We start from the raw sequence: 57,671 nt of genomic DNA on the forward strand, positions 1-57,671 counted from the left end.
TAAAAGAAGTTTTCGGTTACCCTGCTTCCGCCTGCCTGGTAGCCATAGGTATAACCATTGCTTTCGTATTTCTTATCGAAAATATTGTTTACCAGTAAACCCAGGTTAACGTTTTTAACCCCTGCAAATTTAAAGTCGTAGCCCAAACGCGCATTACTTACCCAGTAGCCGTTAATGGTCCTATCGTTATTCTGCGTATTATCCAGGTATTGTTTGCTTACATATTTGCTTTGTAAGGCTATTGCAAAACCACTAACCGGTTTGTAAACCAGCTCGCCAAAAAGCACCGCACTTGGAGAATAAGAGATATCGGTTAAGCTGTAATTGTTTACCACTTCTCCACCGTTATCATAATCATCATAATATTCGGTAAAGTTCTTAATTTTGTTTCTGCTCCATGCAGCATTAGCATTTAATACAAATTGCTGGCTAATGGCGTAAGATCCGTCTAGCTCAATCCCTAAACGGTAACTTCTGTCTACATTCTGACGGTAGCTAGCACCAACATCGTTTAACTGTCCGGTAACCACCAACTGGTTTTTGTAGAACATACCATAGGCATTGGCACCAACATTAAATTCATCGTTTTTAAAACGGTATCCTAATTCTACATCGTTCAAGCGCTCAGCTTTAGGTGAAATATTGGCTACCGATGCATCTGTATAATCATCACGGTTAGGCTCTTTGTTGGCTACACTGAACGAGGCATATACATTGCTTTGTGGATTGATAAAATAAGTGGCTCCAAATTTAGGGTTAAAGAAATTTAGGTTCTCGTTAATCGTCAGGGTGTTTAGTTTATTTTCCGTTCCTGCAATATCGAAATATACCCGGCGGTATTGCAAATCAGCAAATAAGCTTAACGACTCTACCGGACTATAGTTTACTTTACCGTAAACGTTAAAATCGGTTTTAAAACCATCATTATCATAATAATGCCTGTCTATATTTCCGTTTGATGCGTATTGTGCCCAAATCACCTGTCCGAAGTGTGCACCCTTATATTCATTATATGCACCGCCTAAAGTAAAGTTTAAATTCTTTTCAGGCACATAATTGAAAGCATAGGTAACGCCATAAAAATCGTTATCTAACCAACGGCGGCGAATTAAATCTGTTGAAGTAATAGGTGTTCCTCCTGGAACAACTACAGGGTTTAAACCATAATTTTTCAATTCATCCTGTACCCTGTATTCTTCATAATAGCCTTCACCCTGAGTATAATGTAAGGCACCATTAAAAGAAAACTGATCAGAAAGCTGTCTGGCATAAATTAACTGGTAATGGTTCTGGGTATAGTTATCTGTCTGGTTATTGTACAGGAAACTATTGTAAGTTCTGCCTGAGTTCAAAAGATTTGCAGCATCCTCTGCACTTAAGCCGTTTCTGGCAATATAGGCATTCATTCCGGCTACATCATTTTCTAAACGTGATTGCGGAATACCATTCCACGATTGATAGGTTTTCTCATTTCCTGAAAAAACATTAACACGCAACAGGTCTTTATTTCCATGGTAAGCACCGGATAGAAAATAAGATTTAAGCAACGATGAACCGCGGTCTACATAACCATCAGAACTAATTCTCGATAAACGGCCATCAAAGCTAAATCGGTTATTAATTAAACCTGTTCCTACCTTTACCGTATTTTTCCAGGTATCGAAACTGCCATAAGTGCTGTTTACTTCTGCATAAGGCTCCAACTCGCTTGCCGTAGTTTGAATATTTAAACTGGCACCAAACGCACCTGCACCATTGGTTGAGGTACCTACACCGCGCTGAATCTGTACATTATCTACCGATGAAGCAAAATCGGGCATGTTTACATAAAATGTACCTTGACTTTCGCTATCGTTTATCGGAATACCGTTAACGGTTACGTTGATCCTGCTGTTATCGCTACCGCGGATACGGATACCCGTGTAACCTACGCCAGCACCGGCATCAGAGTTAACCACAACGCCCGGCGTGTTTTGAAGAATGAAAGGTAGATCCTGTCCGAAGTTATTCTGCTGGATTTCTTCTTTACCAATATTCTTATAGGTAGTGGCCGATTTTTCTGTAGCCCGCGTTGCACGAACAATGACTTCATCAGCTAAGAAATTTTGTGGAGAGAGGCTAAAATCCAGTGTAGTATGCTGCTTAAGTTCTACCGCTTTTTCGATTGTTTTATAACCTACATAACTAACCACAATCGTGTATTTTCCGTTAACCAGGTTTGTAATGCTGTAATTCCCGGCAGCATCGCTTACCACTGCTGTTTTTTGATTCCTCAATTTAACGGTAGCACCTGGAAGTGGTTGCTGGTTTTGATCTGTTATTTTACCTGTAACAGAAATTTGTGCCGATACGAAGAAGGGCAACATTGCAACAAGCGCTGCAAAAAGTAAATTTTTCAATTTTATTGTTTTTAGTTAAACTCATCGGAAAAGGGGCATTGCCGATTTTCAGTTAAACTTCCATAACTCCAATCCCTACGCCGGCATTACCCGGATCAGGTGCATTTATAAGGTTTAGGGTTTTGAGGTTTAGGGCTTAGGGTTTTACCTTCCGCCTTTTACCTTCTATCTTTCACCTATAAAATGGGTATGATCTCAGCCTGTTTTTGTGTTTATTTAAACAAGGCACCCCTAATGATGGGTCAAATGTAGAAAATATTTAGCAATTCGAACGGTTTTTGAAACTTTATGGGGTAATTGGCTAAAAATTGACAGCTTAATAGCATACTTTAATGAATTAACTGGTGCTTAGGCTTAGAAAATGAACGGTTCTGTATTCATGGCATTTTCAGTCCCGCTCCCGCTTCTGCTGCCGGTGAATCCTGTGAACAAGCAAGCACACCATAAAAACCAAAAAAAATTGTGCTTAAATCGGCAGCATCCCGCTTTGATCGGGTTTAGGTGGCCAGGTAGGTGAAACTATTAATGGATTGATTACCAAACGTTCCTACGGAACGAAAACGCCAATTGTAAATTGGCTACCCATGAGGCGTCCCGATGGGACGACTTTGATCAAGTTAAGAATAGAGCAAAAACACCCATTATAATTCCCATCAATTTTGTCCTTCCACAGGCATAATGACAATGCTTTTTGTTTTAGGCTATTAAAGACCTCATATGAAATCATTCATATTTAACTCTATAAAATTTCGCAATGAGGCGGCAAAAAAAATCATTAATGAATAAATCACCAAACGTTCCTGCGGAACGAAACGCCAATTGTAAATTGGCTACCTATGAGACGTCCCGATGGGACGACTTTGATCAAGTTAAGAATAAAGCAAAAACACCCTTTATAATTCGCGGCAATTTTGTCCTTCCACAGGCACAATGACAATGTTTTTTTGTTTTAGGCTAGTCAAGACCTCATATGAAATCATTCATATTTTACTATAAAATTTCGCGATGGGAAGGCAAAAAAATTATTAATGGATTAATCACCAAACGTTCCTTTAGAACGAAAACGCCAATTGTAAATTGGCTACCCATGAGGCGTCCCGATGGGACGACTTTGATCAAGTTAAGAATAAAGCAAAAATACCCTTTATAATTCCCGGCAATTTTGTCCTTCCACAGGCACGATAACAATGCTTTTTGCATTAGGCTAGTCAAGATCTCATTATGAGATCAGTTATATTTAACTGTATGAAACCTCGCAATGACTTGGCTAAAGAAATAATATTCACAAATCGTCCCATCGGGACGACTGCCAGGTAGAAAAAAATGAAATGTTTTTTTCGTTCCGTAGGAACGTTTCGTGTTTACGCATCATGGCAATAAGCCCCTGGTCAATAAACCCGACCGACAGCGTTATCCCGATTGGAGAATTGTTTTATTTAAGAGCTTAATTATCGGGATTAAGCAAAGGGCGGGACTAAAGCAGCTATGAAACACGAACAATCATTTCCAAAAAAATCACCCTTTTAATAAAGAGAAATATATTTATGCTCCAAGAAAGTCATCAATCGCTTTAATCGCATTCGCTACCCTTTCATCGCCTAAACCGCCAACTACTTTGTAATTCGCATTCAGGGCACGGAGTTCCTTGTGCCAAACCTGCATAAAATATTCGCGTTTCTCCGGAAAATCGCGTAACGGATCGTCCTGCCAGGGCAAATCGATATCCATTAACAGGTACAGATCGTATGGTCTTTTCGGCAGCGCATCTAACACGAGCTGTGGTGTTTCACCGAGCACTTCATCGCTCCAGATTTTTACCGTAATAAAAGTAGTATCACAAATAATAAAATCGCTTTCGGTAGTGACTAAAATGGCATCCTCTAAAGCAACCTGTCCGTAGTACATATTCACTTCATCCTGATGGGTATAATCGGCAACCAGGTTTTCGCAGTAATAACGGGCATATTCGGGTACCCACGAAACTTTGTAGTATTTTGCCAGCAATTGAGATATAGTAGATTTTCCCGTACTTTCCGGGCCAACAATAGCGATCTTTTTAATATTTTTATTCACGATATATTTTCTGAATACGGTCAAATGTAAAAGAAAAAGCCTTAAAAGAAAAAATCCGGTTGAGGAGGGCTCCTCTAACCGGATAATAAACCAAACAAACTATTTATGAAGAAATCCTCATGGCGGGTAACTAATCCGCGGAGGAAGCTTTAGATCATTGTCTAAAGTATATACAAAACGCATATATGTTCTGCTTATTACAACATTATTGCCAATATTCCGATCATCACAACTTCGTGACTTAATTCTGACTCATAGCGCCACTTTTGCGAAATTCTTTTAACACTAATTAACATTTAAAGCAAAACCGTACGTTTGATTTTGACAGCCATGTATAATTTATAGTACATTCCAAAAATTAGTGTTCATTATTTAAAACTATTTGTACTAAAAGGTGTTATTTATTTAAGACATCAACAACTAAAACGTTATACCATGAAAAAGTTATGTGTTGTATTATCTCTTCTTATTGTATTTGCTTTAGGCTCAATTGCCTTTACAAATATTAAATTGGGAGGAATAATCGGAAAAATTACGCCAGGTGATGCGGCTTCTGCGGTATCGCTTGTAGCGGCGACAGACACGCTAAAAGCGGAGATTAGCCAGGGCGTTTTTACTTTTACCAACCTTAAAGAAGGCGTTTATACCGTTGTTGTAAAAGCCAATGCCCCATATAAAGATGCTGTGATAGAAAAGGTTGCCGTAAAAGATAGCGCCACTACAGATTTAGGCGAAATTAAATTACAGCAGTAGTTCATTTCGCAAAAGAAAAATCTAAAAAGAGCACTTTAATAGGGCTCTTTTTTATTTTAAAAAAAAGGCCTTAAAATCATGCTAAAGATGTATCTTTGCATCCCGACAGAACAGTTGGGATTTTTCTTCTTACAAGCACAAAATCTCGTTGCTTCCAGGGTTTTAAAAGAACCAACACTTTAGAATTTTAATTATTGTTTAAGCTTTATCATGCCTAAAGACACTTCCATACGCTCAGTACTGATTATCGGATCTGGACCAATTGTTATTGGCCAAGCCTGTGAATTTGATTACTCGGGTTCGCAAGCGGCTCTTTCTTTAAAAGAAGAAGGAATTACCGTTTCCATTATCAACTCCAATCCGGCTACAATTATGACGGATAAGGTTATCGGTGACCATGTTTACCTGCGCCCGTTAACTGTTGATTCAATAGAGGTTATTTTACAAGAGCATATCGACTCTGCAGATTTACCTAAAATTGATGCCGTACTTCCTACTATGGGAGGCCAGACCGCATTAAACCTTTGTAAAGAAGCTGAAGAACGTGGTGTTTGGGAAAAATACGGTGTTAAAGTAGTTGGGGTAGACGTTGCCGCAATCGAAAAAACAGAAAATCGTGAGGCTTTCCGCCAGTTAATGGTTGATATCGGTGTAGGTGTTGCAGAATCGAAAATTGCCAACTCATTTTTAGAAGGTAAAGAAGCCGCACAGGAAATCGGTTATCCATTGGTAATCCGTCCATCATATACCTTAGGTGGTTCTGGTGGTGGTTTCGTACACAAAAAAGAAGAGTTTGATGCTGCTTTAAAACGTGGTTTAGAAGCTTCTCCAACACACGAAGTACTCGTAGAGAAGGCTGTTTTAGGCTGGAAAGAATATGAGTTGGAGTTGTTAAGAGATAGCAACGATAACGTAATCATTATTTGTTCGATCGAAAACTTCGATCCGATGGGTATCCATACAGGAGATTCGATCACAGTTGCTCCGGCAATGACTTTATCTGATCGTTGTTACCAGGAAATGCGTAACCAGGCAATCAAAATGATGCGTGCGATCGGTAACTTCGCCGGCGGCTGTAATGTTCAGTTTTCGGTTAACCCGGTTGATGATGAAATTATCGCCATCGAAATTAACCCACGTGTATCACGTTCATCAGCTTTAGCAAGTAAAGCAACTGGTTATCCAATTGCAAAAATCGCGGCAAAACTGGCCATCGGTTACAACCTGGATGAAATTGAAAATCAGATCACCAAAACCACTTCAGCATATTTCGAACCTACTTTAGATTACGTAATCGTTAAAGTACCTCGCTGGAACTTCGATAAATTTAAAGGTGCCAACAAAGAGTTGGGTCTGCAAATGAAATCGGTTGGTGAAGTAATGGCCATTGGTCGTACCTTTATCGAGGCCTTACAAAAAGCTTGTCAGAGTTTAGAGATCAACCGCGCTGGTTTAGGTGCTGATGGCAGACAGGTGCGCAATATTGAAGAAATTATGGACGGTTTGGAGCATGCTTCATGGAACCGTTTATTCTTAATAAAAGATGCCATGGCAATGGGCGTACCTTTGGAGTCGATCCGCAAGGTAACCAAAATTGATAAATGGTTCTTAAATCAGATTCAGGAGCTTGTATTGCTTGAAACTGAATTAAAAAGATATTCACTAAACAATATCCCTCAGGATTTCTTCGTAACACTTAAACAAAAAGGTTTCTCTGATATTCAGATCGCCTGGTTGTTAGGCAATGTTACCGAAGACGAAGTTTACGATCGCCGTAAAGCTTTAGGCATAAACAGGGTATATAAAATGGTTGATACTTGTGCTGCGGAATTCCCGGCCAAAACACCATATTACTACTCTACTTTCGAAGAAGAGAACGAATCTGTTCCTTCTGACAGGAAAAAGGTAATTGTATTGGGTTCAGGTCCTAACCGTATCGGTCAGGGTATCGAATTCGATTACTCTTGTGTACACGGTTTATTAGCGGCTAAAGAAACAGGCTTCGAGGCCATCATGATTAACTGTAACCCTGAAACGGTTTCAACAGACTTTAACATGGCCGATAAATTATATTTCGAGCCCGTATTCTGGGAACATGTTCGCGAAATTATCGAGCTGGAAAAACCGGTGGGCGTTATCGTTCAGTTAGGTGGACAAACCGCTTTGAAAATGGCGGAGAAGTTAACTGAAAAAGGCATCAAAATTATCGGAACATCGTTCGAGAATATGGACATTGCCGAAGACCGTGGCCGTTTCTCAGACTTGTTGAAAGATTTAGATATTCCATATCCGAAATATGGTGTTGCAGAGAATGCTGAAGAAGCCATTGTTGTAGCAAACGAAGTAGGTTATCCGGTGCTGGTTCGTCCGAGTTATGTATTGGGTGGACAGGGCATGAGCATCGTAATTAACGATGAAGACCTGGAAAAAGCAGTAGTAAAATTATTGGGCGATTTACCGGGTAACCGTGTATTGATCGATCACTTTTTAGATAGGGCAGAAGAAGCAGAATCTGATTCGATTTCTGACGGCGAGGATGTACACATTGTGGGTATGATGGAACACATCGAGCCTGCAGGTATCCACTCAGGAGATTCATTTGCCGTATTACCTACATTCAGCTTATCAGAAACGGTAACTAAAGCAATGGAAGAATACTCCATTAAAATTGCTAAAGCCTTAGATGTACGTGGCTTATTAAACATTCAGTTCGCCATTAAGGATGAGAAAGTTTATGTAATCGAGGCAAATCCAAGGGCATCGCGTACGGTTCCTTTCATCGCAAAAGCTTACGATGTGCCATACATCAACATTGCAGCTAAAATTATGTTAGGTGTAGCCAAACTGAAAGATTTTACGATCGTTCGTAAGCTTGAAGGTTATGCCATTAAAGAACCGGTTTTCTCTTATGAGAAATTCCCGGAGGTGGCGAAAGAATTAGGACCTGAAATGAAATCTACAGGTGAGGCCATCCGTTTCATCAAAGATTTAGAAGATCCTTACTTCCGCAAGCTTTACAAAGACAAATCGATGTATTTGAGTAAGTAATTTCTTACAAAGTTTCGAAAGGCACAGCGCAGGAGAGACTTCGTAAGTTTGCAAATAACAACAAAGGCCGGTGAAAAATCACTGGCCTTTGTTTTTGTTCGATTCGTACAAACATTGTGAGTTTAAATATGATCGTCACCCTGAACCGAGCTTTAGCGAGCTCACTGAAGGTAATTTATTTCAGGGTCTTAATAGCATGTAGTCATGCTGAAATAAATTCAGCATGACTACATGCTACAAAAAATCTATCAGGTTTTGAATGTTTTATTATTGTTTCAATTTCGGAATCCTTGTTGGGGTATCTTTTCCATTTACAATGCTCGTTGCGCTCTTGGCAATCGCTTTAATGGTAGAAAGGATATTTTCTACGTCTAAAGAACTGTATTCATCTTTCACACTGTGGTAGAGTTTATCGATATCAATTTTATCGGTACTAATGGTATGCGCCGGAACACCTAAAGCAGCCAACGTTGCGTTATCACTTCTATAGAATAAATTTTGATCCGGATAGGGATCTGGGTGGAAAGTAAATTCAGTTCCCGCTAAGTTTTTCTGCAAAATCTTCCCAAAATCAGATCTTTCATAACCTGTAATAAAGGCAGTATTCTTGCCAAATTTCGAATCCTTACCAATCATCTCAATATTGAACATGGCCACTACATCATCAGGATTTAGTTTCTCAGAAAAATATTTTGCCCCAAAACCACCGATTTCTTCAGCGGTAAAGGCCACGAAGATTAAAGTACGCTCATTGTTTTTCTGCGCTTTGTAATACTTGGCCAGGGCAATCATAGCCGTTGTACCCGAGGCATCATCGTCTGCACCATTGGCAATGCTATCGCCATCAACACTTTTTAAAAAGCCTAAATGATCGTAATGGCCTGAGAAAACCACAATTTCTTTCGCTTTTGATTTACCTGGAATTACCCCTGCAACATTAAATAAAGGCATTTTATCTACCTTACTTTTAATTGTTGCGGAAAAATCTGTTGCCGCATCTTTACCCAAAACAAAAACCTGCACAGCGCTTGTCGTTGCCTTAACATCTTTCTCATCAACAGTTGCCGGTTTGCCAAAATAACTGCTGTAACGCTTAAACAGATCAGCAAATTTACTGTCAACCAGAACGATCTGGTTTTTTTCAACACTCATCATTGCCCTGAGTTGAGGCACAAATGCTTTTTCGGGATCTAACTTAACAACTGTAGTATTCGACTTATCGAGTGTAACGCTTGCTGAAGTTACGCCTGAAATAATTAAATTTTCCGGGGCAACTTCCTGTCCGTCTATCTTAACACTTGTAGTCTGATTGGTAACCTGGTATTTGTTAAAGGTTTGGCGGAAAGTTTTCTCGCCGGTTAAAGGCTTTAAACCGATTTTTTTAAATTCAGATTCGATAAAAGTGGCTGCTTTATCAATACCGGGTGTAAAGGTTGCACGCCCCTGCATATCATCAGCACTTAAGGTTTTAATCAGGTGGTCGGTGTATTCGCGTGTGATGATTTTATCTATGTTTTGCGCTTTAAGCTGCAAACTTGCCATCCCGACAAGGGTAAAAAGGAATATTTTTTTCATATAATAAGTTATAACGGGTTCAATTTAGGAAAAATTAAGGTTTTTGCCCGGTAGTTCCGGATTTTTTGCCTGATGGCTTGTTGGTTGATGGTTGTTAGTTAATGGTTTGATCGTTCATGGTTGATAGCCATAGCTTGATAATGGTTCCGGTTTGTATTTTATTTAACCTTCAAACCTTTCCACATTACAATTTAGATCATGATCGATGAACTGTTCGCTCCATCATCCCTCTTCTATTACACATCTTCCATCTACTCTCCGTCCCAATCGTATTTTTCGAGATCGCGGTAAGCTTTTCCTTTTATAATTTCCTTCTTTTTTGACGATTCGGAATCGACCCTGGTTTCGTGAATATTATCGGCCACTTCGAAATGGAAATCCCTATCCTTTTTAGAATGATAAATCGATACTTCGTCCCCATCCGCGATAGCATAATCATAAGGTCCCCGTGCACTCATCAGTTTTACAAACACAGGTAAACATTCAAAAAAGATAAACAGCAGGCCGATAAAAGTAACGGCAATTGCGGTATTGTTATCCCGTGTACCATCAACATTAAATTTAAGTTGACCTAATGCCCAGTTCCGGTCGGCAAAACCAGCAATATCCGATAAACTGTCTAACTGTTTTTTAGTATACAGCTTCTCGGTAAACAGTCCATCAAATTCCTTGCGTTTGTCGACAAAAGCTTCCGATTTATTGATGTTGGCTTTTAGCGAATCTAATTCTGCAGTGCGCTGCGCAATTTCGGCTTCCTTACGTTTAGCATATGGGCCATAGCCCATTACACCTGATGTTTCGGTGGTTTTGTTGCCAAAAATCTCGAAATTAAGCTTTTGCCTATCTGCTTTAATGCCTTTTTCAAGCGAATCTCGCGTGGCTTTCTGTTGATTTAACCGGCCAAATTCTACCTGGTATTTTTTCTCAAAAGCTTTGTTCAGGGTATCAATTTTAGAACGTTGACCATTCAAATAACTAACTTTTAGGCGCTCTTTAATTTCTTTATCGAAAATTTTGAGTTCTATGGGTCTCGAAATCACCAAACCAATCATAATGGCCAACAGGATACGCGGTGTAGCCTGTAACAATTGTTTATTGGTACTGGCGCTTTTGTTAATGCTCGATACGATATAACGGTCCATATTAAAGATGGCCGCCCCCCATAAAAAGCCGAAAACAATGGCAAAAATTACCGCCAGATCATCACCCTTAAACACAAAATACATGGCGTACCCCCCTGAAAGGGCTGCAAACAGGCCTGTAAAGAAGATGGTGGCGCCAATGCCAGTATATTTATTTTGTTCTGAAGGATACTTTTCCAGTGTCGGGATGTGAGCGCCAGAGCAAAACCAAAAGAAACGGTTCAGTTTGTCCATTTGTAACTATTTATAATTAAACGCCTAAGGGTTAAAGTTGTTACAGTTTTGCACAAAATTTATGGCATTTTTTTGATGGGGAGCGTAAATTTGATTTTCCTATATTTGCATAAATACATTTAATAAAATGAAAGAAATATCGGTACAAGAACTAAAAGAGAAAATCGATAACAAAGAAGATTTTCAATTGATTGATGTTCGTGAAACATTCGAATATGAGGTTTCCAATCTTGAAGGTGAGAATATCCCTTTAGGTGGAATTTTAATTGAGGCTGATAAGGTTGCGAAAGATAAGCCAGTAATTATTCAGTGCCGCAGTGGAAAAAGAAGCGCAGCAGCAGTAATGCAGTTGGAGCAACAATATGGATTCGATAATCTTTATAACTTAAAAGGCGGTATTTTAGCCTGGCAAGAGGCTTTCGATCCAAGTATGCCAGTATATTAATAATAACCAATAAACAAATTCCAATTATCAAACTGCAACCGCTGAAATGAATCGTAAGTATTCCTTTTCCACACAAGGGTTTGATAATTGGTTATTGCAATTTGGTTATTAATTAGTCCATTCTATTATAAGATAAATTCCTCATTGTGGGTAAAAAATTTGCTTTAAATATCTTCTATAACTTAGCCATTATCCTTTCTATTTTCGGATTGGTGTGGTGTTATAACAATGCTAAATATCTTCCGGCTGGCTTTTTGGTCGGCACAACAGCTTGTTTGTTCTACTTTAAGTATCAACTGACTAAAGACATCAGGAAAAGCTTTAAAGAAAAAGATCCGAAGTAATACCCTCCAGCCCTAAACCGGGCAGGTCTTTTAAAATATACTTGCCGTTTTCGAATGCTGGATCAGTAAAGGGATTATTCTTCGTGAGCCATGGCCCATCCAAATCGGCCCAGTTACACAATGGCGCCAAAGCAGCTGCCGCTAAAGTAGCACAACTGGTTTCGCTCATACAGCCAATCAGCACTTTCATCCCAAAAGAACGGGCTTTTAAAATCATCTGATGCCCTTCGTACATGCCGCAGCTTTTCATCAGTTTTACGTTAATACCATGATAAGCGCCTTTCAGTTTGTCCATGTCGGCTAAACGCTGAACGGCCTCGTCTGCCAGCAAAGGAATCGGACTACGCTCGGTTAGCCAGGCATTTCCATCGAGGTTATTTTTATCCATAGGCTGCTCGATTAATACCACGCCCTGGTTATGCAGCCAATAAATTAAATCAATCGCTTTAATCTTATCTGCCCAGCCCTGGTTCGCATCCACATATAAGGGTACACTGGTCATGCTCCTGATGGTTTCGATAATTTCCTGGTCGTTATCCCGCCCCAGTTTAACTTTGATCACTTTAAAAGCTTCGGCATCTTTCAGTTTTTCTCGGATTACCTCAGGGGTATCAATCCCAATGGTATAAGAAGTGACCGGCATTTTAGCTGGATCGGCACCGTAAATTTCATAACAGGGTTTGTTTAACAGCTTCCCCTGAATATCGTTAAGGGCAATATCTATCGCGGCTTTAATGGCCGGCTGGCCGGGAGCGAGACGGTCCAGATAGGCAATAATTTCTTCGAAATCGAAGGGATATTGGATTTTATCCCAATCTACAAGGCTCAGAAAAGCCGCCGCACTTTCGTAGCTCTCGCCCATATAAGGTACCATAGAGGCCTCCCCATAACCTGTTACCCCTTGGTGCTCCACCTTTAACAACATTAAGGGGGTACTGGTACGGGTAAATTTCGAGATCGAAAAAGGATGTTTTAATTCTAATTCAAATTGCCTGCAACTAATCTTCATTATCAATCGTCTTCTAAATAAATAAGGTAATTATCGTCTTACAAATTATCTTTGTTTATTAACGCAACTACCAGTGCCATGAAAAACATTTCAAGATTACGGTATTTTATTTATTTATCCTTAATAATTATTGGAGGATGTACCACCGGGAAAAAAGCCTTACAAAAGGGTGATTATGATGCTTCGGTTGCCAAAGCAGTTAGCAGGCTGCAAAACTCGCCTAAAAACAGTGAAGCCATGGAAGTGTTAAAAACAGCGTATGATTTAGCACTGCAAGACCATTTACGAAAAATTGAAGAAGCTAAAATGTCTAACGATTTATTCCGATGGGAATCGGTGATGTACGATTATCAGAAAATCAATCAAATAGCCGATGATATTAACAGTTGCCCTGCCTGTTTAGCCATTGTTCCTAATCCTTCAAAATACATCAATGAACTTGCTGACAGTAAGTATAATGCTGCCGGGGCCAGGTATAATTCGGGTTTAGGTTATTTAAGAGAAAACAACCGCCAATCGGCAAAAAAAGCCTATTACGAATTCGAGAAAACACAAAATCTTCAAGCCAATTATAAAGATGCCAAGGCTAAAATGGAGGATGCCTATTGGGCGGCAGTAACCCGGGTTGTGGTTCAGCCCATTATTGTAAACAGCGGCATGTACAAATTAAGTGCTGATTATTTCCAGCAGCAGATTGATCAGTTTATTGGAAATTACTCGAGAAATAAGTTTGTGATTTTTTATGGCGAGGCCCAGGCTACCGATCAAAAAATTGTTCCCGACCAGGTATTGAGCTTAAACTTTGACGATTTCGTGGTGGGTCAAACCTACGTAAAAGAAAGGGTTGAAAAGTTAAAACGCGATAGCGTAGTTATTGGCGAAACCCGCCAGAAAAAACCTATTTATGGTACCGTAAAAGCCACCTTAAGTATTTTCGAAAAGAATATATCCTCATCAGGCTTATTGGACATGAGCATTACCGACTGGAAGACTAAAAAGCTGGTACGCCAGCAAAAATTCCCTGGAACCTATGTTTGGAGAGACAGTTGGGCAACCTATAAAGGCGATGACAGGGCTTTGAGTAAACAACAATTGGCCATTACCAGAAGGAGAGAGCAATTGCCTCCACCACCAAGTGCTTTATTTTTAGAATTTACCAAACCCATTTATAACCAATTGGTTGATGATATCAGTTACTATTATAATAACCTGTAGACCTCACCCTGTTAATGGAAATGGTATAGCGATGTCTTTTGTTGAAGTAGTATCATAAGGCGATTCTCCTCAGATGCTGTCATGTTGAGCCTGTCGAAACACCTTAAAGCGTATTTAAGCAAGTCCTTCGACAAGCTCAGGATGACAATCTTTATTTACCTCTGCAAGAGTAATAGGCAAAATAAGTCAACTAACAGGGTGAGGTGGTTGTAATCCCTGCGTTAAAATAAAATATCGGTACAAAGCACTAAAAATATAATGGTTAATATTGCAGTGATGAATACCGGCTTATACAATCCTTTCCAAAACTTCGATTTTTTATACAAAATCTGCTTCTTAAGTGGCAAAACCTTTCATTCACCTGTTGTTCAGGTGCCCTTAATTCCAAAATGGTTGTTGGAACAGGCAGGTTTGAGTGGTGAAGAGCAGATCCAGTTTTTGGATGAAAGTATCCGTTCGTATAATACCTTGGTTATTCCGGTAAACAGCGAAGTAAATGAACAGTTTTTAAATCCGCTGGAGGCAAAAATCGAAGCCGCCTTTGCAAACGGTTATGATGCCGTTTCTGCATTACCAGAACTGGATCTTTTTAACTGGATCGGTAAGTTTCTATATGGCTTCGTGTATATCGAAATGCATTCGGCGCTACGTAAGGAAATGACTGCCGATGGTTTAAACATGTCGCAATCGTTAATGATGAAATTTGCCAACCTGAATTTCATGATGCAGAACCTGTATACCAGCCTGGAGTTTGAAGATTTTTCACCATGGTCTATCACTGTCGTAAAATTAGAAAACGGAGAAACACCCTTCAGTTTCCGTGATGAGATCAACACTTTAACCTTCTCGTTAAAAATGAAGGATTTTGGTATCATCGCTTGTTTACAGGATAACGGCACCAATAAACGCTACCACCAGGATATCATTAACGAAATAAAAGGAAAAGCTTTAACCGCCGAACAGTTTGAAGAGCTGAGTGCGCGTTTTTATTATTCAGCTTACCTTTTCAATCGCCTACCCGAATATACTTTTATGCCGGTAGAAGGCACCACTTATATCGAGGCTATGCCTTTACGTGGAAACATGACTAAACCGCTTTTTGATGTCTGGCAGCATAAAGTATATGCCCAGGTATTGGAAAATTTCTGGAAACCCTGGGGTTATGTGGTATTCGAGATTATTAAAAACCCTGATGAACCAATGAGTTTCTTCGAGAAGCCTTTTCTCCCAAATGCGGGATAGGCTTTTTTTACCATTAAGGAATTAAGAACATTAAAAAATGTACCTTAATTATCTTAACTTCTTAATGTTAGGCCCAAGACCATTTTACGTTTAAGGAATTAAGAGCATTAAGAAATAAGGAAGATTATTATCTTAAGTTTCATCATAGCCAACCTAATTGGGTATCTTAAAGCAAAAAAACATGTAGCACCTTGCATTAGGATTCCCGTTTTCACGGGAATGACGATTCGTCCAGACAGAATCTACCTCCCACCAGTTAACATGGTAATAAAGTTTTGCAAAATACCCGGAACGAAAATAATCGTAAAAATCAATCCGGTTAAGGCACCGAAAAAGTGTGCATCGTGATTAATACCGTCTCTGGAGTTTCTCGAGGCATAATAGCAATAAATAAGATACAATATACCAAAAGCATAGGCTGGAATATCAAACGGTATAAAAAGTATTCTTATTGCGCTTTTAGGATTGAACAAAATGAAACTAAAAAGCACAGCGCTAATCGCGCCAGAGGCACCCAGGCTATTATAATTGAAGTTTTCTTTGTATTTAAATATTGTTGGCAAATCGCTAAGCACAAGTGCTATAACGTAAAGTAAACCAAACAGCCAACTCCCCATCAATTGTTCTAAAGTAAAAGCAAATGCTACGAAAGTAAACATATTGAAGAAAAGGTGCATCCAATCGCCATGAATTAAACCACTGGTAAGTACCGTCCAAACCTTATGGCCCCTTGATACACTGTAAGGATGCAGCATAAACTTGCCATAAAGCGAGTGATCGTAGAAAGCGTATAGGCTGGTAATAATGGTAAAAACGAAAATTACGGAGGCAACTGGTGCGATATTGAAGTATTCCATTAGGGTTATTTTAAATCAAGTTTTACGTCTGTTAGCAAACGGGCTACCGGATATCTATTGTGCGTTTTTTCGTAATAATCAGAATTTTTATACACAAAATCAAGTTGTGCAGCCGCATTCTTCGCAAATTCAGTATCTGAAGCTTTTTTTGCCTCCAGTTTACTTCTTAATTCTGGATTATTTTTCAATAGCGCTGTTGCCGTGTCTTCAAAAACATAAGCTGAGTAATGCTCTTTCATATCCAGAATAGAATCGAAAAAGTTCCAGTTGAAATAAGAATCAGTAGCCTGAGGCTCTAGTGTTTCTACAATATACCGGTTAACTGGCTGATCAACATAAACAACAAAATCGCCGGTATAATATTGCAGGTTTTGCTTAACCGGATTTACCTTTACAGCCGAGTGCAGGTAATGCCCCTCATATGGACGGGTTCCGGTTTTAAAATCGCCGATATAATAACTTTCTACTGCAATTTTCTGATCGGCCTTAAGTTCCCTGAGTTTAACATTATTCAGTTTAAGCAAGGCAATTACGCGGTCCCAGGCTTTTGGAATGACGTACGCAACCGGCTTCTGAACAGACAATGCAGGCTCGAATTTATTCCATTCTTTAATGGTTTTGGTGTAAGGCTTGCTTCGATCGTAATATAGACGGTCGGCTCCACTTACGGTACTGGGTTTTTGGCCAGCCTCAAAGCCTTTAAAAGTTAAGTCGTTTACTTCGGTTTTATTGAGTTTCCACTCTAAAGGAAATTCCTTTTGTGCGGCCACAAATGCATCGGCCTTTCGTTTATTCGCGCCGATAATGCTGGCATCACGTTCTACAAGCTGAATGTAGGTTTGCAAAAGTTTATAAGTTGCATCCACACGCAAATCGTACGATTTTAACATATGCGTTTCTGGCATAAAACCTATGGTATTGTGCAGCGTGGTGTATCCGGTAGAATAACGTGGAGGATCTATAAACCCACTGATCCCGCTTTCTGGTGTTTCGCCTATTGAGTTTACATATGGAATCATCGGGTACCCCATTTTCTCCATTCCGGTATATAAATCAGGCACCAATGTTTTAGTTAAATAATCAGCAAGGATCGGGTTGAGTTTATCTTTTTGTGTAGGAATAAGTGTCATTACATATTGATAATCTGCACCATTACTGGTATGCGTATCTACAAATATTTCGGGCTGCCAGGTATTAAATAGCTGTTGAAATGCCGCCGAATTTTTCGAATCGGTTTTAATGAAATCACGGTTCAGATCGAGGTTTTTGCTATTGCCCCTAAAACCATAAGCAACCGGGCCGTTCTGGTTAGCCCTTGATGTTCCGCTACGGTTAAAACTGCCATCTATATTGTAGAGGGGGATAATGCAGATGACCACGTCCTTGGGCAGTTTACCCGCTTTAAGCAGATCGCGGGCCAGCATCATCGAGGCATCTACACCCTCAGGCTCGCCCGGGTGAATGCCGTTGTTGATTAATAAAATCCTTTTATCATGCTTTCTAATCTCCGAAGGGTCAAAAACCCGGTCTCGCGATAAAACCAAAACATGCAAAGGTTTGCCAAAATCTGTATTTCCATAGCTCAACAATTTGGCCTCCGGATAGGTTTTAGCCAGGTTTTCGTAATAGGTTATGGCAGCAGTGTAGGTAGTGGTTTCAATTTTTCCACTTAATTCGAAAGGCGTTTTTTGTGCCGCAGCTTTTAACCGGATGGATAGCAAACAAAACACAAAGAATTTTTTCATGCCTTAAATCTAAGAAATGAAATGCGCTTATTAAAGGGTTTTACGATAAGATTTAATCCTGCCCAACATGTACTTAAAGCCTATGGTATAAGCGTTATAAACATCAGGAGAGTAGTTTTTAAATTTGATACTCGGATCGTTATAACCATCTAAACCCTCGCCGAAAGTAAAGTTCGATTGCGCATTGATATTGATCACATACCGCATATAACCGTAACCATCATTAATGTAATAGTTAAAACCGAAATTTAAGGGTACCAGGAGGTTCAGGCTTTTGTCTTTACCTGGAAAAGGGCCGTAACCTGGATTAGAGGCCCAGCTTGGTTTATATCTTACGATGTCGGTAATGTTATTGTTAACAGCCCCTATACCTAAACCCACATACAAACCTCTGATGTTGTATAAAAATTCGCTTTTATCGTAGTTCGCCACTTCGCCAAGCATCAGTTTGATATTGGCGGTAATGGCCGTATATTTATTTACAAACTGGCGGTTGTGCGGGTCGGTTTCGATATCTCCGCCTTGAACCATGCCATATTGCCCTTCTAAACCTAAGGTTACAAACGGCGTGATATGATAATCAAAAACGCCATAGGCTGTGTATCCATAACTTCCTTTGTATACGTCGGTATAAGATTTGTTTATTCCTCCGCCAAAACCGTACGACATTTTGAAATAGTTGGACTGGGCAAAAGAAAAACTTCCTATAAAAACAAGCAGAAGGGTTATGTAAGTAGCTCTCAGCAAATTAAAAATCATATCGTTTTTTTACAAAAATAATATGTTTATCGAATATCTATAACTTTTACCTTTGAATTATGAGCACATACACCAACTTTAACAAATCTCTCGAGCAGCGGTTTATAAAATATACGAAGATTGATACCCAATCTGATCCAAATTCTCCTACCTGTCCATCAACCTTAAAACAAAAGAATTTAGGTAAAGAATTGGTTCAGGAATTATTAGAAATTGGCATTTCTGATGCCGAAATGGACGATAACGGCTACGTGTATGGTACTATCCCTTCAAATACAAGCAAGCAGATACCGGTAATTTTCTTCTGTTCGCACATGGATACCTCGCCTGATTGTAGCGGCGAAAATGTTAAACCGATTATTCATGACAATTATCAAGGACAGGACTTAATTCTGCCTGACGATAATAATATTGTAATCAAACTCGCGGAACATAAAGACCTAAAACACCAGATTGGCAACGATATTATCACAGCAAGTGGAACAACTTTATTGGGTGCTGATAATAAAGCAGGATTAGCCGAAATTATGGAAGCAGCTGCCTTTTTAATGAAAAATCCTGAGGTAAAACACGGCACTATAAAACTTCTTTTTACCCCGGATGAAGAAATAGGCCGCGGTGTAGACAAAGCTGATTTAAAAAAATTAGGCGCCGATTTTGGTTATACCATAGACGGTGAAACACTGGGCTCTATTGAAGATGAAACCTTTTCTGCCGATGGAGCTACCCTTAAAATTTATGGCGTAAGTACACACCCGGGTTTCGCAAAAGGAAAAATGGAAAGTGCCATTAAAATCCTTGCCGAGATTTTAGATGCGCTGCCAAAAGACACACTCACACCAGAAGCCACACACCAAAAAGAAGGATTTATCCATCCGGTAAGCATGCATGGGCAGGTAGAAGAGGCCGAAGCACAGTTCATCATCAGAGATTTTACCGATGAAAAACTCGCAGCGCATGGACAGTTCCTGGAAGAAACCGTAAAAAAGGTGATGGCGAACTATCCGAAATCTACTTACAAGTTTGATATTAAAGCACAGTACCGCAACATGAAACAGGTTTTAGATCAGCATCCTAAGATTGTACAATACGGAATTGAAGCCATTGAAAGAGCTGGAGTAGTAGCCAAACAACAAAGTATCCGTGGCGGAACTGATGGCTCGCGACTTTCGTACATGGGTTTACCTTGCCCTAATATTTTTGCCGGAGAACATGCCTTTCATAGCAAACAAGAATGGGTAAGCGTACAGGATATGGAAAAAGCTGTACAAACCATTATTAATATCGCCTGTATCTGGGAAGAGAAGGGGTAAGTCCTGAGTCCTTAGTCTTGAGTCCAAAGTCTTGAGTCCTTATCATTCGATGATTAGACTCAGGACTAAAGACTAATAAGCAGCCTGCCCAATATCCAGCCGTGCTATTTTTCCTTCCTTGTTCAGCTGAAACTTAAAATAGGTTTTAAAATCGCCCCATTGGTCGGAGTGGAAATCGCCATAGACCTCCATTCCGTTGTTTTCAACTTTATCTATACAGGTAAAACGCTCATGTCCGAGTGCTTTTTTAAAGAAATTATTAAATTTCATCTGGTTCCCGTCGTCGTAAAAGGCAACATCCGTCGCAAATAAAGGAAACCATGTTTTTTCATCACCTTTTTGCAAAGCGGTAATAGCGGCCTTTACTTTTGCATTTGATAATTTTGTTAAATCTATCGCCATAGGTTTCTGATTTTGTTTTTGAGCGAAAGTAAATGCGCGGGTAATAAAATAAACAGTGCATTAAGCTTTTTCATGAGCTTAAGCTTTAAGCAGTGATCAAAATTAATAAAAAAGATATTTTTAAAGTACATCTTTTTGTTACTTTTAGCTTGTAATGATAACTCTCGAGAACGACTATATAAAAGTTAGCCTGGCTGCTAAAGGCGCAGAACTTCAAGGCTTATTTAGTAAAGAAACCCGGCTGGAATATTTATGGAATGCCAATCCTAAATATTGGGCAAAATACAGTCCGGTTTTATTTCCTATTGTTGGCTCATTAAAAAACAACCATTTTACTTACCAGGGTAAAAGTTACGAGCTCCCTCGCCATGGTTTTGCCCGCGATCATGTTTTTAATTTCGAAAAAATAAGTGAAACTGAAGCTATCTTTACATTAACTCAAAACGAAGATACCTTAAAAGTATATCCCTTTTATTTTGAGTTGAAACTACGCTATCAGTTAATAGATAGAAAGCTGAACTTAACCTACGAGGTAAAAAATACAGGTACTGCCGAGCTTTTATTCTCCATTGGTGCACATCCGGCATTTGCAGTACCCAATACACCCAATACTGTTTACGAAGATTATTACCTGGCCTTTAATGCCGACGAGAAACTAACTTTCTGGAAACTCGAAGATGGCTTAGTGGCCGATGAAACGGAGCTCATTGAACTCGGTGGCCACAGGTTAAACCTTAAGCACGACTTGTTTTATAATGATGCACTGGTTTTTAAAACCCTACAGAGCAATTGCATTAGTTTGCTCAACAATAAAAACGATTATGGCCTGCATTTTCATTTCGAAGAATTTCCTTTCTTCGGTATATGGGCTGCCACCGATGCCCCTTTTGTTTGTTTAGAACCCTGGTGCGGAGTGGCCGATGGCGTTCACCACGATCAGGAATTAACACACAAAGAGGGTATGATAAAACTTGATGCCGGCGAAAACTGGTCGCGGTTTTGGGAAGTAGAGTGTTTTTAGGTGGATTAGCGTAAGGAAAAGTAGCGAAACAAGCTTCATTTCTTAATCTAGTTTAAGAAAATTGTGCGCCGCAGGTATTAATTTGCCGTTTAAATAATTATCCAGCAAAATGAAAAACAGCGCACATTTCCCTCAATTATTTCTTCGCCTCGCTTTGGGTATTGGTTTTATACTTCCTGTTATGGACCGCTTTGGCTGGCTGGGCGCACCAGGCTCGCCAACTGTTGGCTGGGGCGATTGGTCGGCCTTTTTAGATTACACCAACTCCTTAATGCCCTTTTTAGCGAGGCCTGCAGCGAACGTAATGGCTATTCTGGCCACAGCCGGCGAGTTAATTTTTGCGATATTGCTTATCGTGGGTTACAAAATTAAGCTGGCCGCTATCGGTAGTTTTTTGCTCACACTAGCCTTTGCCCTCTCCATGCTCATCTTTGCCAATTACAGGGCTCCGTTTAATTATTCTGTTTTTGTTGTAAGCGCCTCCAGCCTGTTGCTGACCACACTGCCCACTTATAAATGGAGTATAGATGCAGGTAAATAATTATCCACATTAAAATTTTGTTATCGCCTTGTAGTGAAAACCACTACCCAGAAAGGGGTATTTTTACCTTTTAATTTGATGTTAACATGTTGATAACTATATTTATCATGTTAAAATTAAATCAACGGGACGATTTAGATTAAAACGCGAAGCCTTTCAGCAATGAAAGGCTTTTTTTTGCAAAAAAAACACGTCCTAAAAGAGGACGTGTTCATTCAAATCTAAAATTATTTTGGGACGATTGAGAATTAATCCAAATAAAGTGTTTAATACCCTGATACAAATATGAAAAAGATTAAGGATTTATTTCCGTTCAGTTTTATTCATCTGTAAAGGAGCCGCTTACCTAAAAAGCCGCTATAGAATGAATAAAACATTTTAGTATGTTTAAAATCATTCTTTTTCACATAAATGATCTGTGTTATGGCAACAAATAAGCCTGAACAAAAGAAATGCTGTTAATTTCCCAACGAAATTAAGACCCAAAACTCAGGTTAAATATCAGCCAGGGCCTCAACCAAATCCTGAAAACCAGGCCTGTTTAATGGCGATGGAGCTAAACAGGCATCCCGTAACGCACTCAACGTATTGAAACAGGTGCTGCTTACCGCTTCGTTTTTTAAAGAAAGTAAATCATCCAGCAGGTAACCGTAAGCACTCACTTCTATGCGCTCCAACGCATGGGCCAGTGTAATATCAGTCTGATCGTAAAAACTTGCAGCACCGAAATCACCGAACAAAGTACTGCCTTCATCATCAATCAAAGTATTGTGTGCATATAAATCGCCATGCATAATTCCCGCCTCGTGTAATTGCGCAGCTAACGAGGCGATGGTTTTGGCAATACCCAACAATTGTTTTTCTGACAACTGCATACCTGCCGGAAAAACATCCCTGGTACAGCTTGCTAAACTTGGTGGATTGCCCAGATTATAAAAATGATGCGGGATGAGGTCCATCACCAGACCTTTTTTATCTTCCGGATGCAGGGCAATCTGCCCGATTAAATTAACCAAACCAGGATGATACCCGGCAGCAATATAGGCTGTCATCTCATCTTCTGGCAAACCATCACTGGTTACATTGCCCTTAAATATTTTAACCGCTACCTCCTGCGTTTCATCACCAATAGTCCTATTTGCTTTCGAAATAACACCCGAAGCACCTTCACCCAATAAATGGTTAATCTCCAAATCGTGCCAGTTAACTAGCGAGAGCGCTTCCACAGCTGGTGTTTTACTAAAGTTGTTTCCGGAAAAAGCAATCCATGATAGTTTAGGCATGGCGGCTATCCATTGTGGCAGTGCATGCAGTTTATTAGCGGCTATACGCAATAACGATAAATTTTGGCAGTGGCTTAATTCTTCTGGCAAGGCAGTTAAAAGATTACCCGACAACATTAGCTTTTGCATGCGCGTACACAGCCCGATCTCTTTTGGTAATTCGGCAATATTGTTATTTGTTAAAATCAGCCAGCGAAGATTGGGATTGAGCGATTTTGATGGCACCGTTTTAATCTGGTTAGATTTAAATCCGACGATATCCAGCAAGGGGCAATCGGCGAGTACCTCAGGCATCACCGTAAAAAGATTTTCAGAACAGAAGAAAATCTTCAGTTTCTTTAAACGTCCAAAATCAGCTGGCAGCGTACTTAGCTTGTTAAAAGAAAGATCGAGTACCTCGAGTGTTTCAGCCAGATCGAATATTTCTTCAGGGAAAGAACGAAGATCTTCTGAAAGTTTTAACGATACCGCTCCTTTAAGTTTTCCGCTTTGTAATGCTAACAGGCTTTGCATGTATTCTGGTTTAAGGCAACGAAGATAGGGAGTTTAATTTGGAGTGGAGAGTCTTTGATGATGGAAAATGTAGGATGGATGATGGTGTTTAGTCCGAAGTCGGGAGTCTGAAGTCAGGAGTCAATAAACGTCTATGCTCAGCGATTGTCATCCCACGCATGTCCAAGAACCTTTAATTGAACCATATAAGACATAGAGGTGGCATATAAGCTCATGGGTCTTATATTCCTTATATGGTAAAGAACTTTGCGTCCAGCAATTGTCATCCTGAGCGGAGTCGAAGGATCTTGTATGATGGAAAATGTAAGATGGATGATGGAGTTTAGTCCGAAGTCGGGAGTCCAGAGTCAGGAGTCAATAAACGTCTTGTCATCCCTCGCATGTCCAAGAACCTTTAATTGAACTATATAAGCCATAGAAGGGGCATATAAGCTCATGGGTCTTATATTTTCTTATATTCCTTATATGGTAATGAACTTTGCGTCCAGCGATCGTCATCCTGAGCGGAGTCGAAGAATCTTGTATGATGGAAAACGTAAGATGGATGATGGAGTTTAGTCCGAAGTCGGGAGTCCAGAGTCAGGAGTCAATAAACGTCTTATCATCCCACGCATGCCCAATAATCTTTAATTGAAGCATATAAGACATAGAAGGATCATATTAGCTCAATGGTCTTAGATTTTCTTACATTCCTTATATGGTTAAAACTTCATTTTTTACGCCTAGCGCTACAATCTTTGTGGCTATCTCTGTGTTCTTTGCGGTTAAAAACATGGCATATAAGCTCAAGGCCCTTATATTTCTTACATTCCTTTATGGTAATGAACTGAACTTTACGCACATCGAATGTATGCTTCTATATTAGACTCAACCTCATATAGATTTTATCTATATAAATTTTTATTTGCAATAGAAATTTAATCCTATATATTTACAAAAAACTTTAGGGGTGCCTACGTGCTGAGAAATACCCTTTGAACCTGATGCAGTTAGTACTGCCGAAGGGAAAAGTGAAAGCAATACCATTGCTGTCTTTTCGACCCCGTTACGGGGCAATCTCTATAGTTTTTCCAATTTTTTTAATATGGAAGTAACTATAAACAATCAAAACCATCTCCTTAACGAAGCCTGTTCCATCGCACAGATGCTTGCTTTGGTGCTCTTTTCAGAAACCAATGGCCTTGCCATAGCCGTAAACCAAACCATCATTTCCAAATCTGATTGGGACAGGTATCTGCTAAATCCAGGCGACCAGGTCATCATCATTAAAGCCACGCAGGGCGGATAATGTTGAAGAGAGCGGGAGTGAATGCGCATTTCACAATCCATTCAATCATTCCTTCATTCAATTACTCAATAATCGAACCTACCCATATATGAAACAAGAAAAAACCCCAAATCAGGAAGTCATCAGCCGCAGCCCTTTTCCGGCCTCACGTAAGATATTTGTACCCGGAAAAATCCACGATATACAAGTGGCCATGCGCGAGATCAGTTTAACCGAAACCAAAATCCACAATGGCTTTGGTTTAACCGAACCCAATCCGCCTGTAACCGTTTACGATACCAGCGGACCCTATACCGATCCTAATGCGGTTATTGATGTAAAAAAAGGCTTGCCACGCATCAGGGAGCAATGGATTAAAGACCGACTGGATATAGAAGAACTCGCTGAACTATCTTCAGCTTACGGACAACAGCGCCTGGCCGATGAAAAACTTGATGCTTTACGCTTTAATTTCATCAACAAACCCTATAAAGCACAGGCTGGCGCCAATGTGTCGCAAATGCATTATGCCAGAAAAGGAATCATTACGGCTGAAATGGAGTATATAGCCATCAGGGAAAACCAACAGATTGAATTGCTTAATGCACAACTGGGCGAACAGCACGAGGTAATGAACCACCAGCACCAGGGCAATAGCTTCGGTGCAAATACCCCGAAAGGTTACATCACTCCCGAATTCGTAAGGGCAGAGGTAGCCGCTGGCCGTGCCGTAATTCCCTGCAACATCAACCACCCCGAGCTTGAGCCGATGATTATTGGCCGAAACTTTCTGGTGAAAATTAATGCCAATATTGGCAATTCAGCTGTTACTTCCACCATCGAAGAAGAAGTAGAAAAAGCCGTGTGGGCCTGCCGCTGGGGAGCCGATACCATTATGGATTTATCAACCGGAAAGAATATCCACGAAACCCGCGAATGGATTATCCGCAATTCACCCGTGCCCATCGGTACTGTTCCGATTTATCAGGCTTTGGAAAAAGTAAATGGAAAAGCCGAAGACCTGACCTGGGAAATTTTCCGCGATACTTTAATTGAGCAAGCCGAACAAGGCGTAGATTATTTTACCATCCATGCCGGCGTACTGCTCCGTTATGTGCCTTTAACCGCTAAAAGGATTACTGGTATTGTTTCGCGGGGCGGATCGATTATGGCCAAATGGTGCCTGGCTCATCACAAAGAAAATTTCCTGTATACCCATTTTGAGGAAATCTGCGAAATTATGAAAGCATACGATGTCGCCTTTTCATTAGGTGATGGCTTAAGACCTGGCTGTATTGCCGATGCCAATGATGCCGCACAGTTTTCGGAGCTCGAAACCCTTGGCGAACTCACCAAAATCGCCTGGAAACACGATGTCCAAACGATTATAGAGGGCCCCGGGCATGTACCCATGCACCTGATTAAGGCCAATATGGAAAAACAACTCGAACATTGCGGCGAAGCGCCTTTTTACACTTTAGGTCCGCTAACGATTGATATTGCGCCTGGTTACGACCACATTACCTCAGCCATTGGCGCTGCCATGATCGGCTGGTTTGGCACAGCCATGCTCTGTTATGTAACCCCGAAAGAACACTTAGGACTGCCCAACAAAAAGGATGTTAAAGATGGCGTAATTACCTATAAAATTGCTGCCCATGCGGCCGATTTAGCTAAAGGTCACCCAGGTGCGCAATACCGCGATAATGCTTTAAGTAAGGCACGGTTCGAGTTTAGATGGGAAGATCAATTTAACCTCTCCCTCGATCCAGATACCGCAAAAGAGTTTCATGATGAAACTTTACCTGCCGAAGGTGCTAAGATTGCACACTTCTGTTCGATGTGCGGTCCGAATTTCTGTTCCATGAAAATTACACAGGATGTGCGCGAATATGCGGCAAAACAAGGCGTAGCAGCAGAAGAGGCTTTGGCGCAGGGCATGCAGGAAAAATCGAAAGAGTTTACCCAAAAAGGAAGCGAAATTTATTCTTAAGCCAAATGGAACTGATTGTAATTGCTAGGCCAAGCCTTTTTAAGGAAGAATGTCATCTTGTAAACCAGCTTTTCGAAGCCGGTTTACAGGTGTTCCATTTGCGTAAGGAAAATGCCAGTGAAGCTGACTACAGGAGAATTATTGAAGGGATTTTACCCGAATATCATCCCCGTATTGCTTTACACCATTTCCATACATTGGCCAGCGATTATAACATGAAAAGAATCCACCATACCGAAAGTTTCAGAAAAAGTCTTCAAATTGAAGAATTAGCCAAAAACAAGGTATTCAGCACATCCATCCACCAGTTAATAGATCTCGATCAGATCGCGTCATACCATTACAGCTTTTTTAGCCCGGTGTTCAACAGCTTTTCCAAACCTGGTTATAAAGGAATTATCCCTCCGGGTTTTCGATTGAAGAAGACTGATACCCAGCCAAAAATAATCGCCCTTGGTGGCATTGGTTTAAACCAGATTGATCAGGTAAAAGAAATGAATTTCGATGGCCTGGCCTTATTGGGCTGTATCTGGAACGATCCGGCACAAGCCTTAACCAATTTTAAAAAAGCACAGCAACATTGCCTGGTGCACCCACAAAAACCTTTAAAAACATCATGATCATTCAACCCTTACAATATATTTCGCAGGCACCCCGAACCGGCAACCACTTAGATGCCATTGAAGCCGTACTTCAGGCTGGCGGAAAATGGATTCAGCTCCGCATTAAAAACCAGGCCGAAAGCGAAATACTGCCCTTTGCAAAAGCAGCACAAGCCCTGTGCGAAAAATATGGCGCCAAACTCATTATAAACGATTTTCCACACCTCGCTAAAGCCGTAGGCAGTTATGGCGTACACCTGGGTTTACAGGATATGCCCATTGCCGAAGCCCGGAAAATCATCAACCCGACACAAATTATTGGTGGTACAGCCAATACCTTCGAACACATTTTACAACGGGTAGCCGAAGGTGCCGATTACATTGGACTTGGCCCTTTCCGTTTTACCAGAACCAAAGAAAACCTGAGCCCCATCGTAGGGCTGGAAGGTTACCATAAATTAATGGAAAGAGTAAGAAAGGCCGGTATCAGCACCCCGATTATTGCCATAGGCGGTATCGAAGCCGAAGATATTCCTGCCATACTCGAAACCGGTATTTATGGTGTTGCGGTATCGGCAGCACTCACCAACCAAATCCAAACTTCGGCAGTATTAGCCGAAATTAACAGCAAATTCACCGTGCATTCGCTTTAAAACAACAGCTATGTTAACAATTGCAAATCAAACCTTTAGCTCGCGCCTCTTTACCGGAACAGGAAAATTTAGTTCGGCCAGGGAAATGGAAAGCGCATTAATTGCTTCGGCCTCTGAACTGATTACCGTGGCCCTTAAACGTGTCGATTTAAAAGGCAAGGACGACGATATCCTGCAGCACCTTAAACATCCACATATTAATTTATTGCCCAATACTTCGGGTGTTCGTAATGCCAAAGAAGCTGTTTTTGCTGCACAGCTGGCACGCGAAGCCCTTGAGACCAACTGGATTAAGTTAGAAATCCACCCCGATCCTAAATACCTGATGCCTGACCCGATCGAAACGCTAAAGGCAACAGAAGAACTGGTCAAACTCGGATTTGTGGTGTTGCCTTATATCCATGCCGACCCGGTTTTATGTAAACGTTTAGAAGATGTAGGTACCGCAGCGGTGATGCCTTTAGGTTCGCCCATCGGCAGTAACAAAGGATTAAAAACCATCGATTTTTTAGAAATTATTATCAGCCAGAGCAGGGTTCCGGTTATTATCGATGCCGGTATAGGTGCACCATCTGACGCGGCCAAAGCCATGGAAATTGGTGCCGATGCCGTTTTGGTGAATACCGCAATTGCCATCGCCAAAAACCCAACTGATATGGCCACTGCCTTTAAACTGGCTGTAGAAGCTGGCAGAATGGCCTTCGAATCTAAACTGGGTAGCCAGCAACATTACGCTGCAGCCAGCAGTCCACTAACCGCATTTCTTGATGAACAGTTTTAACGAGGTATTCGAATCCTATAGCTGGGATGATACCAAAGCCAGCATTTACGATAAAACAGCAGCCGACGTAGAAAGGGCGCTCGGCAGTAGCCAGCGCAGCCTCGAAGATTTTAAGGCATTGACTTCGCCTGCGGCTTTGCCTTATCTCGAAGATATGGCACAGATAAGTCAGCGCTTAACCTTAGATCGTTTTGGCCGGGTAATCCAGATGTATATTCCGCTTTACCTTTCCAACGAGTGCAACAACATTTGTACCTATTGTGGTTTCAGTTACGATAATAAAGTACGGCGGCGCACCCTTAACCCGATGGAAATTATGCAGGAAGTGGCCGTGATTAAAGGCATGGGTTACGACCATGTTTTACTCGTTACCGGCGAGGCTAACCAAAGTGTGCATACCGATTATTTTAAAAAAGTATTAGACCTGATCAGTCCACATTTTGCCCATATATCGATGGAGGTACAGCCTTTGGATGTAGCAGATTATGAAACACTTATTCCGCACGGTTTAAATACGGTACTCGTTTACCAGGAAACCTATCACCAGGACGATTACCGCAAACATCATCCTAAAGGCAAAAAAGCTAACTTTTTATACCGTTTGGAAACCCCCGACCGTTTAGGGCAGGCCGGTATCCATAAAATGGGACTTGGTGTTTTAATCGGACTGGAAGACTGGCGAACAGATTCATTTTTTACGGCCCTGCATCTATCTTACCTCGAAAAACAGTATTGGCAAAGTAAATTCAGCATCTCGTTCCCCAGGTTACGTCCCTTCAGCGGTGGTTTAGAACCTAAAGTGGTGATGAACGACAAAGAGCTGGTGCAGCTGATTTGTGCTTATCGTTTATTTAACAGCGAAGTAGAATTGTCCATCTCTACCCGCGAAACCATGGCCTTCCGGAACCAGGTGATTAAGCTGGGTATTACCGCCATCAGTGCGGGTTCTAAAACCAATCCCGGTGGTTACCAAGTAGAACCACAATCCTTAGAACAGTTCGAAATATCTGACGAGCGCTCTGCACAGGAAATTGCTGCCATGATCAGAAAACAGGGTTACGAACCGATCTGGAAAGATTGGGACAGGAGTTTAATTAGCAAATGATGTTAGTAAAAGAAGAACTGAGCCGTTACAACCGGCAAATGATCTTGCCTGAACTGGGTTTGGCAGGACAGGAAAAGCTAAAGGCCGCTAAGGTACTCGTCATTGGTGCGGGTGGTCTAGGCTGCCCCATTTTGCAATACCTGGCAGCAGCGGGAGTGGGCGAAATCGGCATTATAGATGACGATGTAGTGGAACTGAGCAATCTGCACCGGCAAATCCTTTATAACCATACCGACATTGGTCAGCCGAAGGCAAAGGTAGCGGCTGAGAAACTGGCGGTGCTTAATCCAAATATTCGCCTTAAGGTTTATCATGAACGTTTTACCGCAGCAAGCGCCGCCAAGATCTGTCGGGATTACGATCTGATAATCGATTGTTCTGATAACTTTAGTACCCGCTATCTCGTAAACGATACCTGTGTGGCTTTAGGAAAAATACTCTTGTTCGGCTCTATTTTACAATTTGAAGGACAGGTAGCCGTATTTAACTACCAGGGTAGTGCAAACTATAGAGACCTCTATCCGACACCACCCACTGAAAACCTGAACTGCGCAGAAGGAGGGGTAATTGGTATTTTACCCGGCATAGTGGGTTTGTACATGGCCAACGAAGCCCTGAAATTAATTTGTGGTATTGGCGAAACCCTTTCCGGTAAACTCATGACCATTAATGCGTTGAACAATACCGTACTGGTATTTAAAATTGCAGCCGAAAAATCAGCTGATCCCGCAAAACCAGCAGCCACAAAAAACGATAAAGCTATACCAGAAATCAATAAAACCACCTTAAATAACTGGCTGGAAACCCAAGCCGATGATGTTTTTTTAATTGATGTACGCGAAAGTTACGAACATGAAGAGGACAATATTGGGGGCATCAACCTTCCCCTGTATGAACTAACGGAGTCGCTTGCCGCGATCCCAAAGAACAAAAACGTAGTTTTTTACTGCCAAACCGGGCAAAGAAGCAAAATGGCCGTGCAGTTATTGACTGGGCTTTACCAGGGAGAGGTGTATAGCTTAAAAAATGGGCAATAACACGCTAATCGCTCCACGCCAAACGCTTGACCATTTACATCTTCCATTTTTCTAACCGCAAAGGGCACAGAGAGAAAGGTGCAAAGCCAGGTGTATTTTTTTTTTATAGAAAGATCGTCATCTCGACCGAAGCCACGCGGAGTGCCTGCCCGTACAGGCGGGGAGAGATCTTTGGACTGCTGATTCCCGACTCAAAATCGGCTCAATCTTTGCTCCTTCCCAAACTTAATTTTAAAAAGACACCCTATTTAGATCATGAACAAATTACCAGCCCTATCCCTAAAACCATTAGCTACTATTTTAATCCTGTTTACCCTTTTCTGCTCCGCCTGTTCCGAAACACCAGAACGTTTTTTCGATATTGCCATTCTCAATACCAACATGATTAACGATTTTGCCAGCGCCGACCTGGCCCGGCATATTAACGACGAAACCAAAGAATATCCTGATATCCCATCCAGTAAAAAGAAAGGCAACGAAGCCACCACCACCATCAATAATAAAATTTTATACCTGGAGCAATCGCTCGAAAAGGTAAAAAAGCTCTCCGCTTCCGGCGATGAAGAAAAAGAAATTAAAGCCCTTTCTCAGCAATTATACGAACTGGTCATCCCCGTTTACAAAAACGAATACCTGGCTTACGCCAAACTCTGCGACAGCAAAGGCAGCCAAAGTGCTAAAGATGAAATCATCAACAGCATCGACCAGAAATATGGCGCCCGCTTTGAACAAAACTTTAATACCCTAATGGAAAAAGGCAAAGCCTATGCCCAACAAAACAACATCCAGGTAAACTGGGGACAATAAAAATATAAGCGATGGTTTAACCCAGGTGTGATCCATTTGGGTTAAACCACTAATAGCCGCTACATACCCCTTATCGGGCAATAATAAGTTAAACTTATTGTTCGGCTATTGCGCCTGGACCAAAAACGACAACAAGATTGCGTACATTCGCAGCGCAGAAATTACAAGAATATATTGATGAAGTGTCTAAGCAGATGGATTTTACTCCTCTCGTTATTATTGATAAGCAGTAGCCATGAAGCTGCACAACAAATCGTTTTAAAAACCTTTACCGCCAAAGTCATCCGCATCATGGATGGCGACACCATGGAGGTCTTATACCACAACCAGCCCATCAAAATCCGTTTGGCGCATATCGATTGCCCTGAAAAACGTGGATCACAACCTTTTGGTAACAATGCTAAAAAAGCCTTATCCGATTTATGTTTCGGGCAAATGGTGAACGTACAAGGCCAAAAATACGACCGCTACAAAAGGTTAATTGCTGTGATTATCAACGCTAAAAAACAAGTGGTGAACCAGGAAATGATCAAGAAAGGTATGGCCTGGCATTATAAAAAATACTCGAATGATTTGCTTTATGCGCAGCTGGAAATCACCGCCAGGAAAAATAAGGTAGGCTTATGGCAGGAAGCAGATGCCGTAGCGCCCTGGGCCTGGCGGGAAACAAAGCATGCTTTGACAAAATAGAATACAAACATAATCTACATATTAGTCAATCTCAATGCTGACTCTCTTGAAAGCCCAGTTTAAACCTACAAAATCAGGAAGAGATTATCATGATTATAATCACGCCAAAAACTTGATCTTGAAAATCTTTGGGATAAGATACAGATTGATTAGGCCAACGCAGTCTTCTGAATAAATTGAGATGCCATGATTTGCGAACATAGAATAAACGCTCTTCAGAACTAAACTGCCTGTGGATTGTTTTTACCATATGGCTACCAAAAAATATCCGGAAGATAAAGATGTCATTAAAGTACCTCGCTTTGAAGAGGCCGCAGGTTTCTATACTACCATAGAGCGTAGTAAAAGAATGGCCAATATTAAAAGCAAAAATACTAAAGCAGAAGTGTTATTAAGAAAAGCACTATGGGCAAAAGGGCTACGTTTTCGAATACACGTAAAAAATATGCCTGGCAAACCGGATATTGTGATCAATAAATATCGTTTGGCCATATTTGTTGATGGGAGTTTCTGGCATGGGTACAAATGGGAACAGAAAAAAGCAGAAATCAAAAGTAATATGGATTTTTGGATTCCAAAGATCGAAAGCAATATGCTAAGAGATGTTAAAAATAGTAAGGATCTGGAAGATGCTGGTTATACTGTTATGAGGTTTTGGGATCACCAGATTAAAAAAGAACTCAAAAAGTGTATTAATCAAATTTGTTTATATGTAGAAACTGCTAAAACAAGCTCAATTCCTTCACTTATGTAAATATTAAAAACTTAGGCATGATTACTACTTGCTACATAATTTTTGTCACTTTAAGGCCTATATATATAGGCACCATTTGGATGCAATGCTGTTTTTCTTAACCATATTATATTCATTTTATTCTCTTTCCTAATTTTTCTGATTCGTCTTGTCCAGTCGCGCAGCTGAGAAATAATATCTAGTTTGTAAGGCGGAATTTCAATATTTGGGTTAAGTTCAAAAAAAATTCTCAAACGTTTACCCGCGGATGGCTCAGCCATCAAAGTCTTCATCTGCCCACTGTTATAGTCACTAAAGAAATGTTTTTTTCCACGATTACAAAGGTCGCATAACGTCCAAAGATTATCTGGATCGTTTGTACCACCCCAATCAACGGGAATTTTGTGATCTACCTGTAGGGTTATGCCATCCTTAATGGTTCTGCCACAACGTTGACAAGTCGAAAGGTCTCGATGTATAATCTGATAGCGGAGTTTTTCTGAAATAGTTACCCTAGATTTCTCACTTAATAACTGAATTGGGGAATCGAGACGATACCCCTTAGATAAGGTTTTAATATCCCAACCATCTTGCCTGAGCGTTCTAACTACCCTTTGCCAAGAGTGACTTTGAGCAACCTCCGCTAATTCATCCCGCGTCAGGGCTTTGCCCAAATGCTTAAGGAAATAAGAAATTAGGTTTGTTTTAACACTCATATTAATCGAAAAGACTTCCAGGGCTAACATTGAGCGCTATTGCAAGCTTCTGAATAACAGTGATGGATACATTACGTTTTCCCTTTTCAATACCAGGCAAATAAGTTCTGTCAATGTTTGCTAAGTTTGCAAAAGCCTCTTGGGACAATCCTTTAGCTTCTCGTAAGGCTTTTATCTTATTTCCAAATTTGATTTTGATATCCACCTTCAAATTTGTGGAAATGTAGACACGTGAACAACGGACTATTGTCTACTTTATATATTGCGGAGTAGATCGTTAAACCATCAACTGAATTCATAAAAATGATCTTAAGGGCCAAGATGAGTTAAACGGGATTTAGAATAGAAAAAACCATAAATAAAGTATATTTTTAAACTTTAAAATAATATTTGTAGCCGATAAGCATAATGAAAAAAGGAAATAAAGGTGAGTGGAGTGAATTATATGTTTTTTTTAAGGTTCTAGCAGATAAGCTCCTATTTCCTGGTGATGCAAATCTAAATATTAGGGCCGGTCACTTCTATCCCATTGTAGAAGTGCAAAGAAAAGAGGGTGGAGTAGACAAAACTTATACACTAACGCCAATGCATGTAATTGTCGATAAGAATGGACCATCACCAAAATTAGTGAAATATGCGGTATTTCAGGCAGAGGCAGCTAGCCTCCTGAACGCTATAAAGACTTCGAGCGCTACATTTTCTGTTCCAAGGGCAGAAAATTTTCTCAATTCGATCGGTGGTACTCAGATAAAAGCTGATTCAAGCCTAAAAGCAGATATTGTTATACAGGTACATGATTCGCGAACAAATCTTCAGCGAATTCTGGGATTTAGTATCAAATCTAAATTGGGCGGTGCATCTACTTTGCTTAATGCAGGTCACACTACAAATTTCGTTTTTAAGATAAATGGTCCGATCATGACTCCATCAGACATGAGAAGGATCAATGCAATCACTACTCGAAATAAAATTAGGGATAGAGTAAATGAGATACTAACCCATGGATCAACATTGGAATATAAGGAATGTGAGAACCCAATCTTTAACAATAACCTGATTATGGTGGACTCTTCTCTACCATCAATCCTCGCAAATGCCTTGAAACTTTTTAATGAAAAAGGCATATCATCATTGCCAGTTTTGACACAAGATTTAGAAACTGCTAATCCATTGGGTTTTGATCAAAGACACAACCACAAATTTTATGGAATGAAGATTAAACGGTTTCTTTCAGAGGTAGCTTTAGGAATGATGCCCAATAAAGTATGGAGTGGCCAGTATAATTCTACAGAAGGTTACATTATTGTTAAAAGTGATGGCGAGTTAGTATGTTACCATATCATTGAAAAGAATTTGTTCGAAGATTATTTGCTTGCCAATACAAAACTGGAGACTGCTAGTACCAGTAGACATGGGTTTGGGACTATCTACCAGATAGGTAGTGAGTACTTCATCAATTTAAACCTCCAGATAAGGTTTGTCTAAGTAGAACTTGGCCTTCGTATTAAAACCCAAACCTATATAATAGTAAGGCTTTCAAGTAAGGCTTTTCCTGTTGCTTGAATCGCAGGAACAGCTACGGAATTGCCAAACTGCTTGTATGCTGATGAGTCAGAGACTTTAATTAAAAATGATTTTGGGAAACCTTGTAATCTTGACCATTCTTTTGGGGTCATCTTTCTAATCCCCTCTCTGTTTACCTCACCTCTTATATGAGTCGTTGCAGTATAATCTACGATTCTGTGATCATATACAAGATTCCGTTCCCTTCCCATTCCACCTACAACAATTGCATTTGAAATTTCATTGTCTCCAATAATCTGAAAACCAAATCCATTCCCTTTTTCAGCATGCCTATTCTTATGGCTATGAAGAGTAGAGAGATATTGTTTCGATAGATAATATTTGGTCGGAACAATTTCCTCCTCCTTGATATCAGCAAAAGTCACCTTATTATTTGTTGGCTTTGGATAATTGAAATCAATATGTTTATGCTCCTTTTTATAACCGACTATGTAAATACGCTCCCTATTTTGTGGTACGCCAAAATCTTTAGCGTTGATAATTTGTGGCTCGGGCACCTCATATCCAAGGTCTTCTCTTAATACATTGAGAATGGTTGAAAGCGTTTTGCCCTTATCGTGATTTCTGAGTCCCTTCACATTCTCAAGAAAGATCGCTTTTGGTTTTCTAGTTCTGATGATTTCTGCTACATCAAAAAATAGGGTTCCCCTGGTATCCTCAAAACCGCCGCGTTTTCCTGCAATAGAAAATGCCTGACATGGGAAGCCAGCACATAAAACGTCAAATTCTTTTGGTATATAAGCCTTTATCTCAGGATCGGTAATATCACCGAAAGGAACTTCACCGTAATTATGTAGATAAGTTATTTTTGCATTTTTATCCCATTCACTAGTAAAAACGCATTTTCCGCCGAGATTTTGCATAGCGAGTCGAAAACCACCAATACCAGCAAATAGATCTATAAAAGTAAACTTTGGTTTTTTCGGCGCTGGAAATGGAATCTTATTCATTTCTTTAGCAATAAGCTTAACCAATTCTTCAATATTAAACTGATTAAAGATATCACTAGGCGTCATCTCTGATAGAAAACGTAGGGCATCGGAACGATAACTTTGTTCAGATTGGTGATTTAAGTTTTGAATGAAATGCGTGATTACAGCATCTCTTTCATTACCAGGGCGTTTAGTATTGATCTTATCAAGATTATGTACAAAATCCTTAATTCCAAATTGTTCTACAGTGTCTTCCTTTTTTGGCTTCAGTTTCATCGCTGCAAATTGCTAATTTTTTTCGTATTTTCTCAGGCGTCATCAAAAATAATAGTCGATGTGGAAACTTTTTCAGATGCTAAAAATTGATTATTGTCCAATCGAAGATAGCAAACGGGGGATATCCAATAATGGAATGCTTGGTATTTCGATTTTGCCTTGAGAATAATCTAACAATGTTTCACGCCCAATCCACATGACCCTTTTATCCAGCTTATATTTTACTGAACGTTTGTGTATATAGTAAGTGAAGTGATTAAATGCCTTTAAAAATTCACGATTTGGGTAAATCTTTTCCGTTCCGTTATAATAGAAGGGAAACATGCTCATTATTCCTGGGTTTACAATTTTTCCTGAGGTACGTGGGGTATAGAAATCTATAAAGGGGCCACTGTGTCGCTGATGGATATGATATGTTTTCATAACAGGGCTCTCCACTAGTCTGAGTTGCAAAGGACTAGTGCTAAAATCTACATGCTGGATAGCAAAACCATCCGAGACAATATTCAGTTTATCATACTGATCTTCAGATTTTATTATAATTACTCGTTCCTGCTGATAGGGAACTATAGGTACGATTTGACAGTTCTTACTTAGGCACCACCGAAGAAAATTATCACAATCCTTTTGCCCGAACAAAAAATTAACCTCCATGCTATTTGATACACTTATGTGATCAAAGTTATTATTTGTGTTTGAATTTCTTAAAGGTTTTTTTGCTTTAATGACCTTCAATTTACCCAGGGTAAATCAATTAATACCAATACAACCTTATTAATTAATATTTTTAAGAATTCATTTCAAAATTTAGATGGTAAACCAGGTGAGGATAGCACAGGGACATTCTATTACATCAAGCCCGGAAGCACTTGCCTACCTCCTTAGCTACGAAGCCAATGAAGAAGCTAGGTTGGATACTAAAAAAGCAATCAAATTAGCAACTTTGTCCTTATGGATTTCAGCTACATTAGCGGTTATATCTATCGTAGTTTCTATTTATTTTGGTTTAAAATAGCAAATTTTGGGTCGAAAATTAATCAAAAGATATTGCTTTAAGTTTAAAACACTTTACTTTTTGAGCCTAAAAATACAGTCTTGAAAAAATGAAAATTTAATTAGTTACCTAATATTTTTCAAAATCATCACTATTCACTATATTAGGTATAACCATTTTAAACACTGATTAACGAATTAAATCCACAATAGATGAACAAATTAACTCCTGTTATTTATTCATCCCTATTTTTAAGATTCCCGGATAACAGACATAAACACCTGGTTTATACCCATGGCAGCTGCCCTTGCAGGGTGGCGGGTATTCCTTTTAACCTTGGTCTCATTATTCTGAGCAGGGGTTCTCCATAAGCGAACGCCACCAATAAACATCCCGGGAACTGTTCAATACCATTAGGAGTGGCCGCAATATTTTGGCCTGTCAAAATAATCAGATGAAAAACCCAAAGTTTCAGGTTTTCCAGAGTTCGAAGAATTCAGAATACTACTATAGATTAAAAACCGGTAACGGTGAAATTATTTTAAGCAGCGAGGTTTACACCAGCAGGCAAAACTGTTTGAGTCGCATTACCAGTGTAAGACTGAATGTGTTGCAGGATCGTCACTTTATCCGAAAAGATGCTGCCGGTAATTATACCTTTAATTTAAAAGCCGCTAATGGCGAAATCATAGGCCGGAGCGGAAACTATACCACAGCTGCAAACCGGGAAAATGGCATTGAAGCGGTTAAATGCGATGCACCGGATGCCCCAACCGAAAATATCACTTCATAACCAACTGATGCTTTAACCCGCCTCAATTTGTTTAAATAAAAAATGAGCAGGCTATATCATAATATATAGCATTGTAGTGCAATTCACCTCTTTCAGCGGAGGTGTCTGCTGGCTGGGCTGTTCTATTTGTCCTAATCAAACAGGCCTCTTTCTTTTGATGAAAAAGAAAGAGACCTGACCCGAAAAACGTAAAGTAAAAGATATTTGGGCTTTTGTATTTGGGCCTAAAGGTGATGAATCAAAGGCTAATCTTGTTCAAATAAAGATTCTTAATCGCATTCAGCATGACTTGCTAAAGTCTGGCATTATTCCCACGCGAGTGGGCATCTTAATGTGATAAAAACCTACCAGGATAAAACGATTATCTTCAATGAGCAATCCTGATCCATTCCAGTTGCGAATGATGAACTTAAAACCATCAAATCATAGAAGAAGCTTAAATGACCTTATATTTCTTATATGGTAAGAAAATCACCATAAAAGTCTCTGTTTTGCAAACCAAATAATATTTGGCCATCATAAAAGGCAAAAACAAAGGATTTAGCTTCAACCCGGTTTAAATTGAGCAATAATGCGTTATACAAAGTTAAGATATAGTAAACATCAGGCCATAGATCTAATTAACTTCAATTATTATTTTAAAGCATGAGCTGATCTTCACAAGCGTTTTGATTTAAATTTTGTGTGATCGCATCCTGAAGAAATAAAATATGGCCGCTTAAGGCATTGTGAACAGAGATTGATGGCGTTGCAGGGTAGTGCAAACTGGAACAAACAAAACACTAAACACCTATATCATAATGAAAAACAAATCCTTGTTATTCCTGGGCATTAGCTGCCTTGGCCTTTACCTGTCATCCTGTAAGAAAGCCCAATTACCTATCGAAAACGAGACGACAACACTTAAACCTAAAACTACAGATTACTCTGCCACCAACATTATTACCCATAGCCGCAACCTGGCCGTGGTTTATTTTATCCCTTCAGATCTCGATACGGTGGCCGGCTGGCAAACGCGTTTACCAGATGTAATGGCTTATGCGCAAGAGTGGTATGGCCAGCAGATGCAGGCCGCAGGATATGGCAACAAAACATTTGGTTTATCTAAAGATCCGGTCACGCTGAAAACACAAATTGTATTAATTAGAGGCGCCAACCCTAAAGCCAGTTACAATACCAATTCTACCGCTTACAAAACAGAAATAGAGGCTTACTTTGCTTCGCATAGCGGCTTAAAAACCAGTAACCACGTATTGATTCTGGTGCCTGCTTTTGGTTACGACAATAACAGTGTAGAAGGCCCGCAACCTTTAGAAGGTGTACAACCCTTTTATGGCATTGGCCGCTACTGTTTCGCCATGGATAACGTGTATATGGATATGGCGTTAAAAGGTGTAATTAACAGTGGAAGAAACAATTTTGCCAAATGGGTGGGTGGTATGATGCACGAAATAGGCCATGCCTTTAATGCACCACACGATAAACAACACGAATCGCAGAATATTTGGCCCGGAGCCAACTTTAAAGAGCCGATTATGGCCTTGAGCAATTATTACCTCGAAGTTCGTCCTTGCTTTATTACCGATGCTACCGCAGCTATTTTCGACAGGTGTGAAGTATTTAACAACGATGCCAGTACCTACTATGGCGCGGTGACTACAAACATCAGCAAAATTTATGCGGGCTACAATTCAACTTCGGGCAATATAGAAGTATCGGGAAAATACAACAGTACAGGTACGGTAAGTAAGTTTACCTATTTCTTAGATCCTAATGTGAATAACGAAGGAACCGGAACCAATAAGGATTACAATGCCATTACCTGGGCTACGCCATCAATAGGTACCGATAGTTTTAACGTCACCATACCAATTGCTGAGCTTAAATATAAAACAGATGGTATTCCCTACGAATTTAAAATCAGAACGGTACATACCAACGGTACCATTACCGAAACCATTTATTTCTTTACTTTCCAGGGCGGTATTCCGGTAATCAATTTTGGCACCAAACCAGAGTTAAGCAAAAGCGGATGGACCATTGCAGGCTTTAGCACGCAGCAAAACACCACTTCAGAGAGCGCAGCAAAAGTATTGGATAACGATCCGGCAACGTTTTGGCACAGCAAGTGGTCGGGTACCCCAACAGGAACCTATCCGCACTACGTGAGTATCGATTTAGGTGTTGCGAAAACGGCTAAAGGCGTCAGTTTATTACACCGTGCAGGTGCTTACCGCTCAATCAAAAATTTTGAACTGCTCACCAGTACCGATGGAGTTAATTTTACCTCCCGCGGGAATTATGTGGCCCAAAATGTAACCACCACCCAATACTTTAGCTTCAGTAGTCCGCAAACTTTCAGGTACTTTAAAATAATTGCAAACTCATCATGGGATGGCACACAAAACGCCGCCATTGCCGAATTGGGTCTTTACAATTAATCAGGATTTGATTTAAAAGAGATATTGTTTAGCCCCGCATAAATATATGGGGGGCTAACGTATTTTAAAAAGGAACTTCTTATAAAATTACTTGCCGCTACTATTTAAATTTATGGATACTATAACAGAATCTGACCCAACGCCACTAACAATATTTATGCAGATGGGGCCTTTAATTTCAGGTTTAAAATGAGCCGCCATAAAAGTCTACAATGAGATTAATTATCGCTTTTCTCACTTTTTTTTTCTTCTTCACCTTTGGAGCATTCGCACAATCCACCGCCAAGGTTTTGTCGAAAATTTCGGCTTTGGACAGTTTGACTGCCATAAATTCCCCTGAAAAAGTTTACCTGCATCTTGATAAAACCTACTATTTAGCGGGAGATACGATTTGGCTAAAAGGATATACAGTAGATGCCAGGACGTCTTTACCGAGCAAAAAAAGCGGTGTTTTATATGTTGAGCTATTTAAGGGGCAAAAAACACTTAAAAAAAGGGTAATCCCGCTAACTTCCGGATTTGGCTGGGGAGATATTGCTCTGCCAGATACACTAAGCACAGGAACTTATCGCATCAGGGCATACACGCAATGGATGCGCAACTGGCCTACAGAATTCTTTTTCGATAAGACCGTTAAAATAGGCGGTCTGAAATCTGAAAATTTGATCACAAATACGGTTTATAATTATAATAGCAATCTTTTGACCAGCGCAGACATCAGCTTTGCCAATAGCAAAAATATACCATATATCCATTTACCGGTTAATTATACCATCAATATTGGTAACAACCGGACAGAGGTTATTAAAGCGGTAACAGACAATGCTGGAAAACTACACATCAGTCTGCCTATCGAAAAATTGGATAATGCATCAAAAGGAACAGTTCGTTTAACAGTTTCTATGACAAATGAAAAGTCTATTTCACGAACCTTCGATTTAGCGATTGATAATGATAGCATTGACCTCCAGTTTTTTCCCGAGGGCGGACAAATGGTGGCCGGGCTTCCTTGTCGCATTGGCTATAAAGCCATTAATACAAACGGACTAGGTACAAAATTGACTGGATCGGTTTTCGACCAGAATGGTACTGTGTTAGCAAGCCTATCGGAGAGCTACCTCGGTATGGGATCTTTCTATCTCACCCCACAGATTGGTTCAATTTATACGGCAAAGATAACCACATCTTCAGGCAGAAATCTTGCTTTCAACCTGCCAAAATCCATAGCTTCTGGTTATAATCTGGCTATTTCAGAAAAAGATAGCAATGAATTTTTGGTAAAGGTATTGGCTAGTGAAGATCTAGTTGCTGTAGGGAATTTACATCTGGTTGCCCAACATAATGGAGAAATATATAGTGATATGTTGATAAAAAATCCACAGCAAATTAATACACTAAAAATCAGAAAGGATAGTTTGCCGGTAGGTACATTGCTTTTTACTCTCCTTAATATTGAAGGTCTACCAGTTTGCGAAAGATTAGTTTTTGTAAATAAGAAGCCTGACAAAATCGAGATACAAATAGAAAAACTTGATAGTATTTATGCTTTACATCAGCAAATGGATATCGGACTAATCGCCAAAACGATGGATAAAGTAGTACAAGGTTCTTTGTCGGTTTCAGTAATAAATTCTAACATGGTTCAAACTGAGGAAGATGACGAGGGTAATATTCTGGCTACGCTACTCCTAACATCAGAACTTTCAGGTCATGTTGAAAAGCCGAATAGATATTTTATTAACCGTGATTCGGCAACAATAGCAAGATTGGATAATCTACTATTAACACAGGGTTGGCGTAAAGTTGATTGGGAAAAAATAGAAAGGCCAGGGCTGTTTGAATTTCCTGTAGAAAAGAAACTACAGATTAGCGGGAAGGTTTTCCAAGGCGAAAAACCAGTAATTAACGGCAAAGTATTATTGGTTACAGCAGGAAAGAACTTTAATATTGATCAGTCTACCACAGATAAGAATGGCCAGTTCCTGTTCGAACCAACTTTTACTGACACAGTCGGTTTTGCCATCAGGGCAGCAACTGAAAGTGGGCAGAAATCTGTAGAAATAAAGATAGATGAAGCAATCATACCAGAGGTAGGCATTAAAGATATTACAAATTACATTGACGATTACCCACAGAAGCCGCTTGACTACCGGAAACACAGGGAAGATTACAAGGCCTTGCTAATTAAGAAAGGCCTCTTATCTGGGGTAACTGAATTGGAAGATGTAGAGATTTTAGCTAAGAAGAAAAAGTATGAGCTTCCCGTTGATGCTAAAGCCAACTTAGTTAGCGCCACAAAGATGCAGACCATATACCAAGCTGACTTTGGGGGTGTTGCGGATATTAGTGAATATTTAACCCGGCATTTAAAGGGAGGTGTGATCATGAAAACTGATAAACAAGGTTATGAACGACTTATGCTGGCCGAACCAGGAATTGTGAAGGATGCTGCTACAAAAAAAATGTATACTTACGACAAGCCGTTAGTTGTGTATATTAATGGAAGAGCACTTGAAGAATCGTTTAATATCAGAGAACTCCCTTCAAAACAGATTGAACACATTAATTTTTTCATTAAGGATGAACTAAGAGAAGATGGATATGTAAAATTTGGATACCTCGAGATCGTGATGAACAAGGACGGTGTCTATTGGCAAAACTACCATAAAAATGTTTCTGGAATGGCAAGCATCATTAGGCAGGGATATAGCATCAGCAATTCTTTCTATTCACCAAAATACGCTATCAAACCTATTGAACAAAGAGCAGATCTAAGAAGTACCATCTTTTGGATGCCACATGTCTCCCCAAATTTAGAGGGCAAATTTAATCTTAAGTACTTCAATGGCAGTGTGCCAGGTAAATACAAGGTATTAATAGAAGGCATCGATTTACAAGGCAATTTGGCTAGAAGATCATTTTACTATGAGGTTAGATAGTGAATAGTTTTTTTTACAATGATGTTTAGTTGACCAAAAACTAATTTAATAGGCCATAGAAAAATTTGCATATTCAGATAGATATGGCTTTAAAATGAATTTTTATGAAATTTATCAGCTATTATTAAAGTTAGTGGCGACCATAAACAAACGTGGAAATGGCAGTAGCACACTTCCATCAGGAAATACAGGATATACCTTACTAATTTCCGTCTGATATGAGGCAAGGAAAGCCTCTTTTTCATCGGCTGTTAAAGGATCAAGAAAGGGACGTAAGCCTGTGCCCTTTAGCCATTCTACTATAGCTGCTGCACCACCCGAAAGCGGATGGTAGTAGGTGGTACGCCAGATATCTAATGTTTCTACTTTACTGCGTAAATTTTGATAATACCATTCGGCACCTTCCCGTGGTAAACGTTTTGCAGCAATGGCTAACTTTTCTGCCCAGGGGCCATTGGCAGCGGTTAGCCGCATTAAACGATGTGTATGTTCATCCAAATTATCGGGCATTTGAACTGCCAAAACACCACCTTTTGCTAGTTTTTCAATTAAAGCCGGAAATAAAACCGCATGATCAGGCACCCATTGTAAGGAAGCATTAGCAAAAATCAAATCATAAGGCCCGTCACCTTCCCACTGGCTAATATCGGCTACCTCAAACTGCAGATTAGGTAATCGCTTACGGGCAGCCTCGATCATGTCCACAGAACTGTCTATCCCCCTAACGGCTGCATTGGGGAAATATTGATGAAGAAATTCGGTAGAATTACCTGGCCCGCAGCCAAGATCGATCACTTTGGCCTTTTCTCCTGTAGGAACCTGCGATAAAAGATCTATAATAGGGCGGTTACGCTCTTTTTCGAATTTACGATACTGTGCCGCCGACCATGTATCGGGTTGAGGGTGGGGTGTGTTTTGCATGATAGAAATTAAACAATTAAGGCTGCAATTAGTTTAATTTGCGGGCTTGAGTTTACCCATGCTAAAGCATAAAAAAGCTTCAGGTTTTTACCTGAAGCTTTGGTGTGGTCCCGACGAGAATCGAACTCATATCTAAAGTTTAGGAAACTTCTATTCTATCCGTTGAACTACGGGACCATTTTATTTTTCAAATATCGCCTTCCTGAAGCAGATTTAAAAAATTTTTCTTTTTTAATTGCTTCGTCCCTGGTTTGGAACTCTTCATAATAAAAAATAATGAAGGGGAGATAAGCCTTATTTGATTTCGTCTTACCAGCGTTGTGTTCTTTTATTCGTTTCTCTAAATCTTCGCAATGCCCTTTGTAAAAATAATCAAAGTGCACACTTTTAATTACATAGGCAAAGTAACTCATATCTAAAGTTTAGGAAACTTCTATTCCCTGCCCGACTTTTGTCGTTCAGGCGGGTATCCGTTGAACTACGGGACCATTTTATTTTTCAATACCACCTTAATGGTTCAGGCGGGTATCCGTTAAACCATAGTGCCATTTGTTGCGCAAATATAACAAAAGTTTTGTCGCAAGAGAATTCATTTTAACAAGCATTTATCTAAGGATAATTGTCTTTAAAAACATAAAAAATCAATTATAATAGACGCTACTTAGGATAATGCATAGGGATAAGCAATAAAAAAAGCCATTTGAAATGAATCAAATGGCTTTATATTTTAATGCAGTTAAAATACTATCTGATTACACTGCCTTCCTGAAACTTTTCTACAGGTGCTACAAAAGTAAGTTTGCCTTCAGCATTTTCGGCCATCAAAATCATGCCTTGCGATAAAATCCCTTTGATTTCTCTGGGCGCCAGGTTAACAATCATACTAACCTGTTTGCCTACAATATCTTCAGGTTTATAATATTCGGCAATACCAGAAACCACAGTTCTTTCATCAATACCTGTATTTACTGTTAACTTTAACAGTTTTTTGGTTTTCTCTACCTTTTCTGCAGCTATAATAGTGGCCACACGGATATCCATTGCCGAGAAATCGTCGAACTGGATATTTTCTTTTGCCGGAACAGCAACAACATTACTCGCCGCATTACTGGCCTTGCTTTGGTTGAGCTTCTCGATCTGAAAGTCGATCTCAGCATCTTCAATTTTATCAAACAAGAGCACGGCCTCGCCAATTTCGTGACCACGTTTTAACAGGCTCACCGTACCTGCATCATCCCAGTCATGACCGCCATTTTTAAGCATCTTCATTAACTTTTCGGCCGTAAATGGCAGGAAAGGTTCGATCAGGATCTGAATATTGGCTGCTATCTGAAGTGCAATATGCAAGATTGTTCTTACGCGGTCTTCGTCGGTTTTAATAAGTTTCCATGGCTCGGTTTCGGCCAGGTATTTATTTCCTAAACGGGCAACATTCATTACCTCTGATAGTGCCTCTCTAAAACGGTAGTTTTCGATAGATGCCGAGATTTTAGCAGGGTAGCTGGCCAGCTCGTCTATAACCGCCTGATCTACTTCTGTAATTTCCATGCAGGTAGGCACCGTACCACCGAAGTATTTATGGGTAAGCACGACAACACGGTTTACAAAGTTGCCGAGTATGGCTACCAGTTCGTTGTTATTTCTCGCCTGAAAATCTTTCCAGGTAAAATCGTTATCCTTAGTCTCAGGAGCGGTTGCAGTTAATACATAACGCAATACATCCTGCTTGCCTTCAAACTCTCTTAAATATTCGTTTAACCAAACTGCCCAGTTTTTAGAAGTCGATATTTTTTGTCCTTCTAAATTTAAGAATTCGTTTGCGGGCACATTATCCGCCAAAGTATATTCGCCATGTGCCATTAACATCGCAGGGAAAATAATGCAATGGAAAACGATATTATCTTTACCGATAAAGTGAACCAATTTGGTTTCGTCGCTTTTCCAGTATTCTTCCCAACCACACTTATCGTTTTCGTAACTGCTGATGTAATATTCTTCAGCCTTAGGATTCCATACATCCAGCTTTGCATAGTTACACAGCTCTTTGGTCGCAGAAATATATCCAATAGGGGCATCAAACCACACATAAAGCACTTTACCTTCAGCATCGCGAAGCGGAACACGCACGCCCCAATCTAAATCGCGGGTCATTGCTCTTGGCTGTAAGCCTGCATTTAACCAGCTTTGGCATTGGCCATATACATTCGGGCGCCACTCTTTATGGCTTTCGATATAAGTACGTAAACGGTCTTCATATTTATCCAGTGGCAGAAACCAGTTCTTTGTTTCTTTTAAAATGGGTTTATCGCCTGATAGCGTCGATTTTGGATTGATTAAGTCGGTTGCATTAAGCGTAGAGCCACAGTTTTCGCACTGATCGCCATAAGCATTTTCGTTACCACATTTAGGGCAGGTACCGGTAATGTAACGATCGGCCAAAAATTGTTTTGCAGTGGCATCGTAATATTGTTCGGTAATTTCTTCTGTAAAAACACCTTTATCGTAGAGGGTTTCGAAGAAATCGGCAGCTGTTTGATGATGGGTAAGCGATGAGGTACGGTGATAGATATCGAAAGATACCCCGAATTCTTTAAACGAATCGCCAATAATTTTATGGTACTTATCTACCACTTCCTGAGGCGTAATTCCTTCTCTTTTGGCTTTTAAAGTAATGGGCACACCATTTTCGTCAGATCCACAGATGAACTTTACATCGCGTTTATTCGACCTTAAATAACGGGCATAAATATCTGCAGGGATGTAAACACCAGCCAGGTGTCCAATATGAACCGGTCCATTGGTATATGGAAGCGCTGCAGTTACGGTATATCTTTTTATTTTACTATTATCCAAAACAATTTTTATTAATTTGGCAAAGATAAGTGTTTTGAAGATGATTAAGCAGCCCCCGTATTTAAAAAAAGGAGATAAGATTGCCCTGGTATGTCCGGCAAAGAAATTACCCAAACCTATAAACCATGCCATAGTGCAATTAGAAAGCTGGGGTTTGGAGGTTATTATTGGCGAAAGTGTATATGCCAGTCACCACCAGTTTGCAGGAACTGATGCTTTAAGAACTAAAGACATTCAACGTTTTTTGGATGATCCATCTATAAAAGCAATTATTTCGGGCCGTGGTGGTTATGGCACCATCAGGATTATTGATGACCTGGATTTTACTGAATTTAACAAAAACCCGAAATGGTTTGTTGGTTTCAGCGATATTACCGTGCTGCTCTCCCATATAATTGCCCAATGCCATACGCAGTGTTTACACGCCCAAATGCCTTATACTTTTGACGAATCTACTGAAGAAGCACTAATCTCTCTAAAAAAAGCGCTATTTGGCGAAAAACAGACCTATTCTTACCAAAGCGACTTTAAAAACAGGGCAGGAGAAGCAACCGGGCTTTTGATTGGTGGTAATTTAAGTTTGCTCACCATGGTACAGGGCTCGGTTTCCGAAATGGATTTTACGCATAAAATTCTCTTTTTGGAGGACGTGGGCGAGCAAGAATATGGCATAGACCGCATGTTGCGCATGCTGAAAAGGGCGGGAAAGCTAAAAGCCTTAAAGGGTTTGATTATTGGCGCCTTTAATGAAATTGAAGAAGAAAAGATTTCTTTCGGTCAAACAGCTGATGAGGTAATTTGGGATATTGTTAAAGACTATAATTTTCCGGTTTGCTTTAATTTCCCAACCGGCCATATCGACAATAACCTGAGTATGGTTCTAGGTGCCGAGGTGAGCTTAAAAGTAGAAACAAATAACGTTCAATTTAAATATTTATAAGATGGCGATTTTAGACAATTTAGGAAAATACCGCAATACAGGCTTGTTACTGCTACGCATTGGTTTAGGCGTAATGTTTATTATTCATGGTTTCCCGAAACTTGCAGGCGGGCCAGATGGCTGGACTGGTTTAGGGGGAAGTATGAAAGTAATCGGCATCAACTTTTTACCGATATTTTGGGGCTTTATGGCGGCCGCTACCGAAACCTTCGGTGGTTTCCTTTTGATTGTAGGATTGTTTTTCCGTCCGGCATTAATTTTATTAATCTTTACGATGATTATAGCCGCACTGGTTCATTTCGGTAAGGGAGATGGTTTACAAGGCGCCAGCCATGCAATTGAATTAGGTATTGTTTTTTTCGGATTGATTTTTATCGGCCCGGGGAAGTATAGTGTGGATAAGAAATAAGCTAACATTCCTTCAATCTAAAGAGAAAGGCCTGGAAAAATTTCCAGGCCTTTCTTTTAACAAATCACCCATTAATATTAATAGTAAAAAACCGCTTTACCATCTGGCCATTGCCCAGGGTAGCAGAAACGGTTAAGACAACCGACCCAGTGGTGCCAGAAGTAGGAAGCGGAGCATCAGCTGCTCCTCTTAAATCTTTAACCAGCTTAGTAAAAGTATAAGTACCACCACTTACTGTAGCTGTTCCTAAGTTGTTTACAACAGTACCTGTTAGCGTAGTAAATGATAGTGTTTTTATATCTCCACTGTATGTAATTACAATATTTACTGTTCCCGTTCCCTTAATAGTAGGAGTAGCAGCAGCATAACTCGAGTAAGTGCCAATAACTGTGCTGGTATTGCCGTCAAAAACAATTGTAGCTGGTGTATCAAGTGTTTCTGGTTGTTTCGGGTCTTTTTTGCATGAGGCTAAACCTAGCACTGATGCAAATAATATGATTAAAATTCGTTTCATAGTTATTGATTATTTATCCCAAAATACAGATTTTACAAATACTGAAGGTCGGGCTGGTGTGTTAGGATTATAGCTTCTTTCGTTAAATGAATAAGGCAATATGCGCGGAATAGCTGTTGCTGGAGTTACTGGCGCCAATACAGGAAAACCAGTTCTTCTCCAATCGGTCCATGGCTCAATAGCAACCCCAAAATTAGCTACAAATTTTTCTTCAATAATTTTTTGCAGTGCATTACCAGTAATAACAGTTCCGTTGGCTGAAGCAAGATAAGCAGCTAAGCCACCGTTTACCGCAGTGGCTTCTGCAGCATCCGAAAATTCCACAGCCGAAGCAAACGAGGCTGTTATACCTGCTTTATAATAAGTATCTGCTGTAACCAAATCGCTTCCACCATTGGTTCTTGCATAATATTCTGCTAATATTTGATTTTGCTCAGCAAAAGTTAACATTCTTATTGGAGCTTCGCCAGAATATACACCTGCAGCTAGCTTTCCCCTTATATAAGTACTCATGCGCGAAAAAGCGGTACTTACCACTACATCACCATTTCCGTTTGTGGCGCCAACATAAACACCACCTTGTAAAGTGAGGAATGAATTTCTTCTGCTATCATTTTTACTGTTCATGATATCCACCAGTGTTTTACTTGGGAAAAACTGATTTGGCCTTGAGCCTTCGAATTGGTGAATAGGATTGGTCTGATTAGCTGAAGTTAAAAACCGCATTTGAAAATTGTCAGCATTTGTTCTGAACAACTTATTAGTTGCCAGAATAGCTAATATCCCTGTCTTGGCCTTGGTTGCATCAGCAGCTGTTGCATTGGTAGAGAAATAATGAATATACATCCTTAATTTCAATGCATTACCAAATCGCTCCCATTTATCCATATCGCCACCATAAAATAAATCATCAGTTGTTGGTGTCAACAAAGATGCTTTTTTAATATCAGCTATACCTTCGTCAATTAAGCCGAATAAATTATCATATATGGCAGAAGAGCCATCGAACTTTGGTTTTAAGTTTGCTTCATAACCCATTGCTTCTGAGTATGGAAGATCTCCAAAAGCATCTACATGGGTTTGGTAAACATAAGCCTTTACAAGCTCGGCAACACCAGCATATTTAGGGCTTGTTGCCTTGGTTTTCTCGATCACTTTCTGCAAGTCTGCCAGTGTACCTGCAAAAGTAGCCGCCCATGTATTATTGATATCGCTTTCACCAACTGCATATTTATCATATTGAGTAGGTTGCGCGGCGCCACCGCCCTGTGCAGCAAACTGTTGTACCCATAAGGATGTAAACCGATGAATATCAGATCCCATAGTAAAGCCCACTCTACCTTGCGCTGCAGGTAAAACCAAACTTGCATCCGGATCTTTTAATCTTGTAGGATCATCATTAATGTCTACAAATTTCTTGCACGAGCTCAGTCCTATCATGGCTAACGCCAATCCAAAAACTATTTCTTTTATATTAATTTTCATATTTAAACTCTCCTAATACTAAAATGATAATTTTAAAAATCCACCATATGTTCTAGTTTGAGGCTGGCCATTATATTCTATCCCTTGCCCATTACCAACACCTAAAAGGTTATTCTCTGGATCTAAGTGAGGGAAATTAGGCGCATACATCAAAAGATTTCTTCCTGTTAACCCAACATTAATTCCTTTTATAAATTTAAGTTTGGTTAACAATTTGCCTGGGATACGATAAGACAATGTGGCTTCGCGCAACCTGATCCAGGAACCATCAAAAACAGCATATTCTTGAGCTGCTGCTGAATATAAATCGCCATAATACTGCTCTGCTGTGATTAAAGTATTGTTTGGTGTGCCATCTGCGTATACGGCATTGTGCACATATAAACGATCTCTGTTGCCGGTTTCGGCAGCAACACCGTACCTTCTTAAATCGGTAATTGTTCTGGAATAAATATCACCACCGTAACGGATATCTGCAAATAAGCTTAACGACAGGCCTTTATAAGAGAATGTTGTATTTACACCACCAGTCCATTTTGGATTTGGATCACCTATTGGCTGTAATTCTGTGGTATTGATCTGACCAGAGCTCAATCTACCGTTCGCATCAACAACATCTTTACCATTAAGTTTTTTAAATACCTGACCAAAAAGGGTACCATATTGATATCCTGTAACAATACGGCCTTGTGGATTTGTAAAACCACCGTTACCGATAAAAGGCACACCAGGGGCTAATTCTACAACTTCATTTCTTCCTTTTGTAAAGTTTACGGATAGATCCCAGTTAAAATTTGTAGATCTTACCGGTGTTCCACTAATCAATAATTCAATTCCATGGGCTTTTAAGGTTCCTGCATTTAACAGGGTGCTGGTAAAACCAGAAGAAGGTGCGCTTGGAACAGAAAATATAATATCGGTACTTTTCGTACTGTAGTAGGCAACATCAATACTTAATCTATCTTTTAAAAACTTAGCTTCTAAACCAATTTCTTTTGATGCGGTAAATTCTGGTTTGATATTAATGTTACCAGCTGCATCCGAATACGTTTGTCCATTTACACCATTAAACGGGAAAATTAAATTTGGCCCAAAACCGTCAGAAGGACCTGCGGTACCAAAATATGTACCAGTGCTATATATCGGAGCCTCTCTACCCACCTTAGCATAATTTGCCCTTAGTTTTAGGTAAGTTAAAATATCATTTTTCTTTAACTCAGGAAAAGCCTCTGTAGCAATGAAACTGGCATCAACTTTAGGATAAAAATAACTTCTTTTATCAGGAGCAAATGTTGAAGAAACATCTCTACGTCCGGTAAAAGATAAATAGGCAAATGATTTATAGTCTAAACTAATATCAGCATATACCCCCACTAAACTCTGTTCAGTTATAGTTTGTAACGGAACATATGTTAAGGTATTAGAAATGTTATAATTATGAGCTGCCTGTATGCCATTACCGGTTACCTGTAATTGATCTTGTCTTCTGTAATTTATCTCATTTCCGAGTAAGAACCTGGCACCAAAATCTTTTAAGAATCTTTTATTGGCCACCAAGTTAAAATACGAACTCACTTCACGTCTGTTTGTCGTATTATCAATAATAGAACCGGCCCTACTTGCTGATTGGTTATTGTTAGATGATTTCTCATTTATTGTTTTCGATACATTGGTATACTGATCTATACCAATTTTATAATTAGCACTCAACCAATCTGCTATTTTATAATCAAGGCCAGCATTACCAATTACACGGTCTATTTTTTGTTTAAACAGAATATATTTGATAGACCATAATGGATTATCTGTTCCTAAAATATTGTAATAGGTATAGGCTGGGTTATTAACACGACTTGTAGGGATGTTATTTAAACCAGCAGGGGTTTCGAAAGGATAATTCGCTAGATTATAAGTCCTAGGTAATGTAGCGCCATCAAACAAAGGGTTCGATCTTGCATTTCCAGTTGGCGTACCTACAGAATTATTATGAACATATTGCACAGATGCACTCACTGTAAGCTTTTTAGTCAATTCTGTACTGGCATTAACAGTAAAGTTGTTTTTAGCTAAAGTATTATTATCTATATATCCGCTCTCCTTAAAGTTTCCGTAGTTAAAGTAGTAGGCCGTTTTATCAGTACCACCAGAAAAAGTAACATTATTCTGCAGGTTAAAGCCTCCTTTAAATATATCCTTAACGTTATCAGGATAGGCGGTAAGGGTTTCTGGATTTCCGAGGTAATTGGTAACAGTTTGCCCGGTTATCTTTGCCCCCCACGACATTTGAGAGAAAGAATCATATAATCCATTGGTTCCCTGCGAGTATTCGTTCTGATAATCAGGCAAACGATTAACTTCTATATAATTGTAGTTACTGCTTAACTCCACTCTTCCGTTTTGTCCTTTGCTCCCTTTTTTAGTAGTCACAATAACAGCACCAGCAACCGCCCTTGAACCATACAGCACAGCAGCAGCTGGTCCTTTTAATATCGTTACAGATTCGATATCATCCTGGTTTAAATCAATACCTCTGTTTGAGTTTGTACTACCAGTATTAACATTTTGCACACCACCGCCATTATCTATAGGAATACCATCTAGTACCCATAATGGTTGGTTCGATCCCGTAAAAGTTGTGGCTTGCCTGATGTTAATATTTGATGATGCACCTGTTGCTCCTCCTGTTGATAAGATTTTCACGCCAGCTACTTTACCTGCGAGTGCATTAACCACATTGGTTGAACGACCGGCCGTTAGATCGCTGTTCTTAACCGTAGTAGTCGCATAACCTAATGATTTGGTTTCGCGTTTTTGCCCTAATGCGGTAACAATTACTTCAGATAAAGATTTGGAATCTGTTTCTAAAGATGCATTTACTACGCTACCTCTAATGGCCACTTCTTGCGTAGAGTAGCCTACAGAAGAAAAAACTAACGCTTTGGCATCTGCACTTACCTTAATCGAAAATTTACCTGCGGCATTTGTAGAGACGCCTGAGTTGGATGCGTCTTTAATTCTTACACTTACGCCAGGGAGGGGTAATCCATCTTCCTGAGCCGTAACTGTTCCAGTGATTGTTCGATCTTGCGCTATTGCTGAGGTGGCAATAAATAGCAATATGAACAAACTTTGTAGAAGTTTTTTCATAAAAAATAATTTAGTTTAGTTAATAATACTACAAGATATGATTTAGTATTTTGTAATGCAAATTTTACAAACTTTAAATTTTCAGTCGTTGATATTTATCAAAGTGTTTATAGCAAGCAGGTTAGCATTTATAAGACATCCATTAGTTTTAAAGAAATGAGTATTATCCGGATGCAAATTAAAATGTGCCTGCCATACGATTTGAATTAGACATTCTAATTTCTGGATTGCAAGCGAAATATGGTGAGGATAAGAAACAAACACATCTACTTTGATAATCTGAAAGATATTCTTAAATTATACACATATAACCCGTACTCAAAATGAACAAAGGATTTTTTTTAGCTTCATTGCTTAGCATATCTGTTTATACTGCACAAGCGCAATTTAAAATTTCGCAAGACATTGTAGGCACTCCTATCGGTACCAAGCCAGAACGGACATTTATTGGTACCGAATACCTTTATGACAGCTTTATAAAAGGTCATGTTCTTCAGGCCGATGAAAAATACTTTAACAATATGGATCTCAATTACGACGTAATGTCTGATAGGTTAGTTTTTTTAAGTGGGGGACAGGAGATGGCCTTTAAGAATCCGGTCAAAGAATTCCAGCTTATTAAGCCTAAAACATCACCACTTTATCTCGAAGTTTTTAGAAATGGGTTTCCACCCTATGGCAATTATACAGAGAAAAGCTATTATATGGTTTTAAATTCAGGAAAGGCTATTGCTTTAAAAAAACCTGTAAAGGCTATTGTTGAAGTTACGCCATACGGATCTGCCAGAAGTCAAAAAACCATTGTTAACAGTGAGTTATATTTCATCTACAACAATGGACAGATGCTTAAGGTGAAAAAAGATAAGAAAAGTTTACTAAATGCTTTAAATGATAAAAAGGAACCATTGACTAAATTTATCACCGACAAAAAGTTAAACTTTAAATCGGATGAGGATATTCAAATGCTGCTTGAATATTACAATTCTCTCTCAGCTTCTTAATCATTTTCAGGGATTCCTATAACAAAAAACAGCCTTTCAAAATAAATTTGAAAGGCTGTTTTTTATCTGAAATACTACGTTACTTTACCATTCAGCTGCAGGATTACTAATAATCTCCTGGGCAGGAATAGGAAATGTATACCTAACATCTGCTACAGGAATAGTAGCGTTAGCTCCAAATGATTTTAGGGGTAAGTTTTTTCTGGCGATATCATTATACCTGAAGCCTTCCATTAACAATTCTATTCTTCTTTCCTTTAGGATCACATCAGCAAGTTGAGCACCAGTTGCTAAAACGCCAAAATCATAAGTCGCATCTGAGCGCTTACGAACAGCATCAAGCAAAGCTCTTGAACGAACCAGGTTACCACCTGTGCGTAACGCTTCTGCTTCAGCAACGTTTAACAACACTTCTGCGTATCTGATCATGGTTACATAATCTACAAAAGGACTTACAGCACTATGTTTTGTTGGGTAAGTATATAACGTTCCACTAATAGTAGCTGTAGAGATTAAAGCTGATGTTTTTCTTGCATCAGAAGCAGGCCAAATTGGATCAGTATATATGCCAGAATAAGTACCTGTAGTGGTGTTTATAGCATAATCTAAGTTACCTCCACCATCCCAACTGAAGTAGTAACCAATTTGATTCTGAGTGCCAGGTGCGTTTGTAGCAGCAAACGGAAAAGAAAAAATCGATTCTGAAGTTGTATATGGTGCAGTAAATACTGCTCTTAATGAAGCGGCTAGAGCATGTGGCGCACGGGCAGAGGTAGAAAAAGGTGCGGTTGCCGGAACAATTTTATCGCCTTCCTCAACAACTTTCGCGTAGTTACCCATAGTTAAATAGACTCTTGTTTTTAATGCAATGGCGGTATTTTTATGAGCCCTTGTTGTTCGAAGCAAAGCGGTTGAATAGGTGTTAGGAAGACCGGTTTCTGCAGCATCAAGATCTTTAAGAATCTGAGTATAAATTTCGGCTACACTACTGCTTTTTAATATGTTATTTGCTGTGCTAATTTCAGGGAGCAAACGCAATGGTAATCCTCTAGAAGCACCTGCATTGGAAATATAAGGCTTAGCGAAAATTTGAACCAAACTGAAATAGGTCAAACCACGTAAAAACTTGGCTTCAGATGAAAATTGATCATATTGAGCCTGGGTTAGTTTACTTTTGTTGGCCTCAAGCCCATCAAGAAAGACATTTACCCTGTTAATTAGTAAATATCCCTGGTTCCAGAAGTTACCAACATAAGTATCGCCGTTGTTATTGGTCGAATTATAGACCGTTGAGCCTGTTACGCCATTAGAAGTACGATTTATAAATTCTTCAGCTCTAATGTCATTATAAATCTGATAACGTCCACCAAATAAAGATCCGCTCTTTGCGGTTGAATATAAACCGGTTACCAAGGCCTCTATACGTGCTGGGGTTTCATAAGCACTTACATCAGGCAATGATAACTCTGGGGCAATTTGCAACGTTTCTTTTTTACAAGATGTGATGCTCGCGAATAAAGGGATAGCCACAATAGCCGCTTTGACTAATTGTAACCTATATGATTTTAAGTATTTTTTCATGTAGTTAATATTTAATTGTTACAAACCTAAGCTAAGACCAAAAGTGAACTGTCTCCCTTGTGGAATACTATTCCGCTCAACACCTGCAGCTAAGTTCGAGTTACCATTCGTCGAGATTTCAGGGTCTACACCAGAGTATCCTGTAATAATGAAAGCATTATTTACAGATGCATATACTCTTAAGCTTGTGATTCCTGTTCTTCCAAAAAGAGTGGCAGGTACTTTATAGCCTAAAGTAGCAGCCTGTAAACGTAAGAAATCTCCTTTTTCAACATTTTCAGAAATTGGGAAAGACGATCCATTCGAAATGTTATCTCCATAAACCACTCTTGGAATGTTGGTTTGCTGGCCAGCTGTTGTCCAGGCATTTAACACATCTGTTGAGTTATTCCAAAAACGCTGATCACGTAAACCTGCCTGAGAACCATTGTAGATATAATTTCCACCAGAGTAGGTGAACATGAAATTCAGATCAAAGTTTTTGTAGGTGAATGTATTGTTAAAACCTCCGTACCAGGTTGGAAGTGTGTTGCCAATGTATTTTTGATCATTTGCATTAACTGG

Annotated in this window: 50 protein-coding genes, 1 tRNA gene and 2 riboswitches (2 of these 53 only partly in view); of the genes, 28 read left to right on the forward strand and 23 right to left on the reverse strand. The window is 39.7% G+C overall.

Annotation, left to right across the window (positions count from 1 at the left end; all coding sequences use genetic code 11):
- A protein-coding gene (locus CA265_20060) for a TonB-dependent receptor (GenBank protein ARS41823.1) crosses the window boundary here: on the reverse strand, positions 1-2,399 show its 5' portion. The gene continues 49 nt to the left of window position 1, outside the view; only the first 2,399 of its 2,448 coding nucleotides appear in the window; it begins with the start codon at positions 2,397-2,399; the stop codon falls past the left edge of the window.
- Positions 2,400-2,454: 55 nt separating this feature from the next.
- A riboswitch (TPP riboswitch) is annotated at positions 2,455-2,642 on the reverse strand.
- Between the two features lie 511 nt (positions 2,643-3,153).
- Here CA265_20060 and CA265_20065 point away from each other — a divergent pair.
- Positions 3,154-3,333, forward strand: coding sequence for a hypothetical protein (locus tag CA265_20065; GenBank protein ARS41824.1), 180 nt, complete (start codon positions 3,154-3,156; stop codon positions 3,331-3,333).
- Between the two features lie 608 nt (positions 3,334-3,941).
- Here the strand turns inward: CA265_20065 and CA265_20070 are convergent.
- Positions 3,942-4,472, reverse strand: a complete 531-nt coding sequence (locus CA265_20070) for a NadR (protein ARS43071.1) — start codon at positions 4,470-4,472, stop codon at positions 3,942-3,944.
- Positions 4,473-4,907: 435 nt separating this feature from the next.
- Here CA265_20070 and CA265_20075 point away from each other — a divergent pair, with 435 nt between their 5' ends.
- A complete protein-coding gene (locus CA265_20075) occupies positions 4,908-5,225 on the forward strand; it encodes a hypothetical protein (GenBank protein ID ARS41825.1) in 318 nt (105 codons plus the stop codon).
- Between the two features lie 210 nt (positions 5,226-5,435).
- Complete coding sequence (locus CA265_20080) at positions 5,436-8,273, forward strand: carbamoyl phosphate synthase large subunit (GenBank protein ARS41826.1); 2,838 nt, start codon at positions 5,436-5,438, stop codon at positions 8,271-8,273.
- Positions 8,274-8,540: 267 nt separating this feature from the next.
- On the opposite strand, the gene CA265_20085 is transcribed toward CA265_20080, so the two are convergent.
- Both CA265_20085 and CA265_20090 read right to left on the reverse strand, forming a co-directional pair.
- Positions 8,541-9,848, reverse strand: coding sequence for a peptidase M28 (locus CA265_20085; protein ARS41827.1), 1,308 nt, complete (start codon positions 9,846-9,848; stop codon positions 8,541-8,543).
- Positions 9,849-10,099: 251 nt separating this feature from the next.
- Positions 10,100-11,224, reverse strand: a complete 1,125-nt coding sequence (locus CA265_20090; GenBank protein ARS41828.1) for a hypothetical protein — start codon at positions 11,222-11,224, stop codon at positions 10,100-10,102.
- A gap of 127 nt (positions 11,225-11,351) precedes the next feature.
- Between CA265_20090 and CA265_20095 the strand changes: the two genes are divergently transcribed.
- Both CA265_20095 and CA265_20100 read left to right on the forward strand, forming a co-directional pair.
- Positions 11,352-11,669 (forward strand): NADH oxidase, encoded by a 318-nt coding sequence (locus CA265_20095; GenBank protein ID ARS41829.1) that lies wholly within the window; start codon positions 11,352-11,354, stop codon positions 11,667-11,669.
- A gap of 146 nt (positions 11,670-11,815) precedes the next feature.
- Positions 11,816-12,013 carry a hypothetical protein gene (locus CA265_20100; GenBank protein ARS41830.1) on the forward strand — a complete coding sequence of 66 codons (198 nt, stop codon included), beginning with the start codon at positions 11,816-11,818 and terminating at the stop codon, positions 12,011-12,013.
- On the opposite strand, the gene CA265_20105 is transcribed toward CA265_20100, so the two are convergent.
- A complete protein-coding gene (locus CA265_20105) occupies positions 11,991-13,022 on the reverse strand; it encodes a dipeptide epimerase (protein ID ARS41831.1) in 1,032 nt (343 codons plus the stop codon). The genes CA265_20100 and CA265_20105 overlap by 23 nt on opposite strands.
- Positions 13,023-13,100: 78 nt before the next feature.
- Between CA265_20105 and CA265_20110 the strand changes: the two genes are divergently transcribed.
- Positions 13,101-14,237: a hypothetical protein gene (locus tag CA265_20110; protein ARS41832.1), complete on the forward strand. Its 1,137-nt coding sequence runs from the start codon at positions 13,101-13,103 to the stop codon at positions 14,235-14,237.
- Positions 14,238-14,495: 258 nt separating this feature from the next.
- Positions 14,496-15,479 carry a hypothetical protein gene (locus CA265_20115; protein ID ARS41833.1) on the forward strand — a complete coding sequence of 328 codons (984 nt, stop codon included), beginning with the start codon at positions 14,496-14,498 and terminating at the stop codon, positions 15,477-15,479.
- Positions 15,480-15,721: 242 nt separating this feature from the next.
- Here CA265_20115 and CA265_20120 read toward each other — a convergent pair whose 3' ends face one another.
- From CA265_20120 to CA265_20130, 3 genes are read right to left on the reverse strand one after another with little or no spacing between them, the layout of a single operon-like run.
- Complete coding sequence (locus tag CA265_20120) at positions 15,722-16,336, reverse strand: rhomboid family intramembrane serine protease (GenBank protein ARS41834.1); 615 nt, start codon at positions 16,334-16,336, stop codon at positions 15,722-15,724.
- Between the two features lie 5 nt (positions 16,337-16,341).
- The gene (locus CA265_20125) at positions 16,342-18,081 is read right to left on the reverse strand and encodes a hypothetical protein (GenBank protein ID ARS41835.1); all 1,740 of its coding nucleotides are present in this window, start codon (positions 18,079-18,081) and stop codon (positions 16,342-16,344) included.
- A 30-nt stretch (positions 18,082-18,111) separates the two neighbouring features.
- Positions 18,112-18,825 carry a hypothetical protein gene (locus CA265_20130; GenBank protein ARS43072.1) on the reverse strand — a complete coding sequence of 238 codons (714 nt, stop codon included), beginning with the start codon at positions 18,823-18,825 and terminating at the stop codon, positions 18,112-18,114.
- 74 nt (positions 18,826-18,899) lie between these two features.
- On the opposite strand from CA265_20130, the gene CA265_20135 reads away from it, so the two are divergent.
- On the forward strand, positions 18,900-20,153 hold the full coding sequence (locus tag CA265_20135; GenBank protein ID ARS41836.1) for a peptidase T: 1,254 nt from the start codon (positions 18,900-18,902) through the stop codon (positions 20,151-20,153).
- A gap of 72 nt (positions 20,154-20,225) precedes the next feature.
- On the opposite strand, the gene CA265_20140 is transcribed toward CA265_20135, so the two are convergent.
- Positions 20,226-20,555, reverse strand: a complete 330-nt coding sequence (locus CA265_20140; protein ID ARS41837.1) for a hypothetical protein — start codon at positions 20,553-20,555, stop codon at positions 20,226-20,228.
- Between the two features lie 154 nt (positions 20,556-20,709).
- Here CA265_20140 and CA265_20145 point away from each other — a divergent pair, with 154 nt between their 5' ends.
- Positions 20,710-21,576 (forward strand): aldose epimerase, encoded by an 867-nt coding sequence (locus CA265_20145; GenBank protein ARS41838.1) that lies wholly within the window; start codon positions 20,710-20,712, stop codon positions 21,574-21,576.
- A gap of 109 nt (positions 21,577-21,685) precedes the next feature.
- On the forward strand, positions 21,686-22,117 hold the full coding sequence (locus tag CA265_20150; protein ARS41839.1) for a hypothetical protein: 432 nt from the start codon (positions 21,686-21,688) through the stop codon (positions 22,115-22,117).
- A 494-nt stretch (positions 22,118-22,611) separates the two neighbouring features.
- Here the strand turns inward: CA265_20150 and CA265_20155 are convergent, their stop codons facing one another.
- Positions 22,612-23,913, reverse strand: a complete 1,302-nt coding sequence (locus CA265_20155) for a protein kinase (protein ID ARS41840.1) — start codon at positions 23,911-23,913, stop codon at positions 22,612-22,614.
- A 935-nt stretch (positions 23,914-24,848) separates the two neighbouring features.
- Positions 24,849-24,937: riboswitch (TPP riboswitch) on the forward strand.
- Positions 24,938-24,997: 60 nt separating this feature from the next.
- Here CA265_20155 and CA265_20160 point away from each other — a divergent pair.
- From CA265_20160 to CA265_20205, 10 genes are all read left to right on the forward strand, one after another.
- Positions 24,998-25,201 (forward strand): thiamine biosynthesis protein ThiS, encoded by a 204-nt coding sequence (locus CA265_20160; GenBank protein ARS41841.1) that lies wholly within the window; start codon positions 24,998-25,000, stop codon positions 25,199-25,201.
- A gap of 88 nt (positions 25,202-25,289) precedes the next feature.
- Entirely contained in the window at positions 25,290-27,173 is a 1,884-nt protein-coding gene (locus CA265_20165) for a phosphomethylpyrimidine synthase ThiC (protein ID ARS41842.1), read from the forward strand.
- Between the two features lie 5 nt (positions 27,174-27,178).
- On the forward strand, positions 27,179-27,793 hold the full coding sequence (locus CA265_20170) for a hypothetical protein (protein ID ARS41843.1): 615 nt from the start codon (positions 27,179-27,181) through the stop codon (positions 27,791-27,793).
- On the forward strand, positions 27,790-28,428 hold the full coding sequence (locus CA265_20175) for a thiamine-phosphate diphosphorylase (GenBank protein ARS41844.1): 639 nt from the start codon (positions 27,790-27,792) through the stop codon (positions 28,426-28,428). Before CA265_20170 ends, CA265_20175 begins: the two co-directional genes overlap by 4 nt.
- A 10-nt stretch (positions 28,429-28,438) precedes the next feature.
- The gene (locus tag CA265_20180; protein ID ARS41845.1) at positions 28,439-29,209 is read left to right on the forward strand and encodes a thiazole synthase; all 771 of its coding nucleotides are present in this window, start codon (positions 28,439-28,441) and stop codon (positions 29,207-29,209) included.
- A complete protein-coding gene (locus CA265_20185) occupies positions 29,196-30,314 on the forward strand; it encodes a 2-iminoacetate synthase ThiH (protein ARS41846.1) in 1,119 nt (372 codons plus the stop codon). Before CA265_20180 ends, CA265_20185 begins: the two co-directional genes overlap by 14 nt.
- Entirely contained in the window at positions 30,314-31,351 is a 1,038-nt protein-coding gene (locus tag CA265_20190) for a thiamine biosynthesis protein ThiF (protein ARS41847.1), read from the forward strand. The genes CA265_20185 and CA265_20190 overlap by 1 nt, the downstream gene beginning before the upstream one ends.
- Before the next feature lie 255 nt (positions 31,352-31,606).
- Positions 31,607-32,158: a hypothetical protein gene (locus tag CA265_20195; GenBank protein ARS41848.1), complete on the forward strand. Its 552-nt coding sequence runs from the start codon at positions 31,607-31,609 to the stop codon at positions 32,156-32,158.
- Positions 32,159-32,335: 177 nt separating this feature from the next.
- Complete coding sequence (locus tag CA265_20200) at positions 32,336-32,848, forward strand: nuclease (protein ARS41849.1); 513 nt, start codon at positions 32,336-32,338, stop codon at positions 32,846-32,848.
- 250 nt (positions 32,849-33,098) lie between these two features.
- Positions 33,099-33,602 carry a very short patch repair endonuclease gene (locus CA265_20205; protein ARS41850.1) on the forward strand — a complete coding sequence of 168 codons (504 nt, stop codon included), beginning with the start codon at positions 33,099-33,101 and terminating at the stop codon, positions 33,600-33,602.
- A 50-nt stretch (positions 33,603-33,652) separates the two neighbouring features.
- On the opposite strand, the gene CA265_20210 is transcribed toward CA265_20205, so the two are convergent.
- The gene (locus CA265_20210; GenBank protein ID ARS41851.1) at positions 33,653-34,327 is read right to left on the reverse strand and encodes a hypothetical protein; all 675 of its coding nucleotides are present in this window, start codon (positions 34,325-34,327) and stop codon (positions 33,653-33,655) included.
- Positions 34,299-34,502, reverse strand: a complete 204-nt coding sequence (locus CA265_20215; protein ID ARS41852.1) for a transcriptional regulator — start codon at positions 34,500-34,502, stop codon at positions 34,299-34,301. Before CA265_20215 ends, CA265_20210 begins: the two co-directional genes overlap by 29 nt.
- Before the next feature lie 203 nt (positions 34,503-34,705).
- Between CA265_20215 and CA265_20220 the strand changes: the two genes are divergently transcribed.
- Entirely contained in the window at positions 34,706-35,782 is a 1,077-nt protein-coding gene (locus tag CA265_20220; protein ID ARS41853.1) for a hypothetical protein, read from the forward strand.
- 32 nt (positions 35,783-35,814) lie between these two features.
- Here the strand turns inward: CA265_20220 and CA265_20225 are convergent, their stop codons facing one another.
- Both CA265_20225 and CA265_20230 read right to left on the reverse strand, forming a co-directional pair.
- Positions 35,815-37,089: a DNA (cytosine-5-)-methyltransferase gene (locus tag CA265_20225; protein ARS41854.1), complete on the reverse strand. Its 1,275-nt coding sequence runs from the start codon at positions 37,087-37,089 to the stop codon at positions 35,815-35,817.
- Positions 37,090-37,179: 90 nt separating this feature from the next.
- Positions 37,180-37,743, reverse strand: coding sequence for a hypothetical protein (locus CA265_20230; protein ID ARS41855.1), 564 nt, complete (start codon positions 37,741-37,743; stop codon positions 37,180-37,182).
- A 157-nt stretch (positions 37,744-37,900) separates the two neighbouring features.
- Between CA265_20230 and CA265_20235 the strand changes: the two genes are divergently transcribed.
- From CA265_20235 to CA265_20250, 4 genes are all read left to right on the forward strand, one after another.
- On the forward strand, positions 37,901-38,104 hold the full coding sequence (locus tag CA265_20235; protein ARS41856.1) for a hypothetical protein: 204 nt from the start codon (positions 37,901-37,903) through the stop codon (positions 38,102-38,104).
- Between the two features lie 433 nt (positions 38,105-38,537).
- Entirely contained in the window at positions 38,538-38,876 is a 339-nt protein-coding gene (locus CA265_20240; protein ARS41857.1) for a hypothetical protein, read from the forward strand.
- Positions 38,877-39,676: 800 nt separating this feature from the next.
- A complete protein-coding gene (locus tag CA265_20245) occupies positions 39,677-41,317 on the forward strand; it encodes a hypothetical protein (GenBank protein ARS41858.1) in 1,641 nt (546 codons plus the stop codon).
- A 317-nt stretch (positions 41,318-41,634) separates the two neighbouring features.
- Positions 41,635-44,256: a hypothetical protein gene (locus CA265_20250; protein ID ARS41859.1), complete on the forward strand. Its 2,622-nt coding sequence runs from the start codon at positions 41,635-41,637 to the stop codon at positions 44,254-44,256.
- A gap of 114 nt (positions 44,257-44,370) precedes the next feature.
- Here the strand turns inward: CA265_20250 and CA265_20255 are convergent, their stop codons facing one another.
- The 4 genes from CA265_20255 to CA265_20270 form a co-directional block, all read right to left on the reverse strand.
- Positions 44,371-45,177, reverse strand: coding sequence for a trans-aconitate 2-methyltransferase (locus tag CA265_20255; GenBank protein ID ARS41860.1), 807 nt, complete (start codon positions 45,175-45,177; stop codon positions 44,371-44,373).
- 100 nt (positions 45,178-45,277) lie between these two features.
- A tRNA-Arg gene (locus CA265_20260) sits at positions 45,278-45,353 on the reverse strand.
- The gene (locus CA265_20265) at positions 45,345-45,590 is read right to left on the reverse strand and encodes an excinuclease ABC subunit C (GenBank protein ID ARS41861.1); all 246 of its coding nucleotides are present in this window, start codon (positions 45,588-45,590) and stop codon (positions 45,345-45,347) included. The genes CA265_20260 and CA265_20265 overlap by 9 nt, the downstream gene beginning before the upstream one ends.
- Before the next feature lie 331 nt (positions 45,591-45,921).
- The gene (locus CA265_20270; protein ID ARS43073.1) at positions 45,922-48,036 is read right to left on the reverse strand and encodes a methionine--tRNA ligase; all 2,115 of its coding nucleotides are present in this window, start codon (positions 48,034-48,036) and stop codon (positions 45,922-45,924) included.
- A gap of 34 nt (positions 48,037-48,070) precedes the next feature.
- Between CA265_20270 and CA265_20275 the strand changes: the two genes are divergently transcribed.
- Together CA265_20275 and CA265_20280 are read left to right on the forward strand one after the other, a co-directional pair.
- Complete coding sequence (locus CA265_20275; protein ARS41862.1) at positions 48,071-48,970, forward strand: LD-carboxypeptidase; 900 nt, start codon at positions 48,071-48,073, stop codon at positions 48,968-48,970.
- A gap of 1 nt (position 48,971) precedes the next feature.
- Positions 48,972-49,379 carry a DoxX family protein gene (locus CA265_20280; protein ARS41863.1) on the forward strand — a complete coding sequence of 136 codons (408 nt, stop codon included), beginning with the start codon at positions 48,972-48,974 and terminating at the stop codon, positions 49,377-49,379.
- A 64-nt stretch (positions 49,380-49,443) separates the two neighbouring features.
- Here the strand turns inward: CA265_20280 and CA265_20285 are convergent, their stop codons facing one another.
- Genes CA265_20285 through CA265_20295 form a run of 3 tightly spaced genes read right to left on the reverse strand, consistent with a single transcriptional unit; the run spans position 49,444 to position 54,525 of the window.
- A complete protein-coding gene (locus CA265_20285) occupies positions 49,444-49,893 on the reverse strand; it encodes a hypothetical protein (protein ARS41864.1) in 450 nt (149 codons plus the stop codon).
- 9 nt (positions 49,894-49,902) lie between these two features.
- Complete coding sequence (locus CA265_20290) at positions 49,903-51,378, reverse strand: hypothetical protein (protein ARS41865.1); 1,476 nt, start codon at positions 51,376-51,378, stop codon at positions 49,903-49,905.
- Between the two features lie 18 nt (positions 51,379-51,396).
- Positions 51,397-54,525, reverse strand: a complete 3,129-nt coding sequence (locus tag CA265_20295) for a hypothetical protein (GenBank protein ARS41866.1) — start codon at positions 54,523-54,525, stop codon at positions 51,397-51,399.
- 323 nt (positions 54,526-54,848) lie between these two features.
- Between CA265_20295 and CA265_20300 the strand changes: the two genes are divergently transcribed.
- Positions 54,849-55,526, forward strand: a complete 678-nt coding sequence (locus tag CA265_20300; protein ID ARS41867.1) for a hypothetical protein — start codon at positions 54,849-54,851, stop codon at positions 55,524-55,526.
- An 84-nt stretch (positions 55,527-55,610) separates the two neighbouring features.
- Here CA265_20300 and CA265_20305 read toward each other — a convergent pair whose 3' ends face one another.
- Both CA265_20305 and CA265_20310 read right to left on the reverse strand, forming a co-directional pair.
- Entirely contained in the window at positions 55,611-57,107 is a 1,497-nt protein-coding gene (locus CA265_20305; GenBank protein ARS41868.1) for a RagB/SusD family nutrient uptake outer membrane protein, read from the reverse strand.
- Between the two features lie 18 nt (positions 57,108-57,125).
- Positions 57,126-57,671, reverse strand: the final stretch of a protein-coding gene (locus CA265_20310; protein ARS41869.1) for a SusC/RagA family TonB-linked outer membrane protein. The gene runs 2,622 nt beyond the window's last position; the window shows 546 of its 3,168 coding nt (coding positions 2,623-3,168); its start codon lies off the right edge, out of view; its stop codon occupies positions 57,126-57,128.

Source organism: Sphingobacteriaceae bacterium GW460-11-11-14-LB5 (assembly GCA_002151545.1).
Taxonomy (GTDB): Bacteria; Bacteroidota; Bacteroidia; order Sphingobacteriales; family Sphingobacteriaceae; genus Pedobacter.

Excerpts from the sequence above, each read along its gene's own strand:
- CA265_20065 (ARS41824.1), top strand. The coding sequence starts at position 3,154 with ATGAGGCGGCAAAAAAAATCATTAATGAATAAATCACCAAACGTTCCT.
- CA265_20075 (ARS41825.1), top strand. The coding sequence starts at position 4,908 with ATGAAAAAGTTATGTGTTGTATTATCTCTTCTTATTGTATTTGCTTTA.
- CA265_20080 (ARS41826.1), top strand. The coding sequence starts at position 5,436 with ATGCCTAAAGACACTTCCATACGCTCAGTACTGATTATCGGATCTGGA.
- CA265_20085 (ARS41827.1), bottom strand. The coding sequence starts at position 9,848 with ATGAAAAAAATATTCCTTTTTACCCTTGTCGGGATGGCAAGTTTGCAG.
- CA265_20090 (ARS41828.1), bottom strand. The coding sequence starts at position 11,224 with ATGGACAAACTGAACCGTTTCTTTTGGTTTTGCTCTGGCGCTCACATC.
- CA265_20095 (ARS41829.1), top strand. The coding sequence starts at position 11,352 with ATGAAAGAAATATCGGTACAAGAACTAAAAGAGAAAATCGATAACAAA.
- CA265_20105 (ARS41831.1), bottom strand. The coding sequence starts at position 13,022 with ATGAAGATTAGTTGCAGGCAATTTGAATTAGAATTAAAACATCCTTTT.
- CA265_20110 (ARS41832.1), top strand. The coding sequence starts at position 13,101 with ATGAAAAACATTTCAAGATTACGGTATTTTATTTATTTATCCTTAATA.
- CA265_20115 (ARS41833.1), top strand. The coding sequence starts at position 14,496 with ATGGTTAATATTGCAGTGATGAATACCGGCTTATACAATCCTTTCCAA.
- CA265_20120 (ARS41834.1), bottom strand. The coding sequence starts at position 16,336 with ATGGAATACTTCAATATCGCACCAGTTGCCTCCGTAATTTTCGTTTTT.
- CA265_20125 (ARS41835.1), bottom strand. The coding sequence starts at position 18,081 with ATGAAAAAATTCTTTGTGTTTTGTTTGCTATCCATCCGGTTAAAAGCT.
- CA265_20135 (ARS41836.1), top strand. The coding sequence starts at position 18,900 with ATGAGCACATACACCAACTTTAACAAATCTCTCGAGCAGCGGTTTATA.
- CA265_20140 (ARS41837.1), bottom strand. The coding sequence starts at position 20,555 with ATGGCGATAGATTTAACAAAATTATCAAATGCAAAAGTAAAGGCCGCT.
- CA265_20145 (ARS41838.1), top strand. The coding sequence starts at position 20,710 with ATGATAACTCTCGAGAACGACTATATAAAAGTTAGCCTGGCTGCTAAA.
- CA265_20150 (ARS41839.1), top strand. The coding sequence starts at position 21,686 with ATGAAAAACAGCGCACATTTCCCTCAATTATTTCTTCGCCTCGCTTTG.
- CA265_20155 (ARS41840.1), bottom strand. The coding sequence starts at position 23,913 with ATGCAAAGCCTGTTAGCATTACAAAGCGGAAAACTTAAAGGAGCGGTA.
- CA265_20160 (ARS41841.1), top strand. The coding sequence starts at position 24,998 with ATGGAAGTAACTATAAACAATCAAAACCATCTCCTTAACGAAGCCTGT.
- CA265_20165 (ARS41842.1), top strand. The coding sequence starts at position 25,290 with ATGAAACAAGAAAAAACCCCAAATCAGGAAGTCATCAGCCGCAGCCCT.
- CA265_20170 (ARS41843.1), top strand. The coding sequence starts at position 27,179 with ATGGAACTGATTGTAATTGCTAGGCCAAGCCTTTTTAAGGAAGAATGT.
- CA265_20175 (ARS41844.1), top strand. The coding sequence starts at position 27,790 with ATGATCATTCAACCCTTACAATATATTTCGCAGGCACCCCGAACCGGC.
- CA265_20180 (ARS41845.1), top strand. The coding sequence starts at position 28,439 with ATGTTAACAATTGCAAATCAAACCTTTAGCTCGCGCCTCTTTACCGGA.
- CA265_20185 (ARS41846.1), top strand. The coding sequence starts at position 29,196 with ATGAACAGTTTTAACGAGGTATTCGAATCCTATAGCTGGGATGATACC.
- CA265_20190 (ARS41847.1), top strand. The coding sequence starts at position 30,314 with ATGTTAGTAAAAGAAGAACTGAGCCGTTACAACCGGCAAATGATCTTG.
- CA265_20195 (ARS41848.1), top strand. The coding sequence starts at position 31,607 with ATGAACAAATTACCAGCCCTATCCCTAAAACCATTAGCTACTATTTTA.
- CA265_20200 (ARS41849.1), top strand. The coding sequence starts at position 32,336 with ATGAAGTGTCTAAGCAGATGGATTTTACTCCTCTCGTTATTATTGATA.
- CA265_20205 (ARS41850.1), top strand. The coding sequence starts at position 33,099 with ATGGCTACCAAAAAATATCCGGAAGATAAAGATGTCATTAAAGTACCT.
- CA265_20210 (ARS41851.1), bottom strand. The coding sequence starts at position 34,327 with ATGTTAGCCCTGGAAGTCTTTTCGATTAATATGAGTGTTAAAACAAAC.
- CA265_20220 (ARS41853.1), top strand. The coding sequence starts at position 34,706 with ATGAAAAAAGGAAATAAAGGTGAGTGGAGTGAATTATATGTTTTTTTT.
- CA265_20225 (ARS41854.1), bottom strand. The coding sequence starts at position 37,089 with ATGAAACTGAAGCCAAAAAAGGAAGACACTGTAGAACAATTTGGAATT.
- CA265_20230 (ARS41855.1), bottom strand. The coding sequence starts at position 37,743 with ATGGAGGTTAATTTTTTGTTCGGGCAAAAGGATTGTGATAATTTTCTT.
- CA265_20235 (ARS41856.1), top strand. The coding sequence starts at position 37,901 with ATGGTAAACCAGGTGAGGATAGCACAGGGACATTCTATTACATCAAGC.
- CA265_20240 (ARS41857.1), top strand. The coding sequence starts at position 38,538 with ATGAAAAACCCAAAGTTTCAGGTTTTCCAGAGTTCGAAGAATTCAGAA.
- CA265_20245 (ARS41858.1), top strand. The coding sequence starts at position 39,677 with ATGAAAAACAAATCCTTGTTATTCCTGGGCATTAGCTGCCTTGGCCTT.
- CA265_20255 (ARS41860.1), bottom strand. The coding sequence starts at position 45,177 with ATGCAAAACACACCCCACCCTCAACCCGATACATGGTCGGCGGCACAG.
- CA265_20265 (ARS41861.1), bottom strand. The coding sequence starts at position 45,590 with ATGAGTTACTTTGCCTATGTAATTAAAAGTGTGCACTTTGATTATTTT.
- CA265_20275 (ARS41862.1), top strand. The coding sequence starts at position 48,071 with ATGATTAAGCAGCCCCCGTATTTAAAAAAAGGAGATAAGATTGCCCTG.
- CA265_20280 (ARS41863.1), top strand. The coding sequence starts at position 48,972 with ATGGCGATTTTAGACAATTTAGGAAAATACCGCAATACAGGCTTGTTA.
- CA265_20285 (ARS41864.1), bottom strand. The coding sequence starts at position 49,893 with ATGAAACGAATTTTAATCATATTATTTGCATCAGTGCTAGGTTTAGCC.
- CA265_20290 (ARS41865.1), bottom strand. The coding sequence starts at position 51,378 with ATGAAAATTAATATAAAAGAAATAGTTTTTGGATTGGCGTTAGCCATG.
- CA265_20295 (ARS41866.1), bottom strand. The coding sequence starts at position 54,525 with ATGAAAAAACTTCTACAAAGTTTGTTCATATTGCTATTTATTGCCACC.
- CA265_20300 (ARS41867.1), top strand. The coding sequence starts at position 54,849 with ATGAACAAAGGATTTTTTTTAGCTTCATTGCTTAGCATATCTGTTTAT.
- CA265_20305 (ARS41868.1), bottom strand. The coding sequence starts at position 57,107 with ATGAAAAAATACTTAAAATCATATAGGTTACAATTAGTCAAAGCGGCT.